The sequence below is a fragment of the Klebsiella sp. 18074 genome (assembly GCF_902705905.1).
In the GTDB taxonomy this organism is placed as follows: domain Bacteria; phylum Pseudomonadota; class Gammaproteobacteria; order Enterobacterales; family Enterobacteriaceae; genus Klebsiella; species Klebsiella terrigena.
The window spans coordinates 1-56,021 of record NZ_CACSIS010000014.1 but is presented as its reverse complement, the minus strand read 5'-3'; the positions used below and the strand labels follow the sequence as shown (position 1 = coordinate 56,021).

Annotated in this window: 53 protein-coding genes, 4 pseudogenes and 1 other annotated feature (1 of these 58 running past the window's edge); of the genes and pseudogenes, 30 read left to right on the top strand and 27 right to left on the bottom strand. The window is 56.5% G+C overall.

Annotation, left to right across the window (positions count from 1 at the left end; all coding sequences use genetic code 11):
• Positions 1-653: the 3' portion of a DNA-binding transcriptional regulator YciT gene (locus GVK32_RS15205; RefSeq protein ID WP_159869346.1), read on the top strand. The gene continues 97 nt to the left of window position 1, outside the view; the window shows 653 of its 750 coding nt (coding positions 98-750); the start codon falls outside the window, past its left edge; its stop codon occupies positions 651-653.
• A 287-nt stretch (positions 654-940) separates the two neighbouring features.
• On the top strand, positions 941-1,159 hold the full coding sequence (osmB, locus tag GVK32_RS15200; protein ID WP_032688354.1) for an osmotically-inducible lipoprotein OsmB: 219 nt from the start codon (positions 941-943) through the stop codon (positions 1,157-1,159).
• Between the two features lie 103 nt (positions 1,160-1,262).
• Here the strand turns inward: osmB and yciH are convergent, their stop codons facing one another.
• The 5 genes from yciH to pgpB form a co-directional block, all read right to left on the bottom strand.
• A complete protein-coding gene (gene yciH / locus GVK32_RS15195) occupies positions 1,263-1,589 on the bottom strand; it encodes a stress response translation initiation inhibitor YciH (protein WP_159869343.1) in 327 nt (108 codons plus the stop codon).
• A complete protein-coding gene (pyrF, locus tag GVK32_RS15190; protein ID WP_123551333.1) occupies positions 1,589-2,326 on the bottom strand; it encodes an orotidine-5'-phosphate decarboxylase in 738 nt (245 codons plus the stop codon). Before pyrF ends, yciH begins: the two co-directional genes overlap by 1 nt.
• Before the next feature lie 195 nt (positions 2,327-2,521).
• Positions 2,522-3,691: a lipopolysaccharide assembly protein LapB gene (lapB, locus tag GVK32_RS15185; protein WP_123707651.1), complete on the bottom strand. Its 1,170-nt coding sequence runs from the start codon at positions 3,689-3,691 to the stop codon at positions 2,522-2,524.
• Positions 3,692-3,697: 6 nt separating this feature from the next.
• A complete protein-coding gene (locus tag GVK32_RS15180; protein WP_041145190.1) occupies positions 3,698-4,006 on the bottom strand; it encodes a LapA family protein in 309 nt (102 codons plus the stop codon).
• Between the two features lie 144 nt (positions 4,007-4,150).
• Positions 4,151-4,909 (bottom strand): phosphatidylglycerophosphatase B, encoded by a 759-nt coding sequence (gene pgpB, locus GVK32_RS15175; RefSeq protein WP_159869340.1) that lies wholly within the window; start codon positions 4,907-4,909, stop codon positions 4,151-4,153.
• Between the two features lie 164 nt (positions 4,910-5,073).
• Between pgpB and ribA the strand changes: the two genes are divergently transcribed.
• The gene (ribA, locus tag GVK32_RS15170; RefSeq protein ID WP_041145188.1) at positions 5,074-5,664 is read left to right on the top strand and encodes a GTP cyclohydrolase II; all 591 of its coding nucleotides are present in this window, start codon (positions 5,074-5,076) and stop codon (positions 5,662-5,664) included.
• Positions 5,665-5,709: 45 nt separating this feature from the next.
• Here ribA and acnA read toward each other — a convergent pair whose 3' ends face one another.
• The 4 genes from acnA to topA form a co-directional block, all read right to left on the bottom strand.
• Positions 5,710-8,382 (bottom strand): aconitate hydratase AcnA, encoded by a 2,673-nt coding sequence (acnA, locus tag GVK32_RS15165; protein ID WP_159869337.1) that lies wholly within the window; start codon positions 8,380-8,382, stop codon positions 5,710-5,712.
• A gap of 401 nt (positions 8,383-8,783) precedes the next feature.
• Entirely contained in the window at positions 8,784-8,951 is a 168-nt protein-coding gene (locus tag GVK32_RS15160) for a YmiA family putative membrane protein (protein ID WP_071844914.1), read from the bottom strand.
• A gap of 244 nt (positions 8,952-9,195) precedes the next feature.
• Positions 9,196-10,170 carry an HTH-type transcriptional regulator CysB gene (gene cysB, locus GVK32_RS15155; RefSeq protein WP_041145186.1) on the bottom strand — a complete coding sequence of 325 codons (975 nt, stop codon included), beginning with the start codon at positions 10,168-10,170 and terminating at the stop codon, positions 9,196-9,198.
• 324 nt (positions 10,171-10,494) lie between these two features.
• Positions 10,495-13,092 (bottom strand): type I DNA topoisomerase, encoded by a 2,598-nt coding sequence (topA, locus tag GVK32_RS15150; RefSeq protein ID WP_159869334.1) that lies wholly within the window; start codon positions 13,090-13,092, stop codon positions 10,495-10,497.
• Between the two features lie 411 nt (positions 13,093-13,503).
• Between topA and GVK32_RS15145 the strand changes: the two genes are divergently transcribed.
• On the top strand, positions 13,504-13,755 hold the full coding sequence (locus GVK32_RS15145; RefSeq protein WP_041145184.1) for a YciN family protein: 252 nt from the start codon (positions 13,504-13,506) through the stop codon (positions 13,753-13,755).
• A 61-nt stretch (positions 13,756-13,816) separates the two neighbouring features.
• Here the strand turns inward: GVK32_RS15145 and sohB are convergent, their stop codons facing one another.
• Positions 13,817-14,863, bottom strand: coding sequence for a protease SohB (sohB, locus tag GVK32_RS15140; RefSeq protein ID WP_132510765.1), 1,047 nt, complete (start codon positions 14,861-14,863; stop codon positions 13,817-13,819).
• 255 nt (positions 14,864-15,118) lie between these two features.
• Between sohB and GVK32_RS15135 the strand changes: the two genes are divergently transcribed.
• The gene (locus GVK32_RS15135) at positions 15,119-15,880 is read left to right on the top strand and encodes a YciK family oxidoreductase (protein WP_123707646.1); all 762 of its coding nucleotides are present in this window, start codon (positions 15,119-15,121) and stop codon (positions 15,878-15,880) included.
• The gene (gene cobO / locus GVK32_RS15130) at positions 15,877-16,467 is read left to right on the top strand and encodes a cob(I)yrinic acid a,c-diamide adenosyltransferase (RefSeq protein ID WP_076945384.1); all 591 of its coding nucleotides are present in this window, start codon (positions 15,877-15,879) and stop codon (positions 16,465-16,467) included. The genes GVK32_RS15135 and cobO overlap by 4 nt, the downstream gene beginning before the upstream one ends.
• On the opposite strand, the gene GVK32_RS15125 is transcribed toward cobO, so the two are convergent.
• The 7 genes from GVK32_RS15125 to betC all read right to left on the bottom strand — a co-directional run bounded on the left by GVK32_RS15125 (position 16,439) and on the right by betC (position 26,365).
• On the bottom strand, positions 16,439-17,413 hold the full coding sequence (locus GVK32_RS15125; protein WP_159869331.1) for an AraC family transcriptional regulator: 975 nt from the start codon (positions 17,411-17,413) through the stop codon (positions 16,439-16,441). The two genes, cobO and GVK32_RS15125, sit on opposite strands and share 29 nt — an antisense overlap.
• Positions 17,414-17,437: 24 nt before the next feature.
• Entirely contained in the window at positions 17,438-19,789 is a 2,352-nt protein-coding gene (locus tag GVK32_RS15120) for a beta-glucosidase (protein ID WP_159869328.1), read from the bottom strand.
• A gap of 18 nt (positions 19,790-19,807) precedes the next feature.
• Positions 19,808-21,172 carry an MFS transporter gene (locus tag GVK32_RS15115; protein WP_159869325.1) on the bottom strand — a complete coding sequence of 455 codons (1,365 nt, stop codon included), beginning with the start codon at positions 21,170-21,172 and terminating at the stop codon, positions 19,808-19,810.
• A 174-nt stretch (positions 21,173-21,346) separates the two neighbouring features.
• Positions 21,347-22,225, bottom strand: coding sequence for a 23S rRNA pseudouridine(2605) synthase RluB (gene rluB, locus GVK32_RS15110; RefSeq protein ID WP_041145177.1), 879 nt, complete (start codon positions 22,223-22,225; stop codon positions 21,347-21,349).
• Positions 22,226-22,629: 404 nt separating this feature from the next.
• Positions 22,630-23,883 (bottom strand): anaerobic sulfatase maturase, encoded by a 1,254-nt coding sequence (locus GVK32_RS15105; protein ID WP_159869322.1) that lies wholly within the window; start codon positions 23,881-23,883, stop codon positions 22,630-22,632.
• Complete coding sequence (gene choX, locus GVK32_RS15100; protein WP_227697830.1) at positions 23,880-24,827, bottom strand: choline ABC transporter substrate-binding protein; 948 nt, start codon at positions 24,825-24,827, stop codon at positions 23,880-23,882. The genes GVK32_RS15105 and choX overlap by 4 nt, the downstream gene beginning before the upstream one ends.
• Positions 24,827-26,365: a choline-sulfatase gene (gene betC / locus GVK32_RS15095; RefSeq protein WP_159869319.1), complete on the bottom strand. Its 1,539-nt coding sequence runs from the start codon at positions 26,363-26,365 to the stop codon at positions 24,827-24,829. The genes choX and betC overlap by 1 nt, the downstream gene beginning before the upstream one ends.
• A 106-nt stretch (positions 26,366-26,471) precedes the next feature.
• On the opposite strand from betC, the gene GVK32_RS15090 reads away from it, so the two are divergent.
• From GVK32_RS15090 to GVK32_RS15080, 3 genes are all read left to right on the top strand, one after another.
• On the top strand, positions 26,472-27,404 hold the full coding sequence (locus GVK32_RS15090) for a LysR substrate-binding domain-containing protein (RefSeq protein ID WP_159869316.1): 933 nt from the start codon (positions 26,472-26,474) through the stop codon (positions 27,402-27,404).
• A gap of 206 nt (positions 27,405-27,610) precedes the next feature.
• Positions 27,611-28,354, top strand: a complete 744-nt coding sequence (locus tag GVK32_RS15085) for an ATP-binding cassette domain-containing protein (protein ID WP_223261757.1) — start codon at positions 27,611-27,613, stop codon at positions 28,352-28,354.
• Entirely contained in the window at positions 28,351-29,232 is an 882-nt protein-coding gene (locus tag GVK32_RS15080; RefSeq protein WP_159869310.1) for a proline/glycine betaine ABC transporter permease, read from the top strand. The genes GVK32_RS15085 and GVK32_RS15080 overlap by 4 nt, the downstream gene beginning before the upstream one ends.
• Before the next feature lie 88 nt (positions 29,233-29,320).
• Here GVK32_RS15080 and GVK32_RS15075 read toward each other — a convergent pair whose 3' ends face one another.
• Complete coding sequence (locus tag GVK32_RS15075; RefSeq protein ID WP_159869307.1) at positions 29,321-29,941, bottom strand: L-threonylcarbamoyladenylate synthase; 621 nt, start codon at positions 29,939-29,941, stop codon at positions 29,321-29,323.
• Positions 29,942-29,956: 15 nt separating this feature from the next.
• Entirely contained in the window at positions 29,957-30,820 is an 864-nt protein-coding gene (gene rnm, locus GVK32_RS15070; protein ID WP_076945376.1) for an RNase AM, read from the bottom strand.
• Between the two features lie 135 nt (positions 30,821-30,955).
• Here rnm and trpL point away from each other — a divergent pair, with 135 nt between their 5' ends.
• The 6 genes from trpL to trpA all read left to right on the top strand — a co-directional run bounded on the left by trpL (position 30,956) and on the right by trpA (position 37,647).
• Complete coding sequence (gene trpL / locus GVK32_RS29535; RefSeq protein WP_159869570.1) at positions 30,956-31,003, top strand: trp operon leader peptide; 48 nt, start codon at positions 30,956-30,958, stop codon at positions 31,001-31,003.
• Positions 30,980-31,075: a sequence feature (Trp leader region), on the top strand. Its footprint overlaps the gene before it by 24 nt.
• Before the next feature lie 35 nt (positions 31,076-31,110).
• Positions 31,111-32,673 (top strand): anthranilate synthase component 1, encoded by a 1,563-nt coding sequence (locus GVK32_RS15060; RefSeq protein ID WP_159869304.1) that lies wholly within the window; start codon positions 31,111-31,113, stop codon positions 32,671-32,673.
• Positions 32,673-34,268 carry a bifunctional anthranilate synthase glutamate amidotransferase component TrpG/anthranilate phosphoribosyltransferase TrpD gene (gene trpD, locus GVK32_RS15055; RefSeq protein WP_159869301.1) on the top strand — a complete coding sequence of 532 codons (1,596 nt, stop codon included), beginning with the start codon at positions 32,673-32,675 and terminating at the stop codon, positions 34,266-34,268. The genes GVK32_RS15060 and trpD overlap by 1 nt, the downstream gene beginning before the upstream one ends.
• A gap of 3 nt (positions 34,269-34,271) precedes the next feature.
• On the top strand, positions 34,272-35,630 hold the full coding sequence (trpCF, locus tag GVK32_RS15050) for a bifunctional indole-3-glycerol-phosphate synthase TrpC/phosphoribosylanthranilate isomerase TrpF (protein ID WP_159869298.1): 1,359 nt from the start codon (positions 34,272-34,274) through the stop codon (positions 35,628-35,630).
• Between the two features lie 14 nt (positions 35,631-35,644).
• A complete protein-coding gene (trpB, locus tag GVK32_RS15045) occupies positions 35,645-36,838 on the top strand; it encodes a tryptophan synthase subunit beta (RefSeq protein ID WP_041145169.1) in 1,194 nt (397 codons plus the stop codon).
• Entirely contained in the window at positions 36,838-37,647 is an 810-nt protein-coding gene (gene trpA, locus GVK32_RS15040; RefSeq protein WP_045855047.1) for a tryptophan synthase subunit alpha, read from the top strand. The genes trpB and trpA overlap by 1 nt, the downstream gene beginning before the upstream one ends.
• A gap of 23 nt (positions 37,648-37,670) precedes the next feature.
• Here the strand turns inward: trpA and GVK32_RS15035 are convergent, their stop codons facing one another.
• Positions 37,671-38,135 carry a MarR family winged helix-turn-helix transcriptional regulator gene (locus GVK32_RS15035; protein WP_159869295.1) on the bottom strand — a complete coding sequence of 155 codons (465 nt, stop codon included), beginning with the start codon at positions 38,133-38,135 and terminating at the stop codon, positions 37,671-37,673.
• Between the two features lie 76 nt (positions 38,136-38,211).
• Between GVK32_RS15035 and GVK32_RS15030 the strand changes: the two genes are divergently transcribed.
• A complete protein-coding gene (locus tag GVK32_RS15030) occupies positions 38,212-39,159 on the top strand; it encodes a zinc-binding alcohol dehydrogenase family protein (protein ID WP_159869292.1) in 948 nt (315 codons plus the stop codon).
• A 158-nt stretch (positions 39,160-39,317) separates the two neighbouring features.
• On the opposite strand, the gene GVK32_RS15025 is transcribed toward GVK32_RS15030, so the two are convergent.
• Positions 39,318-40,226: a LysR family transcriptional regulator gene (locus GVK32_RS15025; RefSeq protein ID WP_159869289.1), complete on the bottom strand. Its 909-nt coding sequence runs from the start codon at positions 40,224-40,226 to the stop codon at positions 39,318-39,320.
• Between the two features lie 120 nt (positions 40,227-40,346).
• On the opposite strand from GVK32_RS15025, the gene GVK32_RS15020 reads away from it, so the two are divergent.
• Together GVK32_RS15020 and GVK32_RS15015 are read left to right on the top strand one after the other, a co-directional pair.
• The gene (locus tag GVK32_RS15020; RefSeq protein WP_159869286.1) at positions 40,347-41,054 is read left to right on the top strand and encodes an SDR family NAD(P)-dependent oxidoreductase; all 708 of its coding nucleotides are present in this window, start codon (positions 40,347-40,349) and stop codon (positions 41,052-41,054) included.
• 311 nt (positions 41,055-41,365) lie between these two features.
• Positions 41,366-42,841 carry a carboxylesterase gene (locus GVK32_RS15015; protein WP_159869283.1) on the top strand — a complete coding sequence of 492 codons (1,476 nt, stop codon included), beginning with the start codon at positions 41,366-41,368 and terminating at the stop codon, positions 42,839-42,841.
• Positions 42,842-42,926: 85 nt separating this feature from the next.
• Here the strand turns inward: GVK32_RS15015 and GVK32_RS15010 are convergent.
• Positions 42,927-43,043, bottom strand: a pseudogene (locus tag GVK32_RS15010) (OmpW family outer membrane protein); the annotation flags it as partial.
• A 353-nt stretch (positions 43,044-43,396) separates the two neighbouring features.
• Here GVK32_RS15010 and GVK32_RS15005 point away from each other — a divergent pair.
• The 4 genes and pseudogenes from GVK32_RS15005 to cui all read left to right on the top strand — a co-directional run.
• Positions 43,397-43,612, top strand: a pseudogene (locus GVK32_RS15005) (SOS response-associated peptidase family protein); the annotation flags it as partial.
• Between the two features lie 68 nt (positions 43,613-43,680).
• A pseudogene (locus GVK32_RS15000) lies at positions 43,681-44,788 on the top strand (IS3 family transposase).
• A 76-nt stretch (positions 44,789-44,864) separates the two neighbouring features.
• Positions 44,865-45,010 (top strand): annotated as a pseudogene (locus GVK32_RS29175) (SOS response-associated peptidase); the annotation flags it as partial.
• Positions 45,011-45,221: 211 nt separating this feature from the next.
• Positions 45,222-45,758 carry a colicin immunity protein Cui gene (gene cui / locus GVK32_RS14995; protein ID WP_159869280.1) on the top strand — a complete coding sequence of 179 codons (537 nt, stop codon included), beginning with the start codon at positions 45,222-45,224 and terminating at the stop codon, positions 45,756-45,758.
• A gap of 71 nt (positions 45,759-45,829) precedes the next feature.
• Here cui and GVK32_RS14990 read toward each other — a convergent pair whose 3' ends face one another.
• Both GVK32_RS14990 and ompW read right to left on the bottom strand, forming a co-directional pair.
• Positions 45,830-47,173: a colicin-like pore-forming protein gene (locus tag GVK32_RS14990; protein ID WP_159869277.1), complete on the bottom strand. Its 1,344-nt coding sequence runs from the start codon at positions 47,171-47,173 to the stop codon at positions 45,830-45,832.
• 458 nt (positions 47,174-47,631) lie between these two features.
• On the bottom strand, positions 47,632-48,267 hold the full coding sequence (gene ompW, locus GVK32_RS14985) for an outer membrane protein OmpW (RefSeq protein ID WP_076945362.1): 636 nt from the start codon (positions 48,265-48,267) through the stop codon (positions 47,632-47,634).
• A 363-nt stretch (positions 48,268-48,630) separates the two neighbouring features.
• Between ompW and GVK32_RS14980 the strand changes: the two genes are divergently transcribed.
• A complete protein-coding gene (locus GVK32_RS14980; RefSeq protein ID WP_041145152.1) occupies positions 48,631-49,374 on the top strand; it encodes a YciC family protein in 744 nt (247 codons plus the stop codon).
• A gap of 54 nt (positions 49,375-49,428) precedes the next feature.
• Positions 49,429-49,965, top strand: coding sequence for a septation protein A (locus tag GVK32_RS14975; protein WP_045855040.1), 537 nt, complete (start codon positions 49,429-49,431; stop codon positions 49,963-49,965).
• Between the two features lie 119 nt (positions 49,966-50,084).
• Here GVK32_RS14975 and GVK32_RS14970 read toward each other — a convergent pair whose 3' ends face one another.
• Positions 50,085-50,321: a hypothetical protein gene (locus GVK32_RS14970; protein WP_041145150.1), complete on the bottom strand. Its 237-nt coding sequence runs from the start codon at positions 50,319-50,321 to the stop codon at positions 50,085-50,087.
• A gap of 182 nt (positions 50,322-50,503) precedes the next feature.
• Between GVK32_RS14970 and yciA the strand changes: the two genes are divergently transcribed.
• Entirely contained in the window at positions 50,504-50,902 is a 399-nt protein-coding gene (gene yciA / locus GVK32_RS14965; RefSeq protein WP_095096945.1) for an acyl-CoA thioester hydrolase YciA, read from the top strand.
• A gap of 32 nt (positions 50,903-50,934) precedes the next feature.
• Here the strand turns inward: yciA and GVK32_RS14960 are convergent, their stop codons facing one another.
• Positions 50,935-51,471: a YniB family protein gene (locus tag GVK32_RS14960; RefSeq protein WP_123707629.1), complete on the bottom strand. Its 537-nt coding sequence runs from the start codon at positions 51,469-51,471 to the stop codon at positions 50,935-50,937.
• Positions 51,472-51,622: 151 nt separating this feature from the next.
• Between GVK32_RS14960 and hxpB the strand changes: the two genes are divergently transcribed.
• The 4 genes from hxpB to GVK32_RS14940 all read left to right on the top strand — a co-directional run bounded on the left by hxpB (position 51,623) and on the right by GVK32_RS14940 (position 55,406).
• Positions 51,623-52,291 carry a hexitol phosphatase HxpB gene (hxpB, locus tag GVK32_RS14955; protein ID WP_076945360.1) on the top strand — a complete coding sequence of 223 codons (669 nt, stop codon included), beginning with the start codon at positions 51,623-51,625 and terminating at the stop codon, positions 52,289-52,291.
• A 144-nt stretch (positions 52,292-52,435) separates the two neighbouring features.
• On the top strand, positions 52,436-53,197 hold the full coding sequence (kduD, locus tag GVK32_RS14950; protein ID WP_159869275.1) for a 2-dehydro-3-deoxy-D-gluconate 5-dehydrogenase KduD: 762 nt from the start codon (positions 52,436-52,438) through the stop codon (positions 53,195-53,197).
• 91 nt (positions 53,198-53,288) lie between these two features.
• Entirely contained in the window at positions 53,289-53,879 is a 591-nt protein-coding gene (locus GVK32_RS14945) for a metal-dependent hydrolase (RefSeq protein ID WP_128878396.1), read from the top strand.
• A gap of 135 nt (positions 53,880-54,014) precedes the next feature.
• On the top strand, positions 54,015-55,406 hold the full coding sequence (locus GVK32_RS14940; protein WP_123707627.1) for an L-cystine transporter: 1,392 nt from the start codon (positions 54,015-54,017) through the stop codon (positions 55,404-55,406).
• 70 nt (positions 55,407-55,476) lie between these two features.
• Here the strand turns inward: GVK32_RS14940 and cedA are convergent, their stop codons facing one another.
• On the bottom strand, positions 55,477-55,716 hold the full coding sequence (gene cedA, locus GVK32_RS14935; protein ID WP_041145143.1) for a cell division activator CedA: 240 nt from the start codon (positions 55,714-55,716) through the stop codon (positions 55,477-55,479).
• Positions 55,717-55,901: 185 nt separating this feature from the next.
• On the opposite strand from cedA, the gene GVK32_RS29165 reads away from it, so the two are divergent.
• A partial coding sequence (locus GVK32_RS29165; protein ID WP_227698077.1) for a hypothetical protein occupies positions 55,902-56,021 on the top strand: 120 nt, incomplete at its 3' end.

Below are 56,021 nucleotides of genomic sequence, written 5' to 3'. Positions count from 1 at the left end.
CCGTACGTCAGGATTTGAATCTGCTGGAAAAGCAGAGCTATCTGCGTCGTACCCACGGTTTTGCCGTGCCGCTGGATAGCGAGGACGTAGAAACCCGCATGATGACCTATTTCGCCATTAAGCGTGAGCTGGCTATGCGGGCCGCTGAGCGGGTTTCGCCCGGCGAGACGGTATTTATCGAAAACGGTAGCTGCAACGCCCTGCTCGCCCGGACGCTTGCCGAGCGTGGCGATATCACCATCATTACCGTCAGCAGCTATATTGCTCACCTGCTGAAAGAGACGCCTGGCGAGGTGATCCTCCTCGGTGGGATCTACCAGAAGCGCAGCGAGAGCATGGTCGGTCCGCTGACCCGGCAGTTTATCCAGCAGGTCCATTTCAGCAAAGCGTTCATTGGCATCGACGGCTGGCAGCCAGAGACCGGCTTTACCGGGCGGGATATGATGCGCGCGGACGTGGTTAACGCGGTGCTGGAGAAAGGCTGCGAGGCAATTGTGCTAAGCGACAGTTCAAAATTCAGCGTCGTACACCCTTACCCGCTCGGCCCGGTTGGGCGCTTTGATCGCATTATTACCGATAGCAACCTGCACGATAGCGCCCGCCAGCAGCTGGCTGACAGCGGTTTAACCGTCGATATCGTCAACGTCGCCTGATCCGTCCCCTCGTCTATTCCTTTCTTCGTCGCCCACTCAGGTGGGCGCAGGCCGCGCCGCGCCACGTCTGAGAGTATTCCGAGCCCCCAATTCAGACTATTTACCTGCCGGTAAAATTTAAAAAAAGTAGAATTATTGTTAGCGATATAACAGGAAGTGACTATCACCTGCGTGATTAAAGTAACACCTGCGCAACTAAACTTCATGGAATAGCCCTTAACTCATAGTTCACACTATGCTTTAAAGGAAGTTGTATCCATGAATAGATTATTCAGGAGAAAAATATGATGACTTCAATGAGCAAAAAAATGGCTGCGGCAGTTCTGGCTGTGACAGTGGTAATGTCGCTGAGCGCGTGTTCTAACTGGTCAAAACGCGATCGTAATACCGCCATTGGCGCCGGTGCTGGCGCACTGGGCGGCGCGGTATTAACCGATGGCAGCACCCTGGGTACCCTGGGCGGCGCAGCGGTCGGCGGGATTATCGGTCACCAGGTAGGTAAATAAGTTTTAAATCAGTTCAAATAAAAAATAACTGCTCGCAGATTTTCTGACTTACGCACCGGAAAAAATCAGGGCCACGGTATTTACCGTGGCCCTGTTGTTATTATCAGCCGCCGGCCAGCTTGACCTTCATACCCTTAGCTTCGAGCAGCGATTTTATCAGGTCGCGCTTATCGCCCTGAATTTCAATCACCCCCTCTTTTACCGACCCGCCGCAGCCGCATTTCTTTTTCAGCTCAGCGGCCAGCTTCGCCAGCGCGTCATCGTCCGCGTCAATGCCAACGATCAGGCATACGCCCTTACCTTTACGGCCGCTGGTCTGGCGCTGAATACGCACCACGCCATCGCCTTTAGGGCGTTCGACAACCTGCTTCGGCTCATCGATACGTCCACTCTCCGTCGAGTAAACCAGACGGCTGTTGGAATCGCTCATTAGGCCCCCTTATTCAGCGATGCATTAATCTGGCGTAAGGTCGCCGCCGGGTCGGCAGACTGCGTCACCGGACGGCCGATAACCATATAGTCTACGCCCGCGGCCTGCGCCTGCTCCGGCGTCATAATGCGGCGCTGGTCGCCCGCATCGCTGCCCTCGGGACGAATGCCGGGGGTCACCAGCTTAAACGCCTGGCCCAGCTCCTGTTTGAAGCGCGCCGCTTCCTGCGCCGAGCAGACGACGCCATCAAGGCCGCAGCGTTGGGTCAGCGCCGCCAGCTTGGCCGCATGGTCGGCCGGAGAGAGCGTAATACCCAGCTCCTGTAAATCACCGGCTTCCATGCTGGTCAGCACGGTGACGGCAATCAGCAGCGGCGCATCTTTGCCAAACGGCAGCAGGGCTTCGCGCGCCGCGGTCATCATCCGCGCGCCGCCGCTGGCATGAACGTTGACCATCCAGACGCCAAGCTCGGCAGCCGCCGCAACGGCATGAGCGGTGGTGTTAGGGATATCGTGAAATTTGAGATCGAGGAAAACTTCGAAATTACGCTGGTGCAAATCGCGGACAAACTGCGGCCCCAGCAGCGTAAACATCTCTTTGCCAACCTTGAGGCGGCAGTCCCGCGGATCGATGCGGTCGACGAACGCCAGCGCCTTATCGCGGTTATCATAATCGAGAGCCACAACAACGGGAGAGGATGTGACAACGCGAGAAGAAGATGTAGCAGTAGACGTCATGACCAGACCTTAATTGTTGATGGGCGCCGGGCTCGGCGCAAAAAAGGTAAACGGGCAGCATTCTACCTGCGATAAGGAGAAAATAACAGGCTGCGTTTCAGCGCCTGCCAGACAATGGCGGCGCAATGGTCTAACGACAGCGCGGTGCAAAAAACCATCAGGATGTTGTAACTAAACAGGGGCTTTTTTTAAATCTTACTGGCCGTCAAGGCCGCGAATCGGTTTGATGGTGGACCACGAGCGGCAGGACGGGCAGTGCCAGTAGAGGCTGTGGGCGGTAAAGCCGCATTTTTGGCAGCGGTATCGCGGCTTGCTGCGTACCTGCTCACCGACCATATTGCGCAGCACGCCGAGACTCTCTTTCGCGCGCCCCTCTTCCGCTTCGTTAAGGTGGTAGTCCATCAGCTTATGGAAAACGCGCATCGTCGGATGGCGCTCCAGCTGACGGGTAACGTAGCTTTGGGCGGCTTCAATCCCCTCGCGCTGCTCGAGGATCTGCGCCAGCATCAGCTCAGCGGTCGCGCCGGTATTTTCATCGACGCAGCGGCGGAGAAACGCTTCCCACTCGTCGATTTTGCCCAGCTGCTGGTAGCAGGTCTGGAGCATTTCGAGGGTCTCGCCGACCAGCTCTTTGTCCTGATTGATCACCCGTTCCAGGCTCTCTACCGCCTTCGGATAATCGCCCTTTTCTATCCACACCCGGCCCATCATGATCGACACCCTGGCGCTGTTGCGATCGGCCGCGGCACCTTTTTTCAACAGCGACATGGCCTTATCCATATCGCTGTTCGCCATCTGCTGCAGCGCCAGCTCGCACCAGAAGTTGGCGATATCGCCGCGATGTTTCTCTTTTCCGAGCTTCACCAGACGTTCGGCTACATCAATGGCGGACTGCCAGTCGCTGGTGGCCTGGTAAATCTGCAGCAGCTGCTGCAGCGCGCTGAGGCGAAAATCGGTTTCATCCACCAGCTGTTTGAACATGTCCTCCGCGCGGTCATACAGGCCGGCGGCCATATAGTCACGTCCCAGCTGCTGTACGGCAAGCAGGCGCTGATCGTAGGTCAGCGAGGCGCTTTCCATCAGGCTTTGGTGAATGCGGATAGCCCGGTCAACCTCGCCGCGGGAGCGGAACAGGTTGCCGAGAGTCAGGTGAGCTTCAACGGTGCCGGTATCCTCTTTCAGCATATCGAGGAACAGATCCACGGCTTTATCCTGCTGATTGCTCAACAGGAAGTTAACCCCGGTCACATAATCACGCGACAGGCGGCTAGCGTCGTCCTGTTTGGACTGTTGTGCACTTCTGCGCCCCATATACCAGCCGTACGCGGCGGCTACGGGCAAAAGCAGAAACAACAACTCCAGCATAAACGATTATTCCTTCACCGCAGGGGTGCCTGCGTCGACTGGCGCTACGCCCGCTGGCGCAATCTGATGCTCAAGGCGCTTAACTTTACGCTCGGCGCGAGCCAACGAGACGCGAACCCGCAGCCAGAAAAGGCCGCAAATCAGCCAGCCAATAGCAAACCCTGCCGCGAAGAGCACCGCCAGCAGCGTTGAAATACGGAATTCACCCTGTGCGAGTAAATAGTTGAACGTAACCAGTTGGTCATTTTGCGCACCCAGCGTCACGGAGATGACGAAGATCGCGAGTACCAGTAAGAAAATGAGTAAATATTTCACACTACTTCCCGTTATGTGGGTTGCGCGAAAAAATCCCGCGTTCAGCCCTATAAAGTATCATTTTCGCTGCAGCGGTGGAATGGAAAAGCACGACACCACTGCAGGATATGGGGCCGGATGGCGTGAAAAACAACGTTAGCCCTGTTATTGCGTCCGTTTCTTAATATCCTGCGCCTCTTCCCCAGGCGGCGTCAGCGGGCCACACAGTCGCTGGGTCAGCCAGGTGGCCAGCGTCACCAGCAGCCAGGAGATAAGCGTGGCAACGAGCAAATCCTGCGGCCAGTGCATTCCCAGCGCCAGACGGCTCCCCATCACCGCGGTGGCCCAGACCATCAGCAGCGCAATGGTCAGCCGGCGACGGCGCGGCCACAGCAGCCCCACGCCGAGCAGCGCCCAGCTGGCCGCAAACATGGTGTGTCCGGATGGAAAAGCAAAACCGGTCTCTTTCTGCCAGTGTTTGCGCAGGAATTTAGGGATCCCCTGCTCCTGAACCAGCTGTTCATGCACCAGTTTAGCGCGTTCTTTGCGTTTTAACGCGTAGAATTGATCGACCGGAACCTGCTGCGTTTTTTCCAGCCAGATAACGAAGGGACGCGGCTCCTGCACCTGGCCTTTGATCCAGGACTTAATGCCCTGCCCGAGCAAAATGGCCGCGGCCAGAATCATAAACAGCACCACCGCCGCCCGCAGGCGAAAGCGCAGGCACCACAGGAACCAGCCGCAAAGGATCGTGTGGGTGATGATACCCCACGGCTGAGTCACGCTTTCGGTCACCCAGAACAGCAGCTTTAACCCCTGCTGCGGAAGTTCAGGATGCCACTTCCAGCCGGTGAGCCAAACCACTGCGGGCATAATCATTAATAGTGCCGCACCGGTGGCGGTTCGTCTGGCAATCGACAGCATTTCATCTCCTTAATCCTTACTGCCGACTATCATAACGGAAAGTGGTTCGTTTGTGCGCTTTACGCGCAGGCAGTAGTGCGTAATTAGGAGAACCTCACGGCATTGTGGCAAAATAGCGGCAAACAGAAAGCACATTCAGGTGCTGACAAAGTCTGGAGAATCACATGCAGCTTAAACGTGTGGCAGAAGCCAAACTGCCAACCCCCTGGGGCGATTTCCTGATGGTGGGTTTTGAAGAACTGGCAACCGGGCAGGATCATGTCGCGCTAGTTTTCGGCGATATTTCGGGCCAGGCGCCCGTCCTGGCTCGCGTACACTCTGAGTGTCTGACGGGCGATGCCCTTTTCAGCCTGCGTTGTGATTGCGGTTTTCAGCTGGAAGCGGCGCTGTCGCACATCGCCGAAGAGGGTCGCGGGATCCTGCTGTACCATCGTCAGGAAGGCCGCAACATTGGCCTGTTAAACAAAATCCGCGCCTACGCCTTACAGGATCAGGGCTACGACACCGTAGAAGCGAACCATCAGCTCGGCTTTGCCGCAGACGAGCGCGACTTTACGCTGTGTGCTGATATGTTCAAGCTGCTGAACGTCGAGCGCGTCCGCCTGCTGACCAACAACCCGAAAAAAGTAGAAATTCTGACCGAAGCCGGGATCAATATCGTAGAACGCGTGCCGCTGATCGTCGGACGCAATCCGAAAAATGCCCATTATCTGGATACCAAAGCCGCCAAGATGGGGCATCTGCTGAATAACTGATTCGGCAGCATAGATTCAGGGCCAGCGATTGCTGGCCCTTTTTTTTTACAGCATATTGCGGATCACATAGTGCAGAATGCCGTCATTCTGATAATAGGTCAGCTCCGTGGCGGTATCGATACGGCAGCGGCAGGCAATCACCTCCTGCTTCCCGTCCGCCCGCGTCAGGGTCACCGGCACCGTTGCGCCAGGTTCTAACGCCTGCAGCTGGCTGATATCAATCCGCTCTTCACCGGTGAGCCCCAGCGTTTTGCGGGTTACACCCTGCGGGAACTCCAGCGGTAAAATCCCCATGCCAATCAGGTTAGAACGGTGAATACGTTCAAAGGATTCGGCAATCACCACCCGCACGCCGAGCAGACGCGGGCCCTTCGCCGCCCAGTCGCGGCTGGAGCCGGAGCCGTACTCTTTCCCGGCAACCACCGCCAGCGGCGTCCCTTCATCCTTATAGAGCATGGCCGCGTCATAAATCGCCACCGGCTCGCTGCCCGGCAGATGTCGGGTCATGCCGCCTTCGACGCCCGGCACCATTTCGTTACGAATACGGATGTTGGCGAACGTCCCTCGCATCATCACCTCGTGGTTACCGCGCCGGGATCCGTAGGAGTTAAAATCGATACGCTCAACGCCGCGGTTTTGCAAATAGCGTCCGGCGGGGCTTTCCGCCTTGATGCTTCCCGCAGGCGAGATATGATCCGTGGTCACCGAGTCGCCGAGCATCGCCAGAATCCGCGCGCCGCGAATATCCTCTACCGGTTTGGGCTCAACGCCCATCTCATCGAAGAACGGCGACAGGCGGATATAGGTTGAGTCGCTCTGCCAGTCATAGGTATCCGAACGATCGACGCCAATGGCCTTCCATTCAGGCGTGCCTTCAAATACCTCGGCATACTCTTTATGGAACATCTCGGTGGAGACTTGCTCTACCGCCCGCGCAATCTCCAGGCCGCTCGGCCAGATATCCTTCAGATAGACCGGCTGACCGTCTTTGCCGGCGCCCAGCGGATCGCGGGTCAGGTCAACGTTCATATTGCCTGCCAGCGCGTAGGCCACCACCAGCGGCGGCGAGGCCAGCCAGTTGGTTTTCACCAGCGGGTGAATGCGACCTTCGAAGTTGCGGTTGCCGGAAAGCACCGCGCCTACGGTCAGGTCGCCCTTTTTAATCGCCTCTTCAATCGGCTCCGGTAGCGGACCCGAGTTACCGATGCAGGTGGTGCAGCCATATCCTACCAGGTTGAAGCCCAGCGTATCGAGATAAGGCGTCAGTCGCGCATGCGCGAGATAATCAGAAACCACCTTCGACCCCGGCGCCAGCGAGGCTTTGACCCACGGCTTCGGCTCCAGGCCGAGCTCCACCGCCCTTTTTGCCAGCAGGCCGGCGGCCATCAGGACGCTGGGGTTGGAGGTGTTGGTGCAGGAGGTAATGGCGGCGATGGCCACCGCGCCGTCCGGCAGCGAATATTGCTGTCCGTTCAGCGTATAGTCGACCGGCAGTTTGTCTTTCTGCGCGTGGTTGACCTCCAACTCGGTGCTGGCCGCAAACGCTTTTGGCACATCACCCAGCGCGACTCGGTCCTGCGGGCGCTTCGGTCCGGCAAGGCTTGCTTCTACCGTAGCCATGTCCAGCGCCAGCGTGCTGGTAAATACCGGCTCATCGCCGGTCATGCGCCACATTCCCTGCGCTTTGGCATAGGCTTCCACTAGCGCCACCTGCTCTTCACTGCGGCCGCTCAGGCGCATATAGCTGAGGGTCACCGCATCGATCGGGAAGAAGCCGCAGGTTGCACCGTACTCCGGCGCCATGTTGGCGATGGTTGCCCTGTCCGCCAGCGGCAGCGAATCCAGGCCGTCGCCGTAAAATTCGACAAACTTACCCACCACGCCGTGCTGGCGCAGCATCTGGGTGACGGTGAGCACCAGGTCCGTCGCGGTGATCCCTTCGCTTAATTTACCGGTCAGCTTAAAGCCGACGACGTCGGGGATCAGCATCGACACCGGCTGGCCTAACATTGCCGCTTCAGCCTCAATGCCGCCGACGCCCCAGCCGAGCACGCCGAGGCCGTTAATCATGGTGGTATGCGAGTCGGTGCCGACCAGGGTATCGGGCCAGGCAAACCACTCGCCGTTATGCTCTTCGCTCCACACGGCCTTGCCGAGATACTCGAGGTTGACCTGGTGGCAAATGCCGGTACCCGGCGGCACTACGCTAAAGCGGCTGAACGCCTGCTGCCCCCAGCGCAGGAACGCGTAGCGCTCGTGGTTACGCTCCATCTCCAGGCGGACGTTCTCCTCAAAGGCGTCATCGTTGCCAAAGCGGTCTACCGTCACCGAGTGGTCAATCACCAGGTCGACGGGGGAAAGCGGGTTAACCTTAGCGGTATCGCCTCCCAGGCGTTTCACCGCTTCGCGCATGGCGGCGAGGTCCACCACCGCCGGCACGCCGGTGAAGTCCTGCATCAGGACTCGCGCCGGGCGATAGGCAATCTCCCGGTCCGCATGGGCCTGCTTGAGCCAGGCGGCCAGGGCGTGAATATCCTCTGCGGTGACCGAGTCGCCGTCCTGCCAGCGCAGCAGGTTTTCCAGCAATACTTTGAGCGATTTCGGTAACCGGGTCAGATCGCCCAGTTCTTTAGCGGCCAGCGTGAGGCTGTAGTAGTGGTAGGCTTTATCATTGACCTGTAGCGCGTCCTTACTGGCTTCTCGTAGGGTTGACGACATAGCTCCTCCTTTATCTCAGGGATGGCATGCCCTGATGCTCCTCAGGGTATATATTAAAGATAACACATCCCTGGCATAACACTTTGATAACAACCCGAATTGCTAAAATCGGCAAAAGCGCATCAAAGATATTGCACCAAAATAGACAGCAGGGATTTTGTGGTTATAAAGAGATGAGTTCAGGAGGGATATTATTAGCTGAAAGAGTAACAGGTAGCAAAATGCGAAAAAGAACTAATCGCCGGTTCAGTGACGATTAGTTCAAAGGAATGGGTTGTTGATTAAAAACCATCGTGGCGAAATATATCCTCCTTCATGCCGTTGGTTTATTAAACTGGAATAAACACCGAGGTTCTTACTGTCATAAAAGTGACATTTTCAGCGAGACGAAAAAGTGTCGCTTAGCTCACGATCCAGACGTTACAGATGACGAGTGCAACGATACTCCAGAACATAGCAAGCCCGATGAACACAGCGCCCCAGGCCCGACTTCTCAACACAGGATCCACTTCCGTCTTGTCACCGGCCTGTGACATCGCCAACTTCATATAATCGATATCACTTATCATATCTTCACCACCAATCGTTGAAATTATCAGGTACAGTTAAATATTAATTACGGACACTCTATTAATCCAGTGAATTTTGCCCAGGATTATTATCTTTAACCGTTAATTTGATCGGGGTAGGTATAATTGCAACCGTGTTAAAAGGAATAATGAAATTTGTGAGTTATACGAGGTTTACAATGTTAAATACGGTCCATTATAGGTATTGGCATCCCGGGGATGGGATGCCGAATATTTAGCCAAATCATTTCTCAGGCAGTTTAATATCCTTAAACATCGCCTCAATATCTTCATTCGAGCGTAAAGCCACCGCAGTATCCACCACGTCGCGCGTCAGGTGCGGCGCAAAACGTTGAATAAAATCATACATATAGCTGCGTAGGAAGGTGCTGCGACGGAAGCCTATTTTCGTGGTGCTGTGGCTGAAAATGCCGTTGGCGTTGAGTTTCACGAGATCCGGGTCAGACACTGGATCGACCGCCATGCTCGCAATAACCCCAACGCCGAGCCCCAGGCGAACGTAGGTTTTGATGACATCGGCATCGGTAGCGGTAAAAACGATGCGCGGCGTCAGGCCGGCGCGGTTGAACGCGGTATCAAGCTCGGAGCGCCCGGTAAAGCCAAAGGTGTAGGTAACCAGCGGATACTGGGCCAGCTCTTCAATCGTTACCGAGCCTCTGGAGGCGAGCGGATGCTCAGGGGTCACGACAATCGAACGATTCCAGTGGTAGCACGGCAGCATCACCAGGTCATCGTAGAGATGCAGCGCCTCGGTCGCGATAGCAAAATCGGCATTCCCCTTCGAGACCGCCTCGGCAATCTGCGTCGGCGACCCTTGATGCATATGCAACGAGACGCGCGGGTAGCGTTCGATAAAGCCCTTAATCACGCCAGGTAGCGCGTAGCGAGCCTGAGTATGAGTAGTCGCCACGTACAGCGACCCCTTATCCGGCCACGTGTGCTCACCCGCCACTGACTTGATGGCGTCAACCTTCGACAGCACTTCTCGGGCAATGCGGATAATCTCCTGACCGGCAGGCGTCACCTGAGTTAAATGCTTGCCGCTGCGGGCAAAAATCTGAATACCCAGCTCATCTTCCAGCATGCGGACCTGCTTGCTGATGCCGGGCTGCGAGGTATACAGGCCTTCGGCGGTAGAGGAGACATTTAGATTATGGTTAACAACCTCAACGATGTAGCGGAGTTGCTGTAGTTTCATGGCTGATATCCGTTAACGCGTAAAATGAATTCGCTTGATACAGTTGACGTTCAGGCCGCCTGCCGGCAGAGAGGCTGCGCGCCGCTGCGGTTCGCCGCGCTGGCGCCACAAAGCGTCCTGAAACGAGAATGTAGTAAGACGATTTAATAATAAAAAAGGGATTAACTATAACCACTATATCATTTATATCTACAGTGTATAGACGCTAACGGAAAATAATAAGGCGGTTATAAGCCCGAATAAATGCGGCAAAACTTCAAGGATTTCAGCAATCAACGGGAAAAGAAAAGGGCCGCAGTGCGGCCCTTTTGAGGGGTAAGGCGATTACTTTTTCGCTTCAGTCCACTTGCCGTCGATGTAGAAGGCTGACCAACCGGTGGCTTTGCCATCTTTTTCCGACGCAACGTACTGCTGCTTGGTTTTACGGCTAAAACGCACCAGCGTTTTATTGCCTTCCGGATCCTGCTGCGGCGCATCGGCAAGATAACGCAGCTTCTCGGCGAGGCGGTCACGGAAGCGGTACAGCTCCTCAACCAGCGGCGCGCGAGTTTCGCGGGATTTCGGGAAGGTGTTTGCCGCGAGGAACACGCCAGCGGCACCGTCGCGCAGAACAAAATAGGCGTCCGATTTCTCGCACGGCAGCTCCGGCAGCGGAACCGGATCTTCCTTCGGCGGCGCCACTTCCCCGTTACGCAGGATTTTGCGCGTATTCTTACACTCGTCGTTGGTGCAGGCCATGTACTTACCGAAACGTCCCATCTTCAGGTGCATCTCAGAACCACATTTCTCACACTCAACTACCGGGCCATCGTAGCCCTTAATGCGGAACTCGCCCTCTTCAATCTCATAGCCGTCGCAGGTCGGGTTGTTACCGCAGACATGCAGCTTACGCTTAGGATCGATGAGGTAGCTGTCCATCGCCGTGCCGCACTTCTGGCAGCGACGCTTGGCACGCAGCGCGTTGGTTTCGGCATCGTCGCCTTCCAGCACGTTGAGCACTTCGTTTTCCGGCACCAGGTTAATGGTGGTTTTGCAGCGCTCTTTTGGCGGCAGCGCGTAGCCGGAGCAGCCGAGGAACACCCCGGTGCTGGCGGTACGAATACCCATCTCACGACCGCAGGTCGGACAGTCGATGCTGGTCAGCACCATCGGGTTAGGCTGCATGCCGCCCTCTTCCGGATCCTTCTCCGCCGTTTCCAGCTGAGCGGTAAAGTCGCCGAAGAAGTGATCCAGCACCTGCCGCCACTCGGCCTGATGATTCGCCACCTGGTCGAGACGGTCTTCCATCTGCGCGGTAAAGTCGTAGTTCATCAGATCGCGGAAGTTCTCTTCCAGACGATCGGTGACGATCTCACCCATTTTTTCCGCATAGAAGCGACGGTTTTCAACCCTAACGTAGCCGCGATCCTGAATAGTCGAAATGATCGACGCATAGGTTGACGGACGGCCAATACCGCGTTTTTCCAGCTCTTTAACCAGCGATGCTTCGCTAAAGCGCGCAGGCGGTTTGGTAAAGTGCTGCGCCGGGCTAAGTTCAACCAGGCTTAAGCTGTCGCCCTGATTAACCACCGGCAGAACGCGGTCTTCATCGCCCTTGCGCAGTGCAGGCATGACTTTCGTCCAGCCATCAAAACGCAGCGTACGGCCGCGCGCCTTGAGCTTAAAGTCGCCGGCTTTCACCGTCAGGGTGGTAGAGTCGTACTGCGCTGGCGTCATCTGACAGGCGACAAACTGGCGCCAGATCAGCTGATAGAGCTTCAGCGCATCAGATTCCATACCTTTTAAATCTTCCGCCATCACGTTCACATCGGAAGGACGAATTGCTTCGTGCGCTTCCTGCGAGTTTTCTTTGCTGGCGTACTGGTTGGCGTTCTCCGGCAGATACTTTTTACCAAAGTTATCGCCGATGTAGCCGCGCACCATGCTCAGCGCATCCTGACTCAGGTTGGTGGAGTCGGTACGCATATAGGTGATGTAGCCGGCCTCATACAGACGCTGCGCCATCATCATGGTTTTCTTCACCCCGAAGCCCAGACGCGTGCTGGCCGCCTGCTGCAAGGTTGAGGTGATGAACGGCGCGCCCGGTTTGCTGCTGGTCGGCTTATCTTCGCGTTCCAGCACGCTGTAGGCGGATTTCTCCAGCAGCGCGACGGCAGACATGGTCTCATCGCGGTTAACCGGACGGAACGGCTTATCGTTCTTGTGCGTGACCTGCAGCGCTAAAGCGTCTCCGCCAGGCGTCGTGGTGCTGGCGTCAATCTCCCAGAACTCTTCCGGGACGAAGGCTTTAATTTCGCGTTCACGTTCGACCACAAGGCGGACGGCAACGGACTGAACGCGGCCCGCGGAGAGGCCACGCGCTATTTTTTTCCACAGCAGCGGAGAAACCATATAGCCCACTACGCGGTCCATAAAACGGCGCGCCTGCTGGGCGTTAACGCGATCGATGTTCAGTTCGCCCGGCTTGTCAAAAGCCTGACGGATCGCGTTTTTAGTAATTTCGTTAAATACAACGCGGCTGTAGCGTTTTTCATCACCACCGATAACTTCCCGCAGGTGCCATGCAATGGCTTCCCCTTCGCGGTCAAGGTCAGTTGCGAGATAGATGTGGTCGGCTTTTTCAGCCAACTGCTTGAGTTCTGAAACTACCTTTTCTTTACCCGGGAGTACTTCATAATGCGCATCCCAGTCATGCCACGGGTCGACGCCCATGCGATTGACCAGAGCGCTACGTTCGTCCTTTTTAGGCTTTTTGGCCCCTTTGGTGGCGGTAGAGTCGGCGCTCTTTTTGGAAGCTGAGCCACTGGTCGGCAAGTCGCGGATATGACCGACGCTGGACTTAACCACGTAGTCATTACCCAGATACTTATTGATCGTTTTGGCTTTTGCCGGGGACTCAACGATAACGAGAGCTTTACCCATATTCACCTTTACCTAATTTGATTCATCCAGGAATACATCGCACATTGATTCACCATCCGCTGGCGACGTCCGTCATATGTTGCGTCGTCGTCGAAGGATATCAACCCTCTGCACGTCCGGCCTCACGTCCATAAAACCAGATAGCCGGGTTTACTGACTTTGTCTAGCCAGGCGACATAGCACGAATAATTTTTGGCCGAATGTCAAGCAAATCTGCTGCCAGATCGCTGAAAGCGTCACACTGTACCTGATAAAATTCGTTACGCAACTTTATTAGCATGCAAAAACGAATCCTGCCAGTAAAGTCATGTTTCTTAGGCCGTTGTCAGTACCCCTGCAGAATAAATGGAAAATTTGCCCCTGCCCGCCGCGCGGCGTAGACTATTGCGCGAAGAATCACAGGAGGCCGTAATGCAAGGTACAACCCAACCCATCGATCGCCAGACGCTGCTTGAAAAAGCCAATAAACTTATTCGCGAACATGAAGATACGCTAGCCGGGATCGAAGCCACCGACGTCGTTCAGCGCAACGGTATTCTGGTATTTAGCGGCGAGTTTTATCTTGACGAGCAGGGTCTGCCTACGGCGAAGAGCACGGCGGTATTTAACATGTTTAAATACCTGGCGCACGCGCTGTCTGAAAAATATCATCTGGTCGATTAAGCCCTGGCGTTTTGCAGGGCGCTAAACGATAACGCGAGGCCAGGGCCTCGCGTTATTTTGCCTACATCAGCGGTTTTTGTCCCCGCTGCCACCAGCGCAGCAGCAGGCGATCGGCGCTTTCAGCGGCGCTGCCGGTGAAGCGGTCAAACATCTTTTTCCTCTGCTGATAGCGCACGCTAATCACATCGTGGCTGTCGATCAGCCCCAGCAGCAGCTCATCGCTGGTTTCTACGGCATCGACCAGCCCTTTCTCCAGCGCCTGAACGCCGTACCAGTGCTCGCCGGTCGCCACCTGCTCAATATCCAGCGTCGGTCGCATTTTGTGGACGAAATCTTTAAACAGCTGATGGGTATCGTTCAGATCTTCCCGGAACTTACGCCGCCCTTCGTCGGTGTTTTCACCGAGCATCGTCAGGGTGCGCTTGTACTGCCCGGCGGTATGCAGCTCAATATCGATATCCTTGTTCTTAAGGAAACGATTAATGTTTGGGATCTGCGCGACCACGCCGATGGAGCCGAGAATGGCAAACGGCGCCGAGACGATTTTATTGGCCACGCAGGCCATCATGTAGCCGCCGCTGGCGGCAACTTTGTCTACCGCCACCGTCAGCGGAATTTGCTTGTCGCGAAGGCGCTGCAGCTGCGAGGCGGCCAGGCCGTAGCCGTGCACCACGCCGCCGGGGCTTTCCAGGCGGATAATGACCTGATCGCGCGCTTTCGCCGTTGCCAGCACGGCGGTGATCTCTTCGCGCAGGCTGCTCACCTCGTGGGCGTCCATGCTGCCTTTAAAGTCGAGTACCCAGGCGCGCGGTTTGCCGTTTGGCTCCGTCGAACCGAGCTTCGCCCGCGCCTTCGCGGCCCTGGCTTCCTGCTTGAGCTTTTTCTTTTGCGCTTTATGCCAAAGCTTCTGCTGCGGGCCGTCGAGCAGCGCTACCGCGAGCTCCTCCCGCATCTCTTTATACTGCTCGCTAAGGTTGGTGACCCGCAGCTCCCCGCGCTGTTTCTTACGCTGAGCGAGGTTAACGATAATTGCGGCGACAACCGCAATAGCGACGACAACAGTCGCGATTTTGGCCAAAAATAAGCCATATTGAGCAAGTAATTCCACGTTTTCACCTTGTGTAAACCACTGACGTTGAAGCACAGTGTACATCAGCCTTTGCCGGGAAGTCTCTGCGCTTTGTGTCCTGTGCGAGGCGCCTTCTTGTTTTTTTCAGCGACGATGAAATCGTTGCAAGATATTAATTCCGCAAAGAGTTTCCGCTTCGCCGATTGCATTACCCGGCCGTTTCAGGCATAAAACGCAAAAGTGAACGACCGAAGAGAAAGCGTGACCCGTCAGCAGGTCACCCAAGGAGTCACCGTGCACTATCAGCCGCAGAATCATTTATTGAAAGATCGCATCATCCTGGTGACCGGCGCCAGCGACGGGATCGGACGCGAAGCCGCGCTGACCTACTCCCGCTACAGCGCCAGCGTTATCCTGCTCGGCCGTAGCGAAGAGAAGCTGCGCCGCGTGGCGCAGGAAATTGAGCAGGACGGCGGGATCCCGGCGCCCTGGTTTACGCTCGATCTGCTCACCTGCACCCCGCAGGAGTGCCAGCAGCTGGCACAGCAGATAAGCGTCCACTACCCGCGCCTCGACGGCGTATTGCACAACGCCGGTCTGCTCGGCGACGTCTGCCCGATGGACGAGCAGAAGCCGGAAGTCTGGCAGCAGGTTATGCAGGTCAACGTCAACGGTACCTTTATGCTGACCCAGGCGCTGCTTCCTTTATTACTCAAGTCCGAGTCCGGTTCGCTGGTTTTCACCTCATCAAGCGTAGGCCGTCAGGGTCGTGCCAACTGGGGCGCCTACGCGGCGTCGAAATTTGCCACTGAAGGGATGATGCAGGTGCTGGCGGAGGAGTACCAGAGCCGCCACCTGCGGGTTAACTGCATCAATCCAGGCGGCACGCGCACGCAAATGCGCGCCAGCGCCTTCCCGACGGAAGATCCACAAAAGCTTAAGACCCCCGCCGATATCATGCCGGTTTATTTATGGCTGATGGGCGACGATAGCCGTCGCAAAACGGGAATGACCTTCGACGCCCAACCGGGGCGCAAACCAGGAATTGCACAATGAGTGAAGAACGCCACCGCGAACGCCAGCAGCGGGTAAAAGAGAAGGTCGACGCCCGAATCGAGGCAGCCCAGGAAGAACGCGGAATTGTTATCGTCTTTACCGGCAACGGCAAAGGTAAAACCACCGCCGGTTTTGGTACCGTTACCCGCGCCATCGGGCACGGTAAAAAGGCCGGCGTTATCCAGTTTATTAAGGGCACCTGGCCGAACGGCGAACGCAACCTGCTGGAGCCGCACGGCGTCGAATTTCAGGTAATGGCAACCGGCTTCACCTGGAATACCCAGGATCGCGAAAGCGATACCGCCGCCTGTCTCGCCGTGTGGCAGCACGCTCTGCGCATGCTGTCAGACGAGAGTCTCGACATGGTTCTGCTCGACGAGCTGACCTATATGGTGGCCTATGACTATCTGCCGCTTGAAGAGGTGCTTAGCGCGCTGCGCCGTCGTCCAGCCCAGCAAACGGTGATTATCACCGGCCGCGGCTGCCATCGCGACATCGTGGAGCTTGCCGATACCGTCAGCGAATTACGCCCGGTTAAGCACGCCTTTGACGCCGGCATTAAGGCGCAGATGGGCATTGACTACTAAGCGCCAGCCTCTCCAGCAGCGCGCCGTTTAGCGCCAGGCACAGGCAATCCTCGCCCTGAGCCAGCACGCTTTCGACGCTGTTTTGTCGGGAGATAAAGCGCTTACGGTATTCTGTCGGCGTCAGCCCGCAGTATTTTTTGAAGGCGGCAATCAGGTACTTATGCTCCTGAAAGCCGCAGCTATGGCTAATTTCGGTGATCGGCGTGCGGGTATCGCGCAGCAGCGTCTTCGCCTTATTCAGCCGCACCAGCGTCAGATACTCCTTGAAGTTGTGCCGGCTCACCTTCTTAAACAGCCGCGAAAACCACGAATAGCTCATTCCGCTGCGGCTCGCTACCTCGCTGAGGGTCAGCGGCTGGTCAAAATGCTGGTTAATAAAGTCGATGCCTTTCTTTATCATCGCCTCTTCGCGCAGGGAGCTTTCCGCCTGCGGCACCGCGTCTCCCGCCAGCGTTAGCGCATCGAGCAGGAGATAGATAGTCGCGATACGTTGAAACGGGGCGCGATTGTCAATCAGCTGGCTGAGCAGGCTCCGCAGCCGTTGGCGCACAACGCCATCGGCCTCGCTGTCACCGCGCCCGGCGGTGCACCAGCTCAGCACCGGCGCGGGATGCAGCTCATCGAACAGGCCTGGTGAAAACTGCACGGTCACCAGCTGGCTCCCGGCCTCCTCCGCGCATAGCGAATGCACCGCCTCGGCGTTGATGTACAGCATGTCTCCCTGAGCCAGCTCCACGCTCTGCTGGCCGACAACGATAGAGAAGCGTCCCGTCAGCACGGTTATCAGCTCCGGCGCCGGGTGCCAGTGCGGTTCGCAGTAGCGTACCTCGGCGGCAAACGCGTTCAGCTTCTCGGCATCAAAAGCAATCAGCTCGTAGCCGCTGTTAACCGTATGCCGCCCGGCCTCTGTCTCCGAGCGGGGGTGAGTGACTGAAAAGGGAAACATGCGCCATCTCCTGTAGTCGGACGATTATTCGCGCCCGGCAAGAACGCGATTCAGCTCATCGCTGTCGATATCAAGCGCCAAAAACTCAGTCAGGGCGATCAGCAGGCCGCAGAAGAGATCCGGCGCCAGCTGGATCAGCCGATCGCGGATCTGCGCCGACGGCAGCTGGCTCTTGCGCGCAATCAGGGCAACCACCCGGTCAAGCGCCTCGGGCTGCTGGATCAGCTGCTGCAGCGAATTGTCATCCCGCAGCGGCACGTAACGCGGCGCAGTGGCCACTTCGACGTCGGCGACGAGGGGTAGATCGCGCGAAGAGCCGCCAATCCGCACCTGCCAGAGGCCCGGGGTGATAACCCAATCCGCAAGCCCCGGGTGATAGCAGGCCAGGTCGGCAATCGGCAGCTGCAGGCTGACGCGACGGCTCTCGCCGGGCGCAAGGGCCACTTTACAGAATGCCTTCAGCGCCTGCTCCTCGCGGATCAGCTCGCCGTCCGGCGCGCTGACGTACAGCTGCGCGATCTCTTTCCCCGCCCGATCGCCGTCGTTGCTCAGGGTGAACGAGACGGTCAGCGTCTCGTCAGGCCCGACGCGAGAGGCGGAAAGTTCGGCCTGGCCGTAGGTAAACCGGCTATAGCTTAGGCCAAAGCCAAACGGGAACAGCGGCGTCATTCGGCGTTTGTCATAGTAGCGATAGCCAACAAACAGCCCTTCGCCGTAATGGTGGCGCAGGTTCTCTCCCGGGTAGTTGAGCCACGCCGGCGTCTCTTCCAGCGTATTCGGCACCGTCACCGTCAGTTTACCGCAGGGGTTACGCTGGCCGAAGAGAATTTCCGCCACTGCCCGGCCCATGCCCTGCCCGGCGAAAAAGGTTTCCAGCAGCACTTTACACTCCGCCAGCCACGGCATCACTACCGCATCGCTATTGGCCAGCACCACCACCACGTTGGGCTGTACCGCCGCCACCTCGCGGATCAGCCGTTCGTGTACCGCCAGGATGTTTAAATCATGACGGTCGCCGTTTTCGCCATCCTCACCCACCGCGGTACTGACGAAGATAACCGCCACGTCCGCCTCCTGCGCCACCGCTCGCGCCTGGGCCAGCGCCTGTTCATCGCAGCGCTCGTCATCCGGAGCGCCAACCGCCCAGGTCACGGTAAAGTCGTCGCCCGCCAGATCGAAGATCTCGTCCAGCGGACGATCCAGCAAATAGGGTACCGTGGTGGCACAGCCCGATCCCTGAATCACCGGCTCCTGCGCCGGCTTGCCCAATACCGCAATCCGACGGCTGCGCTCCGGGGTAAGCGGCAGAAGGTTGTCTTCATTTTTCAACAAGACGATTGACTCCCCGGCCAGCTGCTGCGCCAACTGGTGATGGGCCGTGAAATCGGCCCGGGTCTCCGGGCGACGGTGGCGCTGCACCTTTTCCAGCAGCGCCAGCATTCTCCGGCAGGCGCGGTCGACCACCGCCAGAGGCACCTCTCCTGACTCAATCGCCGCCAGCAGCGTCCGCTTATCGCGGCGGGTTTCCGGCATCGCCAGATCGTTGCCCGCCAGCAGCGACGCCGGGCGGTCTTTGATGCCGTACCAGTCGGACATCACCAGCCCGTCGTATCCCCACTCATCCCGCAGTACCTGGGTCAGTAAAAAGGGATCCTGCGAAGTCTGTACGCCGTTCAGGCGGTTGTAGGAGGACATCACCGTCCACGGCTGCGATTTCGCTATCGCCCGCTGGAATCCGGCGAGGTAGATTTCACGCAGCGCCCGCTCTTCGATTATCGAATCCATTTCGGTTCGGCGATATTCAGAATTATTGGCGGCGAAATGCTTGAGGCTGGCGCCGACCCCTTCGTTCTGCAGGCCGTTGATCAGCGCTGCGGCGATATCGCCGGAGACAACCGGATCTTCGGCATAGTATTCATAGCCCCTGCCGGCGAGCGGCGTGCGGCGAATATTGATGCCAGGCCCTAGCAGGATCCCGACCCCCATCTGCTGACATTCGCGGCCCAGCGCCTGGCCCATCTGATAGACCAGCTCCACGTCCCAGCTACAAGCTAAGCTGGAGCCGTTAGGAAAGCAGGTTGCCGGTAGCGAGGCGCTGAACAGCGCTTCGCTACCGCCTTTTGCCGCCGACTCCTCCGCACTGACCTGGTCAGCGGTTTGGGTGATGACCGAAATAAAGTCATCCATACTCCACTTTTCGCTGCCGTCGATTTGTGCGCTGCTGTAGCGCACGCCGTAGGTTCCGTCGGTCATCACGATATCGTTGATGCCATGCTGCGGCATCGATGCCGTGCGCCACAGGCCGCTGCCGGTCAGCAACGCCACTTTTTCCTCTGCCGTCATGGCCGCAATCACGGTATTAAATTCACTCTTCATCTCTCTGGCTCCCTGAGGTTACAGCGCATTCTGCTTGCGCAGGCTAATTTTATGGACAATATCGCGGTAGGTTTTTTCATCCAGCGAATAGCACGCCACAAATATGGCGCTGAGGGCAAACATGGCGCCGGGGAATAATGTCATCAAAATATTAATCCCGTTAATCGCGCTCGCCGTGATATTCCCTGCGTCATAATGATAATAATCCAGCATCCATCCCGCGCAGCCGCCGCCAATCGCCATCGCGATTTTAGTGATGAAATTAAAGAAGCCGTAGATCGCGCCTTCACTGCGCACGCCATGATGCCATTCGGCATATTCTACGGTGTCGGCAATCATCGACCACATCGCCACAAAGCCCATCCCCAGCGTAATGCTATACAAGCACACTCCGGTCATAATCAGCCACAGATTATTCCCGGCCACCAAATACTGCATCATCACCCCCAGGATACCAATCCCCAGAGCAATCAGCGTCATTCTCTTTTTGCCCATCAGCGCAATGATTTTTTCAGAAATAACCGTACCGACAATATACGCAGCTGACTGAATCAAAAAGAAGGTCGCGGTATAGCCTTCGCTGCCAATGATATATTTAATAAAGTAGATCGCTATCGCCATCCAGACGGTATAGGCAATATAGAAGAACACCGTAAACAGCGACAGGTTAAGCAGCGGTGTATTGCCCGTCACCGCACGCAGCATCTCGCGCAGCGTGGGCGCAGGCGCCTCATCCTCGTCTTCGCCCACCCGCTCTTTGGTCATGCCAAAACAGGCGAGGAACAGAAAGGTGGCCAGCAGCGCAAAGCACGAAACCGCGAAAACGTAGCCCGTCTGTTTATCCGTAAACGGCGAAATCAGCAGGTCGGCGGTCGTCGAAACAATTAAATAGCCGACGATCGCCAATACGAAGCGATATACCGACAACGACGAACGCGAGGCTTCATGCTGCGTCAGGCGGTTGGTCAGCGCCGAGTACGGCGTATTGACCGCCGTATACGCCAGGCAATATATCGTATAAGAGATTAAGGCAAAGTAGAATTTCGCCTCGCCGCCAAACGGCACAAAGCACAGCACCGTCAGAAAGCCCAGCGGAATCGAACCGTATAATAACCAGGGACGCAGCTTACCGTAGCGGCTGTGCGTTTTATCAATCGCCAAACCAATCAGGATATTAAAAATAGCATCAATGACTCGGGCAATAACAAATATCAGACTGGCCTGTACCGCGCTAATGCCATAAATATTGGTGTAGAAGAAGAGTAAAAACAGCGAAACGAAACCAAATGATAAATTAGAAGCAAAGTCGCCGAAGCCGTAGCCTATTTTCTCTTTAACTCCGATAACTACATAGCTGGCCGATAGTTTTCCTGCTGTATCCATTTTTGGCTACCTGTTTTTGTAATCAGTGTTGCCAGTATATGGCGTTCGCCGCCGCTTCACTTTGCGTTATTTGTCCGGGTATTTCCTGTTTTTTGTCTTTATACGGAAGTGTGAAAGGAGTCACATCAGGAAGGGAAAATAAGCGTCCGACGGGAGCCGCCGGACGCAACAACATCAATCTTTGCCACGACCCGCAGAGCGGCGGTTATTGCTGCTACCCACCTGGCTATGGCGTTTAACCGCGCGGCGGATCTGGTTCGCCTTCACGCGGCGACGATCTTTCTCTACCGCCACTTTTGAAGTGGTTTCTGCCGGCAGCTCCACCAGCTCGCGCAGGTAGTTAGTCTGCGCCAGGTCCAGCTCGGTATAGCCGCCGCGAGGCAGGCCTTTCGGCAGCAGAATGTCGCCGTAGCGCACGCGGATCAGGCGGCTAACCTGAACGCCAACCGCTTCCCACAGGCGACGAACCTCGCGATTACGCCCTTCCGTCAGGGTGACGTTATACCACTGGTTAATGCCTTCGCCGCCGGTGAATTTGATGGTTTTGAAGGCCGCAGGGCCATCTTCCAGCTGCACGCCGCGGGACAGCTGGCGCAGTTTGTCTTCATCGACCTGACCAAACACGCGCACGGCATATTCACGCTCAACTTCGCGGCTCGGGTGCATCAGCCTGTTCGCCAGTTCGCCATCGGTGGTGAACAGCAGCAGGCCGCAGGTATTCACATCCAGACGACCGACCGCGATCCAGCGCGCGCCGCGCAGCTTCGGCAAACGGTCGAAGACCGTCGGGCGACCTTCCGGATCGTTGCGGGTGCAGAGCTCGCCTTCCGGCTTGTAGTAGGCCAGAACACGGCAAATTTGCTCAGCGGACTCTTTCACCGAAATCAGGTGACCATCGATACGAATTTTTAAACCAGGAACAATTTCTACGCGATCGCCGAGGGTGGCGATTTTGCCATCGACGCTGACGCGGCCAGCTTCGATTTTAGATTCAATTTCACGGCGGGAGCCGTGGCCGGCGCGGGCCAGCACTTTCTGTAGTTTCTCGCTCATTGAGCTTCCTTAAGGTGTCGCCTTCCCAGGCGTCTGATATACTTTATGAAACAACAAGTTAATAAATCCATGCCCTGTTGTTAGGTAAATACTTTTGTCCCGAAGGGGTACCGCAGCCGGAGTCTGATAACCGTCACGACTGAGACACGCCTGCAAACGTGGTCGCACATATTACACTAACTTCAAAATGAATGCTTCTTCAGGTTATATTCGCCGCGCTCTGGCAGCGGCGCCCGGAGGTGGGCTGCATTGATTATGAACCAGCCGCGGTCATTTATCCCTGTCCCGGTGCGAAATCCTGCGCTATGCAGCAATAAAATGTCGAAAGCCTGCAGCCCGTAGTTGCTGTTCGCCAGGCCACGCGACCACAAGCATGGCGCTCTCCCCTCCGGAGACTGCGGCGCTCAGTCGCCGCCCTTAGCGCCCCCGCTCTGCCGGTAATAATGCTGCACGAGGATTTTCCTGATCCTCTCCGGCGCGAGCCCCTGCTGCATCAATGTCAACAGCGTCTGCATAATCGGTAAAACGTGGCGCAGATGCAGCATGTAGCCGTCGCAGAAGTAATTCTTATTGGGTCGTCCATCGTCGGACAGCATGAAGCGATGCTTCGGACAGCCGCCGTTGCAGACCGGGCGGAGCGAACAGTTAAGGCATTCGCGGCCGATGTTGGTCCGCTTACGCTGGGCAAAGGCGATATTCTGCGCCGAGTTAACCAGCACGGAGAGGCTATCGTGGTTGATGTTGCCCAGCTTATGCTCAGGATAAACGAAATGATCGCAGGAATAGATATCGCCGTTGGACTCCACGATCGGATTATCGCCGCAGGTTTCGCTCATCACGCAGGAGCCTGATCTGCCGGCTATTTTTGCCAACGTCTGCTCAAAATTCATCACGAACGCGCTTCCCAGATCGTTTTGCACCCAGCTATCGAAGATAGCGTTGAGAAAGCGCCCGTACGCTTTGGCCGGTACCGACCATTCGGTCACCTGGCACTGCGCGGAAAAATCAGGAGAAATCATCGTCAGACCGTTGACATCGGGCTGTGCGGCTCGCCGCTCCACCAGCGGAATAAATTGCATGTAGCGGCTGCCGATATGCTGAAGGAAACGGTAGATTTCCAGCGGCCGTTTGACGTTTTCCGCATTCACCACCGTCAAGGTGTTGAAGTCCACATTGTGCCTTTTCAGCGCCTCCAGACCGCGAATAACGGCGTCGAAGGTACTTTTCCCCCCGCGCGTCAGGCGATACGCATCGTTGCTGAGGCGATCGCCATCGAGGGAGAGACCGACGAGAAAACCGTGCTGTTTCAGGAACCGGGCCCAGTCATCATCAAGCTTTATCCCGTTAGTCTGAAAAATATTGTCGATGCGCTTCCCGCTGCGGTAGCGCTCCTGTAGCCGCAGCGCCTCGCGGAAAAAGTCAATCCCGAGCAAGGTCGGCTCGCCGCCCTGCCAGTGAAAATGAACCGTTTGCGCCGGCTGGCTGGCGATATTTTTCCGCACGTAGTTTTCCAGCGTCGCGCCGTCCATTTTCCAGCGGGCCTGCTGCTGCGGATAGAGCCGCCGCTTTTCCAGGTAGTAGCAGTAGGTGCAATCGATATTGCACACCGACCCCGACGGCTTCGCCATCAGCTGGAACTGATTGATATGATGACTCATAGCCCGAGATAGCGAATAACCACGGGTTTCGCCGGTTCGCCGCCGCGTGTGGTCACCCCATCCAGCCAGCTATCCAGCAGCTCCGGACGGCGTTTTAACTCTTCTCGCGCCGCCTCCTGCGCCGTTTGCTGCTGGTCCAGCATCCGGGCGATCACCGCGTTTTCCAGCCCGACGTTAAATGTTAGCTGGCTGTAAAAGCGATTCAGATTCGGGCATTCAGCGGCAAAATTCTTCCGCGTCACCGTATTCACCGTAGCGCTGCCATAGTTAGCGCCAAAGTACCGGTCGCCGCCGCTGAGGTAGACCAGCCGGAAGCGCGTGTTCATGGCGTGCGGTTCCCAGCCGAGGAACGCGATCCACTGCTGACGCTCCACCGCGCGCGCCACCTGCGCCAGCATGCCGCTTTCGCTGGACTCGACTAGCGTCCAGTTTTCGAGGGCGAAATCATGCGCATCAAGCATCTTCTTCAGACTGAGGTTAGCCGGCGCGCCGGGAGCAATACCGTAAATTTTATGGCCAAACTTATCGGCAAATTTTTGCAGGTCGGCGAAATCTTTTACGCCAGCGGAGGCGACGTAATCCGGTACGGCAAGCGTAAAGCGGGCAGCGGGAAGATTCGTGCCGAGCACCTTAATCGCGCCATCGGCGGTAAACTTACTGATAACCGGTTCCTGCGCGGGCATCCAGTTGCCGAGGAACACGTCGACCTGGCCGGTTTTCAGCCCCTGAAACGCCAGCGCCACCGACAGGTTTTGCACTTTTTGCTGATAGCCCAGCGCGTTCAGTATCGTCCCGGAAAGGGCATTGGTCGCCGCAATATCCGTCCAGCCCGGATCGGACTGCGTAACGGTGGCGCAGCGCGCGTCATCGGCGGCGAAGCCGCTCAGCGGCAACCAGCCGGCAACCGCCAGCAGCATCAGTCGGGTCATGCGTTTCATTTTCATTATGATTCCTGGTGTTTCACGGGGGAAGGATAGCGGGCGAACGCCTCTTGCTCATCCAGGGTTTGATGGTTACGGATATAGCGCGTTGATGCGCGCTGAAACGGCTGATAGTCCCAGTTCGGAATGGCATCCCGTCCGGCGACCTGGGTCAAAAACAGCCGTTTTTGCTGACTGGCGAGCACCTGTTGGTAGAGGGCATCGAGATCCCAGCGCCCCCGGATTTCATCGACGAACGCCTGCACGACCGTTTGGTAATGCTCATTCGCCGCCAGGTTCACCCGCTCATGGGGATCGTCGCGTAAATTGAACAGCTGCGGCGCCTCGCTGGCGGAATGAATGTATTTCCACTCGCCCCGGCGAAACATCAGCATCGGCCCGAGCGCGCCTTCGGCCAAATATTCGCTCACCGCACCGTCCGGCCCGGGCTGCCCCTGCAGATGCGGCACCAGGCTGTTGCCGTCCAGCGGAGCGATGGCCTGCGCTTTGCGATCTTCGCCGCTGGCAAGCTCGACAAGGGTGGGTAAAAGATCCACCAGCGATACGCTTTCGCTGACCCGACGGGCCGCGAAGCGCGCGGGGTTATGCACGATTAACGGCACCCGTACGGCGTTCTCGAAGAAGTTCATCTTGTACCACAGGTCGCGCTCGCCGAGCATTTCCCCATGATCGGCAATCACCACCACCACGGTATCTTCGGCCAGCCCCGTCTCTTCGAGGGTACGCACCATCTCGCCAAAGCAATCATCAACGTAGGCCAGGGCGCCGTAGTAGGCGTGGCGGGCGCGCCGAATATGCTCATCGTGGATCAGGCCCGGTTCCAGCTGATACATAGCGCGCATCCGCGCCGAATGCGCATCGTCTGCAATATCTTTGCCGCGCGTGACGGGCATATCGATATCGTCTTGCGCAAAGCGCTCGAGGTAGCGTTTGGGTATCGCGAAGGGGTCATGGGGATGCGTTAGCGAAAGGAGCAGCATAAACGGCTGCTCTTCGGGGCGACGGGCGGCGTCATACAGGCGCTGGCGGGCGAGGAATAATGCCTCATCATCGAAATCGAGCTGGTTGGTGCGCACGCACTCGCCGGCTTCCAGCACCGAGCTCATGTTGTGATACCAGTCGAGACGGCGTTCCGGGTGTTGCCAGTCCGGCGTCCAGCCGAAATCGGCGGGGTAGATATCCGTTGTCAGCCGTTCGTCAAAGCCGTGCAGCTGATCGGGGCCGCAGAAGTGCATTTTCCCCGACAGCCAGGTGCGGTAGCCCTGTTCGCGCAGATAATGGCAAAAGGTCGGCGAGTCGGCGTGAAACTCGGCGGCGTTGTCATACACCTGGTTACGGGAAATATACTGCCCTGTCATCAACGATGCTCGCGATGGCGCACACAGCGGGCTGTTGCAATAGGCGGAATCAAATACCACCCCTTCACGGGCTAATTTATCTATATTTGGCGTCAGACTAACGTTATTCCCGTACGCTCTTAAGGCGCTGGCAGTTAACTGATCGGCCATCAGAATAACGATATTCGGTTTATTTATAAGCATGACTTACCTGCGAAGTAAAATAATTAATAAAACGTGTTAGCCTTATCTCATGTATCGACAGGCTCTGTGAAGGGGCTATTTTTTTATCATGGCATAAGGTGAATTTATGGCAGGGAAATTACAGCTTCCGCCTTTACAGGCGCTGGTGGTATTTGAAGCGGCGGCGCGTTTAGGTAATTTTACCGCTGCCGGAAATGAACTCGGGCTATCGCAGCCCGCGGTCAGTCAGCGTATTCAGATGCTGGAGAATCTGGTCAATTCACCGCTATTTGAACGCCGTCATCGCGGCGTTCAGCTGACCGAATCCGGCAATAGTCTGTATCTGATCGTCCGCAGCAGCCTGCTGGAAATCAGCGAGCAGCTCGAACGCACGCGCCTGCAGCGTAATGTCCTGCGCATCGATACCGATATGGGTTTTGCCAGCTACTGGCTGTTACCCCGTATGGAGAGGCTGCAGGCGCTAATTCCGGGGGTGGAGGTACAGATAACCACCTCACCCAACGACTATAACCTTCGCGACAGCAGCGCGGATCTGGCTATCTATTTTGGCCAGGGCAACTGGGCCGGAACGCAGAACCAGCGGCTGTTCCCTGAGATTGTCATTCCCGTTTGCAATCAAAAGATTAAGAAGGAAATGGCGCCAGCCGCCGCCCCCGAATCTCTGCTGAATTATCCCCTGCTGAAGCTGCCGGAATCCCGGCCCCAGCGCTGGATGACGTGGGAAGACTGGTTCCGCCAGCATCAGGTACACGGGCAACACCAGGCCGCTTCACGGACCTTCAACGCCTATTCCCTGGTGATCCAGGCCGCTCTGGAAGGCCAGGGGATCGCCCTCGGCTGGCAGCCCCTGATCGCGCCGTTTCTGGCCAGTAAACAGCTGGTACAGTGCGGCCCGATGCACCGTACCGAACGCGGCTATTACCTGATTTCCGCCAATACTAAACCCGCCTCGGCGCAGCAGGACAAGGTCAAGGCGTGGTTATTGGATGAAGCCTGGAGTTTTCACTCTTCCGGTCATCTAATCGCAGAAAACAAATAAGCTAATGCAGAAAACGCATATTGATTTAATAAAATACACTAGCGCCACCGACGGTTTTATATGTTAGCTTTTTAAGACCACTCTAAAATAAATGCGGCGCCATGTTACAAACCATATTTGAGTTACAGTCCGTTAATAAAAATTATTATTCATCCGGGAATAAACGTTTTTTCTCAACGACGTCCAAAAGCTCGGCGATTAATGCCTTGAGCGATATCAATTTAAAGATATATGGCGGAGAAATTTTTGTCATTGTCGGCCTTTCCGGCTCCGGCAAGTCGACGTTGCTGCGCACGCTTAACCACCTGCTCCCGGCCAGTTCCGGCTCGGTGATTTTCCAGGGTAAAACGCTTTCCGCTCTCCGGGAGTCCGAGCTGATCGCCCTGCGTCGCCGTCATATCGGCATGGTTTTCCAGTCGTTCGCACTGTTTGACGAACGCAGCGTGCTGGATAACGTGGCGTTCGGCCTCGAAGTGGCCGGCGAATCCCGGGATGTCCGCTATCGGAAAGCTCGCGACATGCTGGCAAAAGTCGGGCTTGGCGACGTTGCCGAACAGTATCCGCCTCAGCTTTCCGGCGGCATGCAGCAGCGGGTCGGTCTCGCGCGCGCGCTGGTCATGGATCCCACCGTGCTGTTAATGGACGAAGCATTTTCCGCGCTCGATCCGATTATTCGCCGTGACATGCAGACGCTACTTCTGTCGCTACAGGCGGAATCCCGGCGCACGATCGTCTTTGTCACCCACGATATGGAGGAGGCGCTGCGCCTCGGTACGCGTATTGCGATTATGGAAAAAGGCAAGCTGGTGCAGGTTGGCAAACCGGAAGAGCTGATCAACGCGCCTGCGACCGCGTATGTTCAACACTTTTTCTCCGGAGTCGACGTTTCACGCTGGCAGCTCGCCGAAAGCTATGCCGATATCTGGACAGCGCGTCAGGAGCCATCATGAGCTCCCCCCTCGATTTTAGTCGTCAGATTGACGCCGCCATGCAGCGCCTGCTGGTACACGCCGGCGGCGGATTTGACGGTTTCGCCCATGCTATCGACAGCTTCGCCGGGGGCATCGAGAGCGTGATAAATGCGCTTTCGCCGTGGGGGCTGGTGATTATCGCGGTCTGGCTCGGCGCGTGGCGAATTGGCAAAAGTTTCGCGCTGTTTGCCCTGCTTGCTTCGCTGTATATTATTTACAGCGGCTACAGCGAGCACGCGGCGGTGACGCTGGCGCTAACTCTGTCATCCACGTTTTTCAGCCTGCTGATCGGTATTCCGCTCGGGATCTGGAGCGCGCGACGCGCGGCTATCGGCAGCATTATTCGCACCGTGCTTGATTTTATGCAGACCATGCCCGCCTTTGTATACCTGATACCCGCGACGATTTTGTTCGGGCTTGGCCGCCCTCCGGGGATCTTCGCCACGATTCTGTTTTCTATGCCGCCGGTCGTGCGCCTGACCGATTTAGGCATTCGCCAGGTTAACGCTTCGCGCATCGAGGCAGGCATCGCCTTTGGCTGCACGCCGTGGCAGCTGCTATGGAAAGTGCAGCTGCCCGCCGCGCAGCCCTCGATTATGGCCGGCGTGAATCAATCGATCATGATGGCTATGTCGATGGTTATCATCGCCTCGATGGTCGGGGCCGGTGGGCTGGGTAACGATATTTTGAGCAGCATTCAACAGCTGGAGATTGGCACTGGCCTGCAGAGTGGTTTCGTGGTGGTGCTGATTGCCATCCTGCTGGATCGGCTCTCCGCAAGCTTTGCACGACGCGGCGAGCCTTCTGGCGCCAGAAGGACGATTCTCGGCGGACTATTTCGACTCAGGTCAAAATAAAGCTACCTGTATCACATGCGCCGATGGGGCAAGCCTGTCGCGATCCCGGCAGCCTGGAACGCGATGCTGCCGGGGAGGAGGTATTCCGTTACTGGAACGGCTTCACGTCGCCGACGCCTTCACGCACGACGATCGGCGCATCGTCGGTCAGATCGATAACCGTGGTCGGCTGCTGGCCCAGATAGCCGCCGTGGATAATCAGATCGACCAGCTTCTCCAGCCGATCCTTAATCTCTTCCGGATCGGACTCGGTGAATTCGCTGCCCGGCAGCATCAGCGAGGTGGAGAGCATCGGCTCGCCCAGAGTCTCGAGCAGCGCCTGGGCAATCGGGTTCGACGGCACGCGCATGCCGATCGTTTTACGCTTTTCCTGCAGCAGACGACGCGGCACCTCTTTGGTCCCTTTGAGGATAAACGTGTAGTTGCCCGGCGTGTTGTTTTTAATCAGACGAAACGCCACGTTGTCGACAAACGCGTAGGTCGAAAGCTCGGAGAGATCGCGGCACATCAGGGTAAAGTTGTGGCCATCCGGCAGCTGACGAATGCGGCAGATCCGCTCCATCGCGCCCTTATCTTCAATCTTACACCCCAATGCGTAGCCTGAATCAGTGGGGTAGACAATCACCCCGCCTTTACGCACGATCTCCACCGCCTGGTTAATCAACCGCGCCTGCGGGTTGTCCGGATGGATGTAAAAAAACTGGCTCATACTTCCCTCTCAATTTTATTCTGCGGCCGTTTCCCAGCTGTGCCAGATCCCTTCTACACCTGCGGGTAGCCAAAGTTTACGGCCCAGCTCAATCCACGGGCAGGGCTGATGGAAATCAGAACCCTGGGAGCCCAGAAGACCAAACTGGACGGCATACGCGGCGAGCTGCGTGCGCTCATGCGGCGCCTGCTGACACTGGGCCAGCTCCATGGCATCGCCGCCCTGCTCGCTAAAGTGGGCCAACAGCCTTTTCAGCCACTTGGCGGAGAGGTCATAGCGCCCAGGATGGGCGACAACCGCTTTGCCGCCAGAATGATGAATGACATCAATCGCTTGTTTTATTGTACACCACTGCGGCGGAACGTAACCGGTTTTCCCGCGGGCGAGGTATTTTTTAAAAACGTCGGCCATATTGCTGGCGTGGCCGGCTTCCACGAGGAAGCGGGCAAAATGTCCGCGGGTTACCGCCCCGCCGTCGGCAAGCTTCATCGCCCCCTCCCACGCGCCGGGGATCCGCGCCTTATCCAACCGCTCGGCAATCATCTGCGCCCGCAGCTGGCGGCGCGCCTTCTGCTCATCAAGCAGGGCCAGCATGGCCGGGTGCTCAATATCAATATTCAGGCCCACGATATGAATTTCATGGTTTTCCCACAGGGTGGAAATCTCCACCCCAGTCACCAGCGTCAGCGGCAGGCCGGCGCGGGCAATTTCCGCCCGCGCGGCGGGAATGGCCGCCACGGTATCGTGATCGGTAATCGCCAGCGTGCCCACCCGCATCTGGTGGGCTCGATGGACAAGTTCTTCTGGAGTCAGCCGCCCGTCAGAGGCGGTGGTATGGCTATGCAGATCGTAAATCACTGCGTAAAGGGTATCGCTCAAGGTGACTCCTGCTGGACATGGACTTAAATAAGCGCATTATCATACCGACTCGCGGAGAAAATCTGCAAACAGGGGTTGACATTATTCCTCTGGACTAGTTAACTAGTACGCAAGTTCACATGAAGGGGTATCACGATGAAAACGCAAACTTTCACTCTGCACGGCTGGTGGCGCACCTCCTGATAACGGGCGGCGTGATCGCGTTTTGCACTCAGCATACAGATACCCGGCCCGCCAATGAGCGGGCTTTTTATTGGACAAATTATTATACCGAACAGGCGAGAACAATAATGCAAACATCAAAACCGGCACTCGAGCTTCTCACCAGCGACGCCATCTATCGCGAAAACCCGACGGCGCTGTTCCACCAGCTGTGCGGCGCGCGTCCGGCAACCCTGCTGCTGGAATCTGCGGATATCGACAGCAAGGATGATTTAAAGAGCCTGCTGCTGGTGGACAGCGCGCTGCGCATCACCGCTTTAGGTGACACAGTCACTGTTCAGGCGCTTTCCAGCAACGGCGCATCGCTGCTGGATTTACTCGACAACACCCTGCCTGCGGGCATCGAAAATCTGCGTCAGCCGAACGGCCGGACGCTCACCTTCCCACCGGTCAGCGCCCTGCTGGATGAGGACGCGCGCCTCTGTTCCCTGTCGGTCTTTGATGCCTTCCGCCTGCTGCAGGAGCTGGTCACCGTGCCGCACGACGAGCGCGAAGCGATGTTCTTCGGCGGCCTGTTTGCCTATGACCTGGTGGCCGGTTTCGAAAACCTGCCGCCGCTGGAAAGCGACACCGCCTGTCCGGACTACTGCTTCTACCTGGCCGAAACGCTGCTGGTTATCGATCACCAGAGCAAAAGCACGCGCATCCAGTCGAGCCTGTTCACGCCGCTGGCGAGCGAAAAGCAGCGTCTGACGCAGCGCATCGCCCAACTTCGCCAGCAGCTCAACGAGCCGCCGGCACCGCTGCCGGTCACGACGGTCGAGCATATGACCTGCGACTGCGACCAGAGCGACGATGAGTACGGCGCCGTGGTGCGCAAAATGCAGCGCGCTATTCGCGCCGGCGAAATTTTCCAGGTGGTGCCATCGCGCCGCTTCTCTCTGCCCTGCCCGTCGCCGCTGGCGGCCTACGACGTGCTGAAGAAGAGCAACCCGAGTCCGTACATGTTCTTTATGCAGGATAACGACTTTGCCCTGTTCGGTGCGTCGCCGGAAAGTTCGCTGAAGTACGATGCCGTCAGCCGCCAGATTGAGATCTACCCGATTGCCGGTACCCGCCCGCGCGGCCGCCGCGCCGACGGTTCGCTGGATCGCGATCTCGACAGCCGTATCGAACTCGAAATGCGCACCGACCATAAAGAGCTCTCCGAGCACCTGATGCTGGTAGACCTGGCGCGTAACGACCTCGCCCGTATCTGCACCCCGGGCAGCCGCTACGTGGCCGACCTGACCAAAGTCGACCGCTACTCTTTCGTGATGCACCTGGTGTCCCGGGTGGTCGGCGAGCTGCGTAACGACCTCGACGTGCTGCACGCCTATCGCGCCTGTATGAATATGGGCACCCTGAGCGGCGCGCCGAAGGTGCGCGCGATGCAGCTGATCGCCGCCGCGGAGGGTAAGCGCCGCGGCAGCTACGGCGGAGCGGTCGGCTATTTCACCGCCCACGGCGACCTGGATACCTGCATCGTGATCCGCTCTGCCTACGTGCAGGACGGCGTGGCCACCGTTCAGGCCGGTGCCGGTATTGTCCTCGATTCAGTGCCTCAGTCCGAAGCAGATGAAACCCGAAATAAAGCCCGCGCGGTGCTGCGCGCAATTGCCCAGGCCCACCACGCGAAGGAGACATTCTAATGGCCGACATTCTGCTGCTCGATAATATCGACTCTTTTACCTATAACCTGGCAGACCAGCTGCGCGCCAACGGCCATAACGTAGTGATTTACCGTAACTCGGTTCCGGCACAAACCTTAATCGAGCGTATCGGCACGATGGACAATCCGGTGCTGATGCTCTCCCCGGGCCCGGGCACGCCGAGCGAAGCCGGCTGCATGCCGGAGCTGCTGATTCGCATGCGCGGCAAGCTGCCGATCATCGGCATCTGCCTTGGCCATCAGGCGATTGTTGAAGCCTACGGCGGCTACGTCGGCCAGGCGGGCGAAATCCTGCACGGTAAAGCGTCCAGCATCGAGCATGACGGCCAGGCGATGTTTGCCGGCCTGACTAACCCGCTGCCGGTGGCCCGCTACCATTCGCTGGTCGGCAGCAACATTCCGGCCGGGCTGACCATCAACGCCAACTATAACGGGATGGTGATGGCGGTGCGTCATGATGCCGATCGCGTTTGCGGCTTCCAGTTCCACCCGGAGTCGATTCTCACCACTCAGGGCGCGCGTCTGCTGGAGCAAACGCTGGCCTGGGCGCTGCAGAAGCTGGAGCAAACCAACACTATCCAGCCGATTCTGGAAAAGCTGTATCAGGCGGAAACCCTGAGCCAGCAGGAGAGCCACCAGCTGTTTTCTGCGGTCGTGCGCGGCGAAGTGAAGCCGGAGCAGCTGGCCGCCGCCCTGGTCAGTATGAAGGTGCGCGGCGAGCAGCCGCAGGAGATTGCCGGCGCCGCCACCGCCCTGCTGGAAAATGCCGCGCCGTTCCCGCGTCCTGACTACCTATTTGCCGATATCGTCGGCACCGGCGGCGACGGCAGTAACAGCATCAATATTTCTACCGCCAGCGCGTTTGTGGCCGCAGCCTGCGGGCTGAAGGTTGCGAAACACGGCAACCGCAGCGTCTCCAGTAAATCGGGCTCTTCCGACCTGCTGGCCGCATTCGGCATCAACCTCGATATGAACGCCGATAAATCCCGCACCGCGCTGGATGAGCTGGGCATCTGCTTCCTGTTTGCGCCGAAATATCACACCGGGTTCCGCCACGCGATGCCGGTCCGTCAGCAGTTGAAAACCCGGACGCTGTTTAACGTGCTGGGGCCGCTGATTAACCCGGCCCACCCGCCGCTGGCGCTGATTGGCGTCTACAGCCCTGAGCTGGTGCTGCCTATCGCGGAAACCCTGCGCGTGCTGGGCTACCAGCGGGCAGCGGTCGTCCACAGCGGCGGCATGGATGAGGTGTCGCTCCACGCACCGACGGTGGTCGCCGAGCTCCATAACGGTGAGATCAAAAGCTATCAGCTGACCGCGGATGACTTCGGCCTGACGCCTTATCACCAGGAGCAGCTGGCCGGCGGTACGCCGGAAGAAAACCGTGACATTCTGACGCGCTTACTACAAGGTAAAGGTGAAGCCGCTCATGAAGCCGCGGTCGCCGCCAACGTGGCAGTGCTGATGCGTTTACACGGGCATGAAGACCTGAAAGCCAACGCCCGGCAGGTGATTGACGTGCTGCGCAGCGGAGCGGCCTATGACAGAGTGACCGCATTAGCGGCAAGAGGGTAAATAATGCAGACCGTTTTAGCAAAAATCGTTGCCGACAAAGCGATTTGGGTAGAAGCCCGCAAGCAGCAGCAGCCGTTAGCCAGTTTTCAAAACGAGGTCGTCCCGACGCAGCGTAACTTCTACGATGCCCTGGCGGGGACGCGCAGCGTGTTTATTCTCGAGTGCAAAAAAGCCTCGCCGTCGAAGGGCCTGATTCGCCAGAATTTTGACCCGGCGGAAATCGCCGGAGTGTATAAGAACTACGCCTCGGCGATCTCGGTGCTGTGCGATGAGAAATATTTCCAGGGCAGTTTTGATTTTCTGCCCATCGTCAGCGCCATCGCGCCGCAGCCGATACTGTGTAAGGATTTCACCATCGATCCTTATCAGATCTATCTGGCGCGCTACTATCAGGCCGACGCTTGTCTGCTGATGCTGTCGGTGCTTGACGATGAGCAGTATCGCCAGCTCGCCGCCGTCGCGCACAGCCTCAATATGGGTGTGCTGACCGAAGTGAGTACCGAAGAAGAGCTGGAACGCGCCATTGCGCTGAAGGCGAAGGTGGTCGGGATCAACAACCGCGATCTGCGCGATATGTCGATTGACCTCAACCGCACCCGCCAGCTGGCGCCGCGCCTGGGCCATGACGTCACCGTGATCTGCGAATCCGGGATTCATACCTACGCCGAGGTCCGCGATCTGAGCCACTTTGCTAACGGCTTCCTGATCGGCTCCGCGCTGATGGAGCACGATGACCTCGACGCGGCCGTCAGGCGCGTGCTGCTCGGTGAAAACAAAGTTTGCGGCCTGACCCGACCTCAGGACGCTCAGGTGGCCTATGAATCCGGCGCCATCTACGGCGGGCTGATTTTTGTCTCTGGCTCACCGCGCGTCGTCAACGAGGTGCAGGCTAAAGAGATTATCCAGGCCGCCGGGCTGCGCTACGTCGGAGTATTCCGCGATGCGCCGGTCGAGGACGTGGCCGAGCGCGCAGAGAGCCTGCAGCTGGCTGCGGTTCAGCTGCACGGCAGCGAAGATCAGGCCTATATCGACGCGCTGCGCGCGCGGTTGCCGGAGCAAGTCCAGATCTGGAAAGCGCTCAGCGTGGGTGACACGCTGCCGGAACGCAGCCTGCATCACGTCGATAAATATCTCTTCGATAACGGCCAGGGCGGCAGCGGTCAGCGCTTCGACTGGACGCTTTTACAGGGCCAGGAGCTGGGTAACGTCCTGCTGGCAGGCGGACTCGGTGCCGATAACTGCGTAGAAGCCGCCAAAAGCGGCTGTGCCGGACTCGATTTTAATTCAGGCGTTGAGTCGCAGCCGGGTATAAAAGATGCCAGCAAGCTGGCCTCGGTTTTCCAGACGCTGCGCGCATATTAAGGAGCAATGCAATAATGAGTACTTTACTGAACCCCTATTTTGGCGAATTTGGCGGTATGTACGTCCCACAGATCCTGATGCCCGCCCTGCGCCAGCTGGAAGAAGCTTTCGTCAGCGCGCAGAAAGATCCTGAGTTCCAGGCTGAATTTAGCGACCTGCTGAAGAACTACGCCGGTCGTCCGACGGCCTTAACCAAGTGCCGCAACCTGACCGCAGGCACCCGCACCACGCTGTACCTCAAGCGTGAAGATCTGCTCCACGGCGGCGCGCATAAAACCAACCAGGTGCTGGGCCAGGCATTACTGGCGAAGCGCATGGGTAAAACCGAAATCATTGCCGAAACCGGTGCCGGCCAGCACGGCGTGGCCTCCGCGCTCGCCAGCGCGCTGCTCGGCCTGAAATGCCGCATTTATATGGGCGCTAAAGACGTTGAGCGCCAGTCGCCAAACGTCTTCCGCATGCGCCTGATGGGGGCGGAAGTGATCCCGGTGCACAGCGGCTCCTCCACGCTGAAGGACGCCTGTAACGAAGCGCTGCGCGACTGGTCCGGCAGCTACGATACCGCTCACTATATGCTCGGTACCGCAGCCGGCCCGCACCCGTTCCCAACCATCGTCCGCGAATTCCAGCGCATGATCGGGGAAGAGACCAAAGCGCAGATCCTTGAGCGCGAAGGCCGTCTGCCGGATGCGGTCATCGCCTGCGTCGGCGGCGGCTCCAACGCTATCGGCATGTTTGCTGACTTTATCGATGAAACCGACGTGGGGCTGATCGGGGTTGAACCTGCGGGCCACGGAATTGAAACCGGCGAGCACGGCGCGCCGCTGAAGCACGGTCGCGTGGGTATCTATTTCGGTATGAAATCGCCGATGATGCAGACCGATGATGGCCAGATTGAGGAATCTTACTCTATCTCCGCCGGGCTGGACTTCCCGTCGGTGGGCCCTCAGCATGCGTTCCTCAACAGCACCGGTCGCGCCGACTACGTGTCGATCACCGACAACGAGGCGCTGGAAGCGTTCAAAGAGCTCTCCCGCCATGAGGGGATTATTCCGGCCCTGGAATCCTCCCACGCCCTGGCCCATGCGCTAAAAATGATGCGTGAAAATCCGGAAAAAGAGCAGCTGCTGGTGGTTAACCTGTCCGGTCGCGGCGATAAAGACATCTTCACCGTACACGATATTCTGAAAGCGCGAGGGGAAATCTGATGGAACGTTATGAGACGCTGTTTGCACAACTGAAATCCCGCCAGGAAGGCGCGTTTGTTCCCTTCGTCACGCTGGGCGATCCCAACCCGGCGCTGTCGCTGCAGATCGTCGATACGCTGATCGAAGCGGGCGCCGATGCTCTGGAGCTGGGTATTCCCTTCTCCGACCCGCTGGCCGATGGCCCGACTATCCAGGGCGCAGCCCTGCGTGCGTTCGCCGCCGGCGTGACGCCGGCGCAGTGCTTCGAGATGCTGGCGGCAATCCGTCACAAGCACCCGACGATCCCTATCGGTCTGCTGATGTACGCGAACCTGGTGTTCAGCCCCGGCATTGACGCCTTCTATGCCGAATGCGCGCGGGTTGGTGTGGATTCCGTGCTGGTCGCCGATGTGCCCATCGAAGAGTCGGCGCCGTTCCGCCAGGCGGCGATGCGGCACAATATCGCCCCCATCTTCATCTGCCCGCCGAATGCCGATGACGAGCTGCTGCGCCAGATTGCCTCTTTTGGTCGCGGCTATACCTATCTGCTGTCGCGCGCCGGGGTCACCGGAGCGGAAAACCGCGCCGCCCTGCCGCTGCATCATCTTATTGAGAAGCTGCGCGAATATAACGCCGCGCCGCCGCTGCAGGGCTTCGGTATTTCCGCAGCCGATCAGGTAACCGCCGCGATTGACGCCGGCGCCGCCGGGGCAATCTCCGGCTCCGCCATCGTCAAAATCATCGAACGTAACCTCAGCGATCCGCAAACGATGCTGGCCGAGCTGAAGGCTTTTGTGCAGAGCCTTAAAGCCGCCACTAAAGCAGCTTAACGCCCCGACCGCCTGGCCATTGGTCAGGCGGTTATTTTTTGCTGCAGGCTGTCCGCGTATTGACGCGTCAGGCGGAACAGCGCCAGCACATCCTCCTGCGTCCAGTCCATCAGCACCTGATTCATCAGCCGCGTTCTGGCTAGCGCAATGCGTTCAATCAGCGTCTGACCCTGCACGGTCAAGGTCACTTCGCTAATCCGTCGATCGCTAACGTTGGGCTGCTTCAGCGCCAGGCCCTGCGCCTCCAGCTTTTTCACCTGGCGGCTGACGGTGGTGTAATCCCGTCCCAGGCTATCCGCCAGCTCAACTACGCCCACCGGCCCATAGCGCCCTATCGCCACCAGCAGCGGGAAGAGGATCTGATCGAGCTGCACCCCGGCGGCCTGCAGTATCTGCTCATCGCGCACCGGCAGATTCATCACCCGGATGATATCCAGCAGCGCGCCGTGAAAGTCGGTGATATCGTAACCATTATGTGCATCTTGCATATATTATTTAACCCGGTGTATAGTGCCGTTATCTGATATGTGCATTTTACACGTAATTCTTCCCGGAGGTAACACCATGAAAGCAGCCGTCGTATTCGAACTCCAGCAGGGCCCGGTGTGGGCCGACTTTGCCGATCCGCAGGCCGATGAACATCACCTCCTGGTCGACGTACGCGCCGCCGCCATCAGCCACGTCGTCAAGGGCCGGGCGAGCGGCAAGCACTACAGCTTTGACGGTCGTCTGCCCTTCGTGGTGGGCATCGACGGCGCGGGAACCCTGCCCGACGGGCAGCGCGTTTACTTCGCCTTTCCTCGCGCGCCCTGGGGCAGCATGGCGCAACGGGCGCCGGTGGCGGCGTCTAACTGCATTCCGCTGCCGGACGCGCTGGACGATGTCACCGCCGCCGCCATGGCCAACCCCGGGATGTCAGCCTGGGCTGCGCTGGTTAAACGGGCGGGCTTTATCGCCGGTGAGACGGTGCTGATCAACGGCGCCACCGGCAGCGCCGGACAGCTGGCTATCCAGATCGCCCGCTATCTGGGCGCGAAAAAAGTGATCGCCACCGGGCGTAATGCGCAGACGCTGGCAGCGCTCGAGGCGGACGTCTGCATCAACCTGACTGCGGATGACGCGACTCTGCGCACTCAGTTCGCCGAGCTTGCCGCGGGGCAGATTGACGTCGTCGTCGACTATTTGTGGGGGCATAGCGCCGAGCTGCTGCTCCCGGCGCTGGCAAAAAGCAGCCCCGGCCATGCGCCGGTACGCTATGTCCAGGTCGGCTCTCTCTCCGGGGCGGATATTTCACTCAACGGCGCGGTGCTGCGTTCGGCGCCGCTGCAGCTGCTGGGCAGCGGGATCGGCAGCCTGTCGATGGCCCAGCTGCTGGCGGCAACCGGAGAGATGCTGCAGGCCGCCGCGGCCGGCGGGTTTACTATCGCCACCACGCCGCTGCCGCTACGGGAAGTGGCGACCGCCTGGCCACGCGACAACAGCCAGAAGCGCAGCGTTTTCGTGATCGATTAAAAAAAATCACTTCCGCACAAAAGATGGGGTTGATATCTTAAATGAGAAACATTATCTTTCTCATTACCGAATAGTTGAGCAAAACACTCAGGTATTCGGTACGACATTGCTCACATTGCTTCCAGTATTTTTCGCCCGCATTCGTTGCGGGCTTTTTTTTACCCCTGGTGCGTCTGACGACATACGCTAAGCACCCGCTGACGCAACCAGCGGTGGCCGGGCTCCTGCTCCTGTCGGGGATGCCACATCTGCGAAACGGTGATTTCCGGCGTCTGCACCGGCAGCTCAAAAACGGCGATATCGGCCGCAGGGCCGTCGCCAATATAGGATGCCGGCACCAGCGCAATCAGCTGCGAACGGCGGGCAACCGCCAGCGCGGCGGCGAAGCTGGGCACCACGGCGACAATCTTACGCTGCAGGCCGAACCCGGCCAGGGCGTCATCAACCGGCCCCTGCACCATGCCATGACGAGAGGTAATCACGTGCCCGCAGGAGATATACGCCTCCCGGGTCAGGCGTGCCGATTGCGCCAGCGGGTGGCTCTTCGCCAGCACGCCGACGAAACGATCGCGGAACAGCGCCTGCAGGCGGATTTCCGGCCCCATATTCTTGAGTACGCCAATCTCGAGATCCACCCGCCCCTCGCGCAAAAACTGCGGATCCTTCTCGGTCTTAGCCACAAAGGTGAGCGTCACTCCCGGCGCATCCCGCGCGCAGGCAGCAATCAGCGCCGGAGCAAAGGTTTCGACGAAGCCTTCGTTGGTGCGCAAGGTAAAGGTTTGCTCCAGCGTCGGGAGATGAAGCGGCGAAAGCGACGCGTTCAGGACCGAACGCACCTCGAACAGCACATTCTGCGCGCGCGCTTTGATATTTTGCGCATGTGGGGTTAGCACCATTTTACGCCCTGCCCTGACCAGCAGCGGATCGCCGGTCGCGTCGCGCAGGCGGGTGAGCGTCCGGCTCATGGCCGATGCGCTGATCCCCAGCCGTCGCGCCGCCCCGGCCACGCTCTCTTCGGCCAGCAGCGCGTCGAGGGCAACGAGAAGATTAAAATCGGGATCGGTCATAAGGTATCCTGCCGTAAGATAGGGCGTGCGGCGCATGCTAACAGTGCACATGCTGCGCCTTCCGCCTGATATAGCCTATGACTATAGTCAGATCCTCACTCTTTACTGCGGATTTCGACTATGACCCCTCTTACTCATCACAGCATTTTAATCGTCGGCGCCTCTCGCGGGCTGGGCCACGCGATGGCCGCCGAATTTTTGCGACACGGCTGGAACGTTATCGGTACCGTACGCGATATTACGCACCCTACGCCGCTTCACCAGCTCGCCCGGGACAACCCCGGCCGGGTGCGCCTTGAAACGCTGGACGTCTGCGACGACGAGCAGTTGGCCGCCCTGGACCACAGGCTCTCGGGAAGCCGCCTGGAGATGCTCTTTGTCAATGCCGGAACCACCAACCGCGATCCTTCGCAGACCATCGGCGAGGTCTCCACAGCGGAGTTTATGCAGGTGATGCAGACCAATGCCCTGGCGCCAATGCGGGTCATTGAGCGCCTGCAGCGCCACGTGACCCCGTCAGGATTGCTCGGCGTGATGTCTTCCGGACAGGGAAGTCTCGGCAATAACCTTAGCGGGCAGCGCGAGCTGTACAGAGGCAGCAAGGCCGCGCTGAATATGTTTATGCGCAGCTTTGCCGCCCGCGCGGCTTCTGCGACGCACCCCATGGTGGCGATAGCGCCGGGCTGGATCCGCACCGCGCTGGGCGGCATAGCTGCGCCGCTGACCATCGAGGAGACCATTCCCAGCCTGGTCAAGGTGCTGCTGGAGAAACGCCAGCGGCCGGGGCTGGAGTATCTGGATTATCAGGGCCGCACCGTGCCGTGGTGATGGGTACAGGACGGTATTGCGGGGGAAGACGCCCGGTAAGGCGCAGAGGCATAGAGAGCCGGTAGGACCCGGTCATACAGCGACCAGGGCTACAAGAGGCTGAGAACCGATAACATCGGGATGGGTTCATCAATGAGCAGACCGGCCCCTTTTGCCGCTTCGAAAAATAGCCTGATTTTTACACAGGATGGCCCACCGAAATGGTGGGCCGCAGCGACTTAAGTTCTGCATCAGCGTCAAGACGGTCTGTATGTAGCGCCTGATTTTATTTTATACTTAAAAAATATGGGATTAGGGCAGGAACCAACGCGGTGAAATTCGCAAAGTGGTTAAAACGTATCGTATTCTCCTTACTTCTCTTAGTGGTTGGCGCTATTGGGATACGGCTGTATGACATTCAGCGCGGACCCGACCTGCAACTCTGGCATACGTACGTCCCGGATGAGATGGACGCGGATGAAATCGACAGCGCAGACTGGAACGATTACATCAAGAGAGAAAACTCGCTCTTCAACGAAGTTAAACGTAACGTCACGGATAAGCTTGATGTCCAACAGCAAACTGAACTGAATCGTTACTATGCCGATAGTCCTATCTATCCGGACAAATTCCCAACAAACTGGAATCGATCTTACATTATGATGCCGGACGCCAGGCCCAAAGGGGCAGTGGTGTTGTTGCATGGTCTGACGGATACCCCCTACAGCCTAAGGCATATTGCCAATAACTACCGTCAGCATGGCTATATCGCCATTGGGATCAGATTACCGGGGCACGGCACCGTCCCTGCAGCATTGACCGACGTGAACTGGCAGGACTGGCTTGCCGCAACGCGGCTTGCGGTGAGAGAAGCGCAAAAGCTTGCTGGTCATGATGTGCCGCTGCATATGGTCGGATTTTCCAATGGCGGTGCTCTGGCAATGAAATATACGCTGGATGCTCTGGATAATCCCGGCCTGGCTAAGCCACAGCGCGTGATCCTGATTTCGCCGATGATTGGTATTACAAGCTTCGCGCGCTTTTCCGGCCTGGCGGGTTGGCCTGCGTTTCTCCCCGCATTCGCCAAAGCCGCATGGTTAGGCATAATGCCGGAGTTCAATCCGTTTAAATATAACTCATTCCCGACCAATGCCGCCCGCCAGTCGTTCCTGCTGACAAAGGCGCTTCAGAGCCAAATTGTCACTGACTCGCGTAATAAAAAAATGGCAAGCCTACCTCCGGTGCTGACATTTCAATCGGTCATGGATTCAACCGTCAGTACGCGGGCGATCGTCACGGCGTTGTACAACCGTTTACCGGATAACGGCAGTGAAATAGTGTTGTTCGATTTGAATCATGCGGTGAGGTTTAATTCGTTATTACGCAGAACATCATACACCGCGCTGTCCCGGTTGCTCCCTGCAGCTCCGCGGCTTTATAGAACCACGATCATCACTAACGCTAATGCTGGCACGACAGAAATGGAGATCCGCACAACGCCTGCCGGGAAAACAGAACAATCTATGGAAACCCTGCAGGGGCAGCGCTATTTGCCAGACGTCTACTCCCTTTCCCACGTTGCTCTCCCCTTCCCTTTAAGTGACTCCTTATATGGGCGCTATCCGCATCCGCTGAATCAATATGGTATCAGCCTGGGGACATTTGCTGCCCGTGGCGAGCGCTCGGTGCTGGTTGTTGGGCTGGATTCACTCATGCGCCAGTCTTCAAATCCCTTCTTCCCCTATATGATTACGCGGATCGATGAAGGAATCGACGCCGGTGCCGCCGCCGCTCCCGGCAGAGATTGATTTCGGCTGCGGCGTCGAATGACCCGGTCGCACCGGCAAGGCGGGTCATATCATGATCCGCCTTGCCGGAATTTTGCAGAAGACTTTAGAACCGGTATCCCGCAGAGAACATAAACACCCACGGATCCAGGCGGGTACTGACTTTCTGGTCCACGCCGCCGGCTTTGAATTTCACATCGGTGTCGATATCCATGTACCATACCAACACACCACCAAGAAAAGAGTAATGGTATGTTTTTTAAGATAAAAATATGGTATATGCATGTAAAAATATGGTTTTTTTGCGCTACTTTAACGTATTGATTTGTCTGAAAATAAAAATTGTTTTGCAGAACGATCTTTTTGTTTGAAATGCAACAATTCCTCATCAAAAGACCGGTTTTCAAGACCGAGGAAGAAAGTATGTATACCAATGACATGGCGTAATTAACTGGTATGCCTGATGTCTTTCATGCCTATATTTTCAATAAGTTAGCCGCTTTTACGGGGATAATATACCAACACTTTTACTTCCCCCCATGCTCGATACTTTCTGTATGTGAACAGGAGGTAACGATGTGTGGACGCTTTGCTCAATCACAAACGCGAGAAGAATACCTGGCTTATCTGGCAGAAAAGGCCGAGCGGGATATCGCCTTTGACCCCGAACCGATCGGTCGCTACAAACGTTGCGCCTAGCACCAAGTCCTGTTGCTGAGCGAGCGCGACGAACAACTACACCTCGATCCTGTTCACTGGGGATACGCACCCGGGTGGTGGTGTAAGTATCCCTGCAAAACGAACCATTCACTTTTAGAGATCTTCCGACATACTGATTATATCCCCCTGAGGAGATCGCTATGCGTAAGATCCGATTTACTGAGCACCAGATCCTCGCTGTTCTGAAGTCCGTCGAAGTTGGGCGAACTGTTAAGGATGTCTGCCGTGAAGCCGGTGTCTCAAGCCAGCTATTACAACTGGAAGGCGAAATACGGCGGGATGGAAGCAGCTGATATCAAAAAAATAAAAGACCTTGAGGACGAAAATCGTCGTCTGAAGCAGATGTTTGCCGACCTGAGTCTGGAAAATCGTGCGTTAAAAGAAGTCATCGAAAAAAGCTTTAAGACCAGCGATGAAGCGTGAGCTTGTCAGCTATCTGACGGTGCAATTTTCTATGAGCTTACGCCAGGCATGCAGGACATTATCGCTGAGCAGGACGGTGTATTTTTACCAGCCCGATCTCCGCCGGGATGAGCCCGTGATCCTGGTGCTGACAGAAGCGGCTGAACGTTATCCCCGGTACGGTTTTAAGAAGCTGTTCCAGGTGCTGCGCAGACAGAGTAATGCCTGGAATCACAAGCGAATGCACCGGATTTACTGCCTGCTGAAACTGAATTTTCGCCGCAAAGGGAAGCAACGCCTCCCAGTGCGCAACCCGGCACCATTGGCGACGCCTGAGGCACTTAACCAGAGCTGGTCCATCGATTTTATGCACGGTGCGCTGGTGTGCGACAGGCGCTTCAGAACCTTCAATGTGGTGGATGATTTTAAACGTGAAGCACTGGCGACAGAAATCGACCTGAATATCCCGGCACAGCGGGTGGTCAGGGTACTGGACAGGGTCGTGGCAAACCGTGGATATCCGCTGAAGATGCGAATGGATAACGGGCCAGAACTGGTTTCACTGGCACTGGCACAGTGAGCTGAAGAGCATGGTGTGATGCTGGACTTTATCAAGCCGGGTAAACCAACGCAGAATTCCTTTATCGAACGGTTCACCGGACTTACCTGACAGAAATCTTGGATTTTTACCTGTTCAGTACCCTGAATGAAGCGCGGGAAATCACTGAGCGCTGGCTAGCTGAATATAACAGCGAGCGGCCTCACGAATCCCTGAATAACCTGACGCCGGAAGAGTACAGGCTGATGGCCAAAAACCCGGAAATCTCGAAAAGTGCGTGGAACTAAAACGGGTACTCTTACAGGAACAGGGCTTCTGACTCTCGACACTTCTATACTCTAAGTCTGGTCGCTGGAGTTAACCATGTGCCGACACTTTTCTCAGTCAATGATTGAGAATATTATCGCTCTCTCCTTGCCGATGAAGCAGATCGAGATATCGCCTAGGACCCGACGCCAGTTGGCCGCTATAACATTGCCCCTGGCACAAGAGTTTTGCTGCAGAGCGACTGATGCGCCTCTATCCCGTTCTCAGAGATTATGCGCGGAGGGAAATGGTGGATTGCCGGACAACTTTTAGGGATAGTAACCGTGTGGCGGTGATAGTGGTCAGTTAAATCTTTAAACTCTGCAGCAGATTTTGGGTCGAAAATGGATTAATTTTCTGTATTGATTATTATAATATGTGGCTAGGATGAACATTTTTATTCCGGAGATTGTTATGCGCAACATTAAAGCTGGTCAAAAACCCGATAATAGCGCTATGGCAAAGAGAATGATTATCATGTTAATCATCACAATCATGCCAATCGTGATTGTTTTTTTTGTTTACAAAAATAACCCTGACGCTCTATTACTGAAAGAGATTTCTTCTGTTAGCCTCTATTTCCCCACACTGCTTTCGGCAAATAATCCACTGCTTAGCTCAGTAATGAATGTGTGGTGTAAGACGGCCCCACTCTGGGGTTTAGTTCTGTTCATATTATCATTTAAACATATTCAAACAAGTAGTGGACAGTCAGTCGGCACAATGGTAAAGGGTCTTGCATTATGTTCATTATTATACTTCCCAATAATTTACATGCTACTCTTCAACTCCACGGAGATGACTGAATCAGGGAGACTGTATCGGGTAATGACGCAAAATGACTACCTTCTCACCTTATTATTCATGATTATTTATGCAATTTGTTATGTTTTTACCGCGTATTATCTTTTGGTCATTGCGGCTACATTCAAGGTGTTAAATAAAAAATAAAAACTATCTTTTTAATTTTGTAAAAAGTGATATTTAAATAATAGCAGGCGGTTTCCCGCCTGCTATAGTTTTCAATGGGCTGGACTAATCAACCAGTTGTTAATTTTGTCAGCCAGTTTGTCGTCGATAAGGGATGCCGCTAATGAAATCCCGATAATGCCCAAGACAGTGACCACCGATACCGGAAGGCCGACAGTTGCCGCAAGGAATGTTGAAACTGATGCAAGAACGGCCAAAGCAAACCCTGTTGCCATACCACTGAGCACCCATGATTCCACTTCGAGCAATACAGGTCCCCAGTCCCCGGTTTCAGTGGCAGTGATAGATTTCTGCCTGAGTTTTTCAACTTTCATGGTCATATCTGCACCTGTAAATGCTTTGGAAAGAAAGCCGAACTTATAGGCCATATCTGTGGCGTTAAGGTGATTCCATGCGTTCAGCAGGCCAGATTTGTCAGCCGCGCTGACCTTCATCTTAGGGTTAGATAAAACCTTATTTAAAGAGGCCATTGCGTCGTTAATATTTCTGAAGCTTTTCCCCTGAAAATTTTTCACATCGGCTGCGATTTCATTTGCAATCCCCTGGTACTTAGCTCCAAGAGCTTTGCTGGCGTCTTTGCTTGCAGATACGATAATATCGCCAGTCTTTTCCAGTAACCCGCTTTCTTCGGTCAATTTAAAATTAATAAATTCCTTTATTAATTTTTTCACCCCAGATTTAGTTTTGTCTTGTGGTCCCTTCCAGTCGTGCAGTACAACATCGATGTTATTGGGGTCAGCATTAATGACAGTAGCATCTATAGTTTGGATAAAGCCATCAAGATGTAGCCTGTAACTATAATCACCCGTAATAGTAAGATCTTTTATTGTACCCACGCTATCGAAACGTTTAGTTGAAGAATATGTTCCTGACTTAGGATCATAGGTAAATTTATCAGTAGTACCTGTGGTTGCAATCTCAAGCGATGTAGGAGTAGAACGGTGTTCGACTGGTTCGTTCTCATCGATGCGATAAACTCCGGTCGCAAATTCGCCGACTGCCAGTTTTGTGCCGCTAGCATCGAGCTCCATAATGAGACCGCTCAGACCAATTTTTTTCGCCTGGTTTCCATCCAGCTCAGTGACCGAGATAGTCATCACACCTTTTTTAGAAATTTTTTGAACGGTGACCTTCGCATAGGGATTGATATTATGCGCGGCCGCAATCATGTCAGCTAATTTCTTACGAAGAGCAGGATTATTTCTGATAGTATCAATTTGTTTTTGCTCAGCTGTAGACTGTCCACTGGAATTTGTACTGCCACCTCCATCGTGATTACCTGTATTTCCTGTTGAACCACCCCCTGGCGTTGTGCCACCACTTTCAGAGCTCCAGCCAGTACCATCCCCATAACCACCGTAGTTAAATCCAGGCATTATGTTCTCCTTATTTTTCAGGCAATTGAAATATTTCTCATTTTCCCCTGACACATACTTGTAATAAATTTTGATGTTTATCCTTACATACGTAACTGTATGCATATACAGCACTTTAAGGAGTATGTTTTTATCCGTCAACATAAGTTTTGTTGATGAGGGAAAGGAAGTTCGTACTAAACTGCTTTATAGAGACTTTTAATATCACTCAGCCAAAGCGGAGCGCGACGCAGCACGTAAATGTTTTCCTGCAGAGTCACGACACATATGCAACTCAATGCAGGCTTCTTTGACCTCAGGCGGTCTCTCGCCAGAGCTAGCTCGATAATTTTCTGAACGGTCATACGAGCAAAACAATGACCGACAGGTACAATGATTCACGCGGAAAAGAATGGAAAAAACTGGTCATATAATGACCAGTTTTGCAGAAGAGTTTTGCTGGGGTTTTGCAGAAGACTTTAGAACCGGTATCCCGCAGAGAACATAAACACCCACGGATCCAGGCGGGTACTGACTTTCTGGTCCACGCCGCCGGCCTTAAATTTCACATCGGTGTCGATATCCATGTACCACACCGACATATTGAGCAGCCAGTCGCGGTTAATCAGATAATCCAGCCCAACCTGCCCGGCGGCGCCCCACGAATCCTTGAGGCTCAGATCGGAGAGCCCGGCCTCTTTGCCGGTGTCGTTAAAGTCTTCGTTAAAGAAGGTGGTGTAGTTAATACCGGCGCCGATATAAGGGCGCACCTTGCTTTGCGCATCGCCAAAGTACCACTGTGCCATCAGGGTTGGCGGCAGCTGGTGTACCGTGGCGATGGTGCCCGTCGGGCCGGTGCCGACCTTATGGCGGAACGGCGTAGCCGCCAGCAGCTCGATGCCGATATTGTCCGTCGCCATATAGGTGAAGGTTAATCCCAGCTGCGTGTTATTGCTGACGTTAAAGCTGCCCAGACTATTTAACACGTTGTCAGAACCTTCCGTCGGACGAACGGTGGCCGAACCTGCGCGAATGAAAAACTCTCCGGCTTCGTGCGCCCAGACGCCCCCGGAAAGCGTACTCAAAATTAATCCTACCGCTGCTAACTTCTTCATACCCACTTCCTCATTATGGTTATTCAGCGCGGAGAATATACCCACAATGAGTTAGATTTGATCCAACATAGATCACACAAAATCATTAGTTTTAACATTTGTTGATCCAGATTAATTTTTGCAGCAGGATGCAATAAGCGAATGATTAAGTAGATCAAATTTCGCCATATTTCGTCGCCGATGCACCGGCGCTCCGCTTTTACGGCGACAGAGCCTGCGGCAAAAGCCATACTCAGCGGGATACGGCGCTCACTCCTCTTTACAAAGATATACTTAGCCTGGCGTGAGCAGAGGCTGCTACGCTGCAGCGATTTGCGGTACAATCGCCGGCTAGTTAACACCTGCAATACTCAAGGAGAGTGCATGTCTATCACGGCGAAGTCCGTCTACCGTGACACGGGAAATTTTTTTCGTAATCAGTTCATTACCATTTTGCTGGTTGCGTTGTTGTGCGCGCTAATAACGGTAGTCCTTGGTCACGCGTTTTCCCCCAGCGAAGAGCAGCTCTCGATTCTGAGCGAAGGCGATAATCTGGCGGGTAGCGCAGGCTTGTTTGAACTGGTACAGAACATGACGCCGGAGCAGCAGCAGGTTCTGCTGCGCGCCTCTGCGGCCTCAACCTTCTCCGGACTGGTGGGTAACGCCATCCTTGCAGGCGGCGTGCTGCTGATGATTCAGCTGGTCTCCGCCGGGCAGCGCGTCAGCGCTCTGCGCGCGATTGGCGCCGCGGCGCCGGTTCTGCCAAAGCTGCTGCTGCTGATCCTGTTCACCACCTTCCTGGTGCAGATTGGGATGATGCTGGTGCTGGTGCCGGGCGTGCTGTTAGCCATCGTGCTGGCCTTTGCCCCGATTATGCTGGTGCAGGATAAGCTGGGGATCCTCAGCGCTATGCGCGGCAGCATCCGACTGGCGTGGGCAAATATGCGCCTGGTGGCGCCGGCGGTGCTCGGCTGGCTGCTGGCCAAAACCGCGCTGCTGCTGCTGGCTTCAAGCTTTGCGGTGCTGACGCCAAACGTCGGCGCGGTGGTTATCAATACCATCAGCAACCTGATTTCCGCGCTGTTGCTGATCTATTTATTCCGCCTGTATATGCTTATCCGCAACTAAATTTAACCAGGGTCGGGAAACCTCCCGACCCGCACTGAACTACGGAACCTATGCATGAAGCAGTTTCTGGATTTTTTACCGCTGGTCGTCTTCTTCGCATTCTATAAGCTCTACGATATCTACGCCGCCACCACGGCGCTGATTGTCGCCACCGCGGTAGTGCTGATCTACACCTGGGTGCGCTATCGCAAAATTGAGAAAATGGCGCTGATCACTTTCGTGCTGGTCGCCGTTTTTGGCGGCCTGACGATCTTCTTCCATAACGACGAGTTTATTAAATGGAAGGTGACCGTTATCTACGTGCTGTTCGCCGGCGCCCTGCTGTTCAGCCAGTGGGTCATGAAAAAGCCGCTGATTCAGCGCATGCTCGGCAAAGAGCTGACGCTGCCGCAGCACGTATGGTCACGTTTAAACCTCGCCTGGGCGGTGTTTTTCATCCTCTGCGGGCTGGCGAATATCTACATTGCGTTCTGGCTGCCGCAGAATATTTGGGTCAACTTCAAGGTCTTTGGCCTGACCGCCCTGACCCTGGTCTTCACCCTGCTGAGCGGCGTCTATATCTACCGCCATATGCCGCAGGATGACAAGTAATCGATAAAGGCCCGGCGCGCTGATTGCGCGTTTAACGCTAAAAAGCACGCCTGCGGATTCAAAAAACGCAAAGCGTGCTTTTTTTTCGCCGCAGCGCAGGGTTTGCGGCAATACCCGGCCTAGGGTTTGCTCCTGCTGAGGGCGGCAAACCAGTCATATTTCTGCCGCGTGCCGATCTCTTTTTCTCCCTCATCTAACTTGATGAGAAATCTGCGCTTATTGATGTCATCCAGGTTAAAGAAGTAGGGCGCCAGGCGCTGCGATAAGGCCCCGTACATTGCCTGGGCTATCCCTTCCCCGGCCTCTTCCCCGTGCTTCTCGAATTCATCTTTTATCGCCTGGAAATCGTCGTTCATGCTCGCGTCCTCAACGTATACAGAGGGAATGAGTATGATTTAGCCGCCATACATTTTCCATACCCCTTAATTTTTAAGCCGACCCGGCGCTGGCTAAGGGCCAGGCAGCGACGGCTATTCTCACGCGGCGGTTTTCATAGTAGCATCGCGCCAGATCTTCATTGACCCTGACAGAGTACAGAATGACAACAACGGATCTCGCCCCGAAGGGCGAAATGGTTTTACGCACCCTGGCAATGCCGGCAGATACCAACGCGAATGGCGATATTTTTGGCGGCTGGCTGATGTCGCAGATGGATATCGGCGGCGCGATTATGGCCAAAGAGATTGCCCACGGCCGCGTGGTTACCGTCCGCGTGGACGGCATGACCTTTTTGCGCCCGGTGGCCGTCGGCGACGTGGTGTGCTGCTACGCCCGCTGCGTAAAGCGTGGCAATACCTCTATCACCATTAATATCGAAGTATGGGTGAAGAAGGTCTCATCTGAGCCTATTGGTCAGCGCTACAAGGCAACGGAAGCGCTGTTTATTTACGTGGCGGTGGATAACCAGGGCAAGCCGCGCGCCATTCCCGGCGAGTGACACATTGCCCGGCAGGCCGGGCAATTTCTCGCTTACAGGAAGCCGAGCAGAGAAAAGAAGAAGTAGCCGATAATAATAATCACCACCGGCAGAACATACAGCGGGAAGTACTGCACCAGGATAGTGTGGCGCGGCACTACGATGCGTTCGGCGATTTGCTCCCGCGTCAGCCCTTCCGCACCTTTGGCCTGTTCCAGGATCAGCTGATCCTCAACTCCTTCGCGAAGGAACTTCGCCTGGCGACTCATGCGCGCGCCGGATGCCTGCAGCGCCATCCCGACGAAGACCAGAATATAGATTATCCAGAAGCCAACGTTGAGGCCGTGCTTAAAGTCCGGCAGCGGCGAGTTGTACCAGAAAAAGTTAAGGAACGGCGTATTAAAACGCATCATTTCAATCATGACGTGCGCAAAATCCATCATCACCGCGTCAATACCCGGCTTCTTCTCGCTGTGCTCATACATAAACTTCAGTACGGAAATCAGCGTCGATAGTATCGCCGGAATAAAGATGACCCACCCCAAAATACGTTTAAGTACTGCAATGCGTCCAGCTTGTTGATACGTCATGGGTTCCCCTTGTTTAAGACGCCTTCACTGCCAAGAACCAACCGGTCAGGTTCTAAGTCTACCTTCACTGGCGAATTTCGCCCAATAAAGCGCGGTATGATATACCATGAATGCAAATTGGTTATCGACTTACGCTACAGGAGAGGGACATATGTCAGCCAGGCGCCAAATTCATGCCGCAATCTTCGATATGGATGGATTACTGATTGATTCTGAGCCGCTATGGGATCAGGCGGAGCTGGAGGTGATAGCCAGCCTCGGGGTAGATATCAGCCGTCGCGGCGAACTGCCCGATATTCTCGGGTTACGCATCGATTTAGTGGTGGACCTGTGGTTTGCACAGCAGCCGTGGACCGGGCCTGATCGCGCCGACGTCACCGCGCGGATCATCAGCCGGGCCATTGAGCTGGTGGAAGCCTCGCGCCCGCTGCTGCCGGGCGTGCGCGAGGCCGTGGCGCTGTGCAAGGCCCAGGGGCTGAAGATCGGCCTCGCCTCCGCCTCGCCGCTGCGGATGCTGGAAAAAGTGCTCACCATGTTTGAGCTGCGCGACCAGTTTGACGCCCTGGCCTCCGCCGAGCTGCTGACCTACAGCAAACCGCATCCGCAAGTCTACCTCGACTGCGCGGCAAAGCTCGGCGTCGATCCGATGCACTGCGTGGCGCTGGAGGACTCGATTAACGGCATGATCGCCTGTAAAGCGGCGCGCATGCGCTCAATCGTCATCCCCGCCGAGGAGCATAGCCACGACCGCCGGTTTGCGCTCGCCGACGTTCAGCTAACGACGCTGGCAGCGCTTAGCGTCAGCGACCTGCGCGGCTAACTTGCCGGCGTGATGAGGAAGCAGCGGCGGCCTCATCACATAAAATAAAACAGCGTTTCATTTTTAATTGTATTTTCCCGCAGGTCCCTCTATGCTGGCTGTAACGGCGTGCACTCACGCATACATCAGCATACGGAGGGACATATGATACTTAATGCCTTCGATCTTACGGGTAAGGTCGCGATCGTGACGGGATGTGACACTGGGCTGGGTCAGGGAATGGCCGTCGGGCTTGCCGAGGCCGGGTGCGATATCGTCAGCGTCAACCGTAAGATCCCGCACGAAACCGCAGAAAAAGTCCGGGCGCTGGGTCGCCGCTTCTGTGCCGTTCAGGCGGATCTCAGCCGCCAGGACGAGATAAGCCAAATCGTAGCGACGGCCGTTGCCGCCATGGGCCGGATAGATATTCTGGTCAACAATGCCGGGACGATACGTCGCGCCGACGCGCTCGACTTTAGCGAGCGCGACTGGGACGACGTCATGAACCTCAACCTGAAGTCGGTGTTCTTTTTATCCCAGGCGGTCGCCCGGCAGTTTATTCAGCAGGGCGGCGGCGGCAAGATCGTTAACATCGCCTCGATGCTCTCCTTCCAGGGCGGAATTCGCGTCCCCTCCTATACCGCCTCCAAGAGCGGCGTGCTCGGCCTGACCCGCCTGATGGCCAACGAATGGGCGGAACATGGAATTAACGTTAACGCCATCGCGCCGGGCTATATGGCGACCAATAATACCCAACAGCTGCGCGACGATAGCGAGCGCAGTAAAGAGATCCTCGACCGCATTCCCGCTGGGCGCTGGGGGCTACCTGATGATTTGCAGGGACCGGTGGTGTTCCTCGCCTCTGCGGCGGCGGATTACGTGAACGGCTACACCCTGGCGGTGGATGGCGGGTGGCTGGCGCGCTGACAATTTTGTGATAAAGAGTTACACCGTCACCTCTTTCACACACTGTATAAAAACCCTATACTGTATGAATTGACAGTTTAGGGTTTTTATCATGACGGCGGAAGGCCATCTCTTCTTTTCTATCGCCTGTGCGGTATTTGCTAAAAATGCGGAGCTCACGCCCGTGCTGGCACAGGGCGACTGGTGGCATATCGTCCCGTCCGCGGTGCTGACCTGCCTGCTACCCGATATCGATCACCCTAAATCACTTCTGGGCCAGCGGCTGAGCTGGGTCTCAAGACCGGTGGCGCGCGCGTTTGGCCATCGGGGATTCACCCACAGCCTGCTGGCGGTATTCGCGGCGATCACCCTTTTCTATTTGAAAGTTCCGGAAAGCTGGTTTGTACCCGCCGACGCGCTGCAGGGGCTGGTGCTCGGCTACCTCAGCCATATTCTTGCCGATATGCTGACCCCCGCCGGGGTACCTCTGTTGTGGCCCTGCCGCTGGCGTTTTCGCCTGCCCATCCTGGCGCCGCGCAAGGGCAACCAGCTGGAGCGCGCGCTGTGCATGGCGCTGTTTGTCTACGCGGTGTGGATGCCGCAGACTTTCGCCGATAATAGCGCCGTTCGCTGGTCGTCCGGCATGATTAATACGCTGCAGATAACCTTCAATCGCTTTATTAGTCAGCAGACCGGACGATAAATAAACGAAATATCAAATTAGTTATAATCAATTCCATTTGAATATAAGTAATGAATTCCGCTTCTGCTAACCTTGCGCCATAAGAGCTGGTCCACAGGCCAGCCCAGGTAATAAAAAGATATCAGGAGAACGGGGATGAACTTTCCACTTATAGCGAACGTTATCGTGTTCGCGATTTTGCTGTTTGCACTGGCCCAAACCCGCCACAAACAGTGGAGCCTTGCCAAAAAAGTACTGGTTGGTCTGGTCATTGGCGTGGTATTCGGCCTTGCTCTGCAGCTGATTTACGGCTCCGACAGCCAGGTACTGAAAGATTCCATTCAATGGTTCAATATCGTTGGCAACGGCTACGTACAGCTGCTGCAGATGATCGTCATGCCGCTGGTGTTCGCGTCTATTCTGAGCGCCGTCGCGCGCCTGCACAACGCTTCGCAGCTGGGTAAAATCAGCTTCCTGAGCATTGGTACCCTGCTGTTCACCACCCTTATCGCTGCCCTGGTGGGCGTACTGGTGACCAACCTGTTTGGCCTGACCGCCGAAGGGCTGGTGCAGGGAAGCGCAGAAACCGCCCGCCTGAACGCCATTCAGAGCAACTACGCCGGTAAAGTCGCGGACCTCAGCGTTCCGCAGCTGATCCTTTCCTTCGTGCCAAAGAACCCGTTTGCCGACCTGACGGGCGCTAACCCGACCTCTATCATCAGCATCGTTATCTTTGCCGCCTTCCTCGGCGTCGCTTCTCTGAAGCTGCTGAAGGATGACGTCGCCAAAGGCCAGCGCGTTCTGACCGCCATCGATACCCTGCAGGCCTGGGTGATGAAGCTGGTGCGCCTGGTGATGCAGCTGACCCCGTACGGCGTACTGGCGCTGATGACCAAAGTCGTGGCGGGCTCCAACCTGCAGGACATCATCAAGCTCGGCAGCTTCGTTGTCGCCTCCTACCTTGGCCTTGGCATCATGTTCGTGGTCCACGGGCTGCTGCTGGCGGTGAACGGCGTGAGCCCGCTGAAATACTTCCGCAAGGTGTGGCCGGTGCTGACCTTTGCCTTCACCAGCCGCTCCAGCGCCGCGTCGATTCCGCTGAACGTGGAAGCGCAAACCCGTCGTCTGGGCGTACCGGAATCTATCGCCAGCTTCTCAGCCTCCTTTGGCGCCACGATTGGTCAAAACGGCTGCGCCGGCCTCTACCCGGCCATGCTGGCGGTGATGGTCGCCCCCACCGTCGGGATCAACCCGCTCGATCCGCTGTGGATTGCCACCCTCGTCGGCATTGTGACCGTGAGCTCCGCCGGTGTCGCCGGCGTTGGCGGTGGCGCAACCTTCGCCGCGCTGATCGTCCTGCCGGCGATGGGCCTGCCGGTAACGCTGGTCGCGCTGTTAATTTCGGTTGAGCCGCTGATCGATATGGGCCGCACCGCGCTGAACGTCAACGGCTCAATGACCGCCGGTACCCTGACCAGCCAGTGGCTGCGCCAGACCGATAAAACCATTCTTGAGAGCGAAGACGACGCCGAACTGGCGCATCGCTAGCCCCAGGCTGGGATAAAAAAACCGCAGATAGCGCGCGCTATCTGCGGTTTTTTATTGCTCAATTCTGCGCTCAGGGAGCCAGTTCGTTTTCCTGCCGGGTTTGCATCGCCCAGCGCTGCGCCGATTCCGGCACGCTAAACGGCGGAGAACGACGAAAGTGCTCTCCGAGCAAAATAAAGGCAACGTACTTCCCCCGCAGCAGCCACACGTCGCGAAAACCGTCCATTTTGACGGCGTGTTCCGGCGGCGCTGGCTCCGCTCGAGGCACGTAGCTAATGACAGGGCGATTTTGTTGGCGAAGTGTTTTCATAGCTCATGGATTCACTAAACAAAGCGGGAACAGAACCGCCATCATAGCCGAAAATCCCCCTTTGCGTCGCCCCCTGCTTGCCGCTCGTTTTGCTCCGGCAAGGCACGATAGCCGTAATATTCTATAGTTCGAAGGGTTTTGGTTCAGCAACGACCATTTTCAGTAATGGAAACAGGAGACGAGCAATGTCTGATAAACACCATAACCCGCAGTACCACCCGCCGTCGGTAGACGAGGACCGCGAAGCGAAGCCCGGTCTTGATTCGCTGGCCCCTGATGACCAGCAGTGGCGCCCAACCCCGCCC

Excerpts from the sequence above, each read along its gene's own strand:
- osmB (WP_032688354.1), top strand. The coding sequence starts at position 941 with ATGACTTCAATGAGCAAAAAAATGGCTGCGGCAGTTCTGGCTGTGACA.
- yciH (WP_159869343.1), bottom strand. The coding sequence starts at position 1,589 with ATGAGCGATTCCAACAGCCGTCTGGTTTACTCGACGGAGAGTGGACGT.
- pyrF (WP_123551333.1), bottom strand. The coding sequence starts at position 2,326 with ATGACGTCTACTGCTACATCTTCTTCTCGCGTTGTCACATCCTCTCCC.
- lapB (WP_123707651.1), bottom strand. The coding sequence starts at position 3,691 with ATGCTGGAGTTGTTGTTTCTGCTTTTGCCCGTAGCCGCCGCGTACGGC.
- pgpB (WP_159869340.1), bottom strand. The coding sequence starts at position 4,909 with ATGCTGTCGATTGCCAGACGAACCGCCACCGGTGCGGCACTATTAATG.
- ribA (WP_041145188.1), top strand. The coding sequence starts at position 5,074 with ATGCAGCTTAAACGTGTGGCAGAAGCCAAACTGCCAACCCCCTGGGGC.
- acnA (WP_159869337.1), bottom strand. The coding sequence starts at position 8,382 with ATGTCGTCAACCCTACGAGAAGCCAGTAAGGACGCGCTACAGGTCAAT.
- GVK32_RS15160 (WP_071844914.1), bottom strand. The coding sequence starts at position 8,951 with ATGATAAGTGATATCGATTATATGAAGTTGGCGATGTCACAGGCCGGT.
- cysB (WP_041145186.1), bottom strand. The coding sequence starts at position 10,170 with ATGAAACTACAGCAACTCCGCTACATCGTTGAGGTTGTTAACCATAAT.
- topA (WP_159869334.1), bottom strand. The coding sequence starts at position 13,092 with ATGGGTAAAGCTCTCGTTATCGTTGAGTCCCCGGCAAAAGCCAAAACG.
- GVK32_RS15145 (WP_041145184.1), top strand. The coding sequence starts at position 13,504 with ATGCAAGGTACAACCCAACCCATCGATCGCCAGACGCTGCTTGAAAAA.
- cobO (WP_076945384.1), top strand. The coding sequence starts at position 15,877 with ATGAGTGAAGAACGCCACCGCGAACGCCAGCAGCGGGTAAAAGAGAAG.
- GVK32_RS15125 (WP_159869331.1), bottom strand. The coding sequence starts at position 17,413 with ATGTTTCCCTTTTCAGTCACTCACCCCCGCTCGGAGACAGAGGCCGGG.
- GVK32_RS15120 (WP_159869328.1), bottom strand. The coding sequence starts at position 19,789 with ATGAAGAGTGAATTTAATACCGTGATTGCGGCCATGACGGCAGAGGAA.
- GVK32_RS15115 (WP_159869325.1), bottom strand. The coding sequence starts at position 21,172 with ATGGATACAGCAGGAAAACTATCGGCCAGCTATGTAGTTATCGGAGTT.
- rluB (WP_041145177.1), bottom strand. The coding sequence starts at position 22,225 with ATGAGCGAGAAACTACAGAAAGTGCTGGCCCGCGCCGGCCACGGCTCC.
- GVK32_RS15105 (WP_159869322.1), bottom strand. The coding sequence starts at position 23,883 with ATGAGTCATCATATCAATCAGTTCCAGCTGATGGCGAAGCCGTCGGGG.
- choX (WP_227697830.1), bottom strand. The coding sequence starts at position 24,827 with ATGAAAATGAAACGCATGACCCGACTGATGCTGCTGGCGGTTGCCGGC.
- betC (WP_159869319.1), bottom strand. The coding sequence starts at position 26,365 with ATGCTTATAAATAAACCGAATATCGTTATTCTGATGGCCGATCAGTTA.
- GVK32_RS15090 (WP_159869316.1), top strand. The coding sequence starts at position 26,472 with ATGGCAGGGAAATTACAGCTTCCGCCTTTACAGGCGCTGGTGGTATTT.
- GVK32_RS15080 (WP_159869310.1), top strand. The coding sequence starts at position 28,351 with ATGAGCTCCCCCCTCGATTTTAGTCGTCAGATTGACGCCGCCATGCAG.
- GVK32_RS15075 (WP_159869307.1), bottom strand. The coding sequence starts at position 29,941 with ATGAGCCAGTTTTTTTACATCCATCCGGACAACCCGCAGGCGCGGTTG.
- GVK32_RS15060 (WP_159869304.1), top strand. The coding sequence starts at position 31,111 with ATGCAAACATCAAAACCGGCACTCGAGCTTCTCACCAGCGACGCCATC.
- trpD (WP_159869301.1), top strand. The coding sequence starts at position 32,673 with ATGGCCGACATTCTGCTGCTCGATAATATCGACTCTTTTACCTATAAC.
- trpCF (WP_159869298.1), top strand. The coding sequence starts at position 34,272 with ATGCAGACCGTTTTAGCAAAAATCGTTGCCGACAAAGCGATTTGGGTA.
- trpB (WP_041145169.1), top strand. The coding sequence starts at position 35,645 with ATGAGTACTTTACTGAACCCCTATTTTGGCGAATTTGGCGGTATGTAC.
- trpA (WP_045855047.1), top strand. The coding sequence starts at position 36,838 with ATGGAACGTTATGAGACGCTGTTTGCACAACTGAAATCCCGCCAGGAA.
- GVK32_RS15035 (WP_159869295.1), bottom strand. The coding sequence starts at position 38,135 with ATGCAAGATGCACATAATGGTTACGATATCACCGACTTTCACGGCGCG.
- GVK32_RS15030 (WP_159869292.1), top strand. The coding sequence starts at position 38,212 with ATGAAAGCAGCCGTCGTATTCGAACTCCAGCAGGGCCCGGTGTGGGCC.
- GVK32_RS15025 (WP_159869289.1), bottom strand. The coding sequence starts at position 40,226 with ATGACCGATCCCGATTTTAATCTTCTCGTTGCCCTCGACGCGCTGCTG.
- GVK32_RS15020 (WP_159869286.1), top strand. The coding sequence starts at position 40,347 with ATGACCCCTCTTACTCATCACAGCATTTTAATCGTCGGCGCCTCTCGC.
- cui (WP_159869280.1), top strand. The coding sequence starts at position 45,222 with ATGCGCAACATTAAAGCTGGTCAAAAACCCGATAATAGCGCTATGGCA.
- GVK32_RS14990 (WP_159869277.1), bottom strand. The coding sequence starts at position 47,173 with ATGCCTGGATTTAACTACGGTGGTTATGGGGATGGTACTGGCTGGAGC.
- ompW (WP_076945362.1), bottom strand. The coding sequence starts at position 48,267 with ATGAAGAAGTTAGCAGCGGTAGGATTAATTTTGAGTACGCTTTCCGGG.
- GVK32_RS14980 (WP_041145152.1), top strand. The coding sequence starts at position 48,631 with ATGTCTATCACGGCGAAGTCCGTCTACCGTGACACGGGAAATTTTTTT.
- GVK32_RS14975 (WP_045855040.1), top strand. The coding sequence starts at position 49,429 with ATGAAGCAGTTTCTGGATTTTTTACCGCTGGTCGTCTTCTTCGCATTC.
- GVK32_RS14970 (WP_041145150.1), bottom strand. The coding sequence starts at position 50,321 with ATGAACGACGATTTCCAGGCGATAAAAGATGAATTCGAGAAGCACGGG.
- yciA (WP_095096945.1), top strand. The coding sequence starts at position 50,504 with ATGACAACAACGGATCTCGCCCCGAAGGGCGAAATGGTTTTACGCACC.
- GVK32_RS14960 (WP_123707629.1), bottom strand. The coding sequence starts at position 51,471 with ATGACGTATCAACAAGCTGGACGCATTGCAGTACTTAAACGTATTTTG.
- hxpB (WP_076945360.1), top strand. The coding sequence starts at position 51,623 with ATGTCAGCCAGGCGCCAAATTCATGCCGCAATCTTCGATATGGATGGA.
- kduD (WP_159869275.1), top strand. The coding sequence starts at position 52,436 with ATGATACTTAATGCCTTCGATCTTACGGGTAAGGTCGCGATCGTGACG.
- GVK32_RS14945 (WP_128878396.1), top strand. The coding sequence starts at position 53,289 with ATGACGGCGGAAGGCCATCTCTTCTTTTCTATCGCCTGTGCGGTATTT.
- GVK32_RS14940 (WP_123707627.1), top strand. The coding sequence starts at position 54,015 with ATGAACTTTCCACTTATAGCGAACGTTATCGTGTTCGCGATTTTGCTG.
- cedA (WP_041145143.1), bottom strand. The coding sequence starts at position 55,716 with ATGAAAACACTTCGCCAACAAAATCGCCCTGTCATTAGCTACGTGCCT.